Annotated in this window: 57 protein-coding genes (1 of these 57 cut by a window edge); 28 read left to right on the top strand and 29 right to left on the bottom strand. The window is 66.3% G+C overall.

Annotated features, from left to right (window positions below; genetic code table 11):
* The 4 genes from ASF32_RS25175 to upp form a co-directional block, all read right to left on the bottom strand.
* Positions 1–1,194 carry the 5' portion of a calcium-binding protein gene (locus ASF32_RS25175; RefSeq protein WP_056424853.1) on the bottom strand. It extends 306 nt beyond the left edge of the window, so 1,194 of the gene's 1,500 nt are visible here — the first part of the coding sequence; the start codon lies at positions 1,192–1,194; its stop codon lies beyond the left edge, outside the window.
* Between the two features lie 220 nt (positions 1,195–1,414).
* Positions 1,415–1,717 (bottom strand): hypothetical protein, encoded by a 303-nt coding sequence (locus tag ASF32_RS05950; RefSeq protein ID WP_056424851.1) that lies wholly within the window; start codon positions 1,715–1,717, stop codon positions 1,415–1,417.
* Between the two features lie 169 nt (positions 1,718–1,886).
* Positions 1,887–2,903 carry an NAD(P)H-quinone oxidoreductase gene (locus ASF32_RS05945; RefSeq protein WP_056424848.1) on the bottom strand — a complete coding sequence of 339 codons (1,017 nt, stop codon included), beginning with the start codon at positions 2,901–2,903 and terminating at the stop codon, positions 1,887–1,889.
* A gap of 85 nt (positions 2,904–2,988) precedes the next feature.
* Positions 2,989–3,651 (bottom strand): uracil phosphoribosyltransferase, encoded by a 663-nt coding sequence (gene upp, locus ASF32_RS05940; RefSeq protein ID WP_056424845.1) that lies wholly within the window; start codon positions 3,649–3,651, stop codon positions 2,989–2,991.
* A gap of 215 nt (positions 3,652–3,866) precedes the next feature.
* On the opposite strand from upp, the gene ASF32_RS05935 reads away from it, so the two are divergent.
* Entirely contained in the window at positions 3,867–4,133 is a 267-nt protein-coding gene (locus ASF32_RS05935) for a hypothetical protein (RefSeq protein ID WP_056424843.1), read from the top strand.
* Positions 4,134–4,209: 76 nt separating this feature from the next.
* Here the strand turns inward: ASF32_RS05935 and ASF32_RS05930 are convergent, their stop codons facing one another.
* Positions 4,210–4,665, bottom strand: a complete 456-nt coding sequence (locus ASF32_RS05930; RefSeq protein WP_056424840.1) for a DUF2852 domain-containing protein — start codon at positions 4,663–4,665, stop codon at positions 4,210–4,212.
* Positions 4,666–4,748: 83 nt separating this feature from the next.
* Positions 4,749–5,393, bottom strand: coding sequence for a TetR/AcrR family transcriptional regulator (locus ASF32_RS05925; protein WP_056424838.1), 645 nt, complete (start codon positions 5,391–5,393; stop codon positions 4,749–4,751).
* A 194-nt stretch (positions 5,394–5,587) separates the two neighbouring features.
* Between ASF32_RS05925 and zigA the strand changes: the two genes are divergently transcribed.
* Both zigA and ASF32_RS05915 read left to right on the top strand, forming a co-directional pair.
* Positions 5,588–6,808, top strand: coding sequence for a zinc metallochaperone GTPase ZigA (gene zigA, locus ASF32_RS05920; protein WP_056424835.1), 1,221 nt, complete (start codon positions 5,588–5,590; stop codon positions 6,806–6,808).
* Positions 6,808–7,137, top strand: coding sequence for a hypothetical protein (locus ASF32_RS05915; RefSeq protein ID WP_056424832.1), 330 nt, complete (start codon positions 6,808–6,810; stop codon positions 7,135–7,137). Before zigA ends, ASF32_RS05915 begins: the two co-directional genes overlap by 1 nt.
* On the opposite strand, the gene ASF32_RS05910 is transcribed toward ASF32_RS05915, so the two are convergent.
* The 3 genes from ASF32_RS05910 to ASF32_RS05900 all read right to left on the bottom strand — a co-directional run bounded on the left by ASF32_RS05910 (position 7,127) and on the right by ASF32_RS05900 (position 9,208).
* Positions 7,127–7,318 (bottom strand): DUF1192 domain-containing protein, encoded by a 192-nt coding sequence (locus tag ASF32_RS05910; RefSeq protein ID WP_056424829.1) that lies wholly within the window; start codon positions 7,316–7,318, stop codon positions 7,127–7,129. The genes ASF32_RS05915 and ASF32_RS05910 overlap by 11 nt on opposite strands.
* Before the next feature lie 29 nt (positions 7,319–7,347).
* Positions 7,348–8,262 (bottom strand): alpha/beta hydrolase, encoded by a 915-nt coding sequence (locus ASF32_RS05905; RefSeq protein WP_056424826.1) that lies wholly within the window; start codon positions 8,260–8,262, stop codon positions 7,348–7,350.
* Between the two features lie 82 nt (positions 8,263–8,344).
* The gene (locus tag ASF32_RS05900; protein WP_056424996.1) at positions 8,345–9,208 is read right to left on the bottom strand and encodes a lytic transglycosylase domain-containing protein; all 864 of its coding nucleotides are present in this window, start codon (positions 9,206–9,208) and stop codon (positions 8,345–8,347) included.
* Positions 9,209–9,339: 131 nt separating this feature from the next.
* Here ASF32_RS05900 and ASF32_RS05895 point away from each other — a divergent pair, with 131 nt between their 5' ends.
* Both ASF32_RS05895 and ASF32_RS05890 read left to right on the top strand, forming a co-directional pair.
* Complete coding sequence (locus ASF32_RS05895; protein WP_056424823.1) at positions 9,340–10,968, top strand: ABC transporter ATP-binding protein; 1,629 nt, start codon at positions 9,340–9,342, stop codon at positions 10,966–10,968.
* 14 nt (positions 10,969–10,982) lie between these two features.
* Positions 10,983–12,203 carry a phosphopentomutase gene (locus ASF32_RS05890; RefSeq protein WP_056424819.1) on the top strand — a complete coding sequence of 407 codons (1,221 nt, stop codon included), beginning with the start codon at positions 10,983–10,985 and terminating at the stop codon, positions 12,201–12,203.
* A gap of 33 nt (positions 12,204–12,236) precedes the next feature.
* On the opposite strand, the gene ASF32_RS05885 is transcribed toward ASF32_RS05890, so the two are convergent.
* The 7 genes from ASF32_RS05885 to ASF32_RS05855 form a co-directional block, all read right to left on the bottom strand.
* Positions 12,237–12,662: an acyl-CoA thioesterase gene (locus ASF32_RS05885; protein ID WP_056424816.1), complete on the bottom strand. Its 426-nt coding sequence runs from the start codon at positions 12,660–12,662 to the stop codon at positions 12,237–12,239.
* 131 nt (positions 12,663–12,793) lie between these two features.
* Positions 12,794–13,315 carry a hypothetical protein gene (locus ASF32_RS05880; RefSeq protein WP_056424813.1) on the bottom strand — a complete coding sequence of 174 codons (522 nt, stop codon included), beginning with the start codon at positions 13,313–13,315 and terminating at the stop codon, positions 12,794–12,796.
* Positions 13,316–13,524: 209 nt separating this feature from the next.
* Positions 13,525–15,258, bottom strand: a complete 1,734-nt coding sequence (locus ASF32_RS05875) for a PQQ-binding-like beta-propeller repeat protein (RefSeq protein ID WP_244478246.1) — start codon at positions 15,256–15,258, stop codon at positions 13,525–13,527.
* 77 nt (positions 15,259–15,335) lie between these two features.
* The gene (locus tag ASF32_RS05870; protein WP_056424806.1) at positions 15,336–15,896 is read right to left on the bottom strand and encodes an ankyrin repeat domain-containing protein; all 561 of its coding nucleotides are present in this window, start codon (positions 15,894–15,896) and stop codon (positions 15,336–15,338) included.
* Between the two features lie 29 nt (positions 15,897–15,925).
* Positions 15,926–16,984, bottom strand: coding sequence for an SDR family oxidoreductase (locus tag ASF32_RS05865; RefSeq protein WP_156467709.1), 1,059 nt, complete (start codon positions 16,982–16,984; stop codon positions 15,926–15,928).
* Between the two features lie 128 nt (positions 16,985–17,112).
* Positions 17,113–17,943, bottom strand: coding sequence for a transglutaminase family protein (locus ASF32_RS05860; protein WP_056424993.1), 831 nt, complete (start codon positions 17,941–17,943; stop codon positions 17,113–17,115).
* A gap of 212 nt (positions 17,944–18,155) precedes the next feature.
* Positions 18,156–18,656: a VOC family protein gene (locus ASF32_RS05855; protein WP_056424800.1), complete on the bottom strand. Its 501-nt coding sequence runs from the start codon at positions 18,654–18,656 to the stop codon at positions 18,156–18,158.
* A gap of 77 nt (positions 18,657–18,733) precedes the next feature.
* Between ASF32_RS05855 and uvrB the strand changes: the two genes are divergently transcribed.
* From uvrB to ASF32_RS05840, 3 genes are all read left to right on the top strand, one after another.
* The gene (gene uvrB, locus ASF32_RS05850) at positions 18,734–21,421 is read left to right on the top strand and encodes an excinuclease ABC subunit UvrB (protein WP_056424798.1); all 2,688 of its coding nucleotides are present in this window, start codon (positions 18,734–18,736) and stop codon (positions 21,419–21,421) included.
* Positions 21,422–21,527: 106 nt separating this feature from the next.
* Positions 21,528–21,827, top strand: coding sequence for a hypothetical protein (locus ASF32_RS05845; protein ID WP_056424796.1), 300 nt, complete (start codon positions 21,528–21,530; stop codon positions 21,825–21,827).
* Positions 21,828–21,865: 38 nt separating this feature from the next.
* On the top strand, positions 21,866–22,615 hold the full coding sequence (locus tag ASF32_RS05840) for a YidB family protein (protein ID WP_056424793.1): 750 nt from the start codon (positions 21,866–21,868) through the stop codon (positions 22,613–22,615).
* A gap of 7 nt (positions 22,616–22,622) precedes the next feature.
* Here ASF32_RS05840 and mutM read toward each other — a convergent pair whose 3' ends face one another.
* Positions 22,623–23,543, bottom strand: coding sequence for a bifunctional DNA-formamidopyrimidine glycosylase/DNA-(apurinic or apyrimidinic site) lyase (gene mutM / locus ASF32_RS05835; RefSeq protein WP_056424791.1), 921 nt, complete (start codon positions 23,541–23,543; stop codon positions 22,623–22,625).
* Positions 23,544–23,687: 144 nt separating this feature from the next.
* On the opposite strand from mutM, the gene ubiE reads away from it, so the two are divergent.
* From ubiE to ASF32_RS05810, 4 genes are all read left to right on the top strand, one after another.
* Positions 23,688–24,461, top strand: a complete 774-nt coding sequence (gene ubiE, locus ASF32_RS05830; RefSeq protein ID WP_056258230.1) for a bifunctional demethylmenaquinone methyltransferase/2-methoxy-6-polyprenyl-1,4-benzoquinol methylase UbiE — start codon at positions 23,688–23,690, stop codon at positions 24,459–24,461.
* A 211-nt stretch (positions 24,462–24,672) separates the two neighbouring features.
* Positions 24,673–26,229, top strand: a complete 1,557-nt coding sequence (gene ubiB, locus ASF32_RS05820) for a 2-polyprenylphenol 6-hydroxylase (RefSeq protein ID WP_056424785.1) — start codon at positions 24,673–24,675, stop codon at positions 26,227–26,229.
* A gap of 100 nt (positions 26,230–26,329) precedes the next feature.
* Positions 26,330–27,601, top strand: a complete 1,272-nt coding sequence (locus ASF32_RS05815) for a phosphopantothenoylcysteine decarboxylase (protein ID WP_056424781.1) — start codon at positions 26,330–26,332, stop codon at positions 27,599–27,601.
* Between the two features lie 245 nt (positions 27,602–27,846).
* Complete coding sequence (locus ASF32_RS05810; protein ID WP_056258007.1) at positions 27,847–28,056, top strand: hypothetical protein; 210 nt, start codon at positions 27,847–27,849, stop codon at positions 28,054–28,056.
* A gap of 22 nt (positions 28,057–28,078) precedes the next feature.
* On the opposite strand, the gene ASF32_RS05805 is transcribed toward ASF32_RS05810, so the two are convergent.
* Complete coding sequence (locus tag ASF32_RS05805) at positions 28,079–28,486, bottom strand: VOC family protein (RefSeq protein ID WP_056424778.1); 408 nt, start codon at positions 28,484–28,486, stop codon at positions 28,079–28,081.
* A gap of 53 nt (positions 28,487–28,539) precedes the next feature.
* Positions 28,540–29,172, bottom strand: a complete 633-nt coding sequence (locus ASF32_RS05800; RefSeq protein ID WP_056424775.1) for a glutathione S-transferase family protein — start codon at positions 29,170–29,172, stop codon at positions 28,540–28,542.
* Between the two features lie 459 nt (positions 29,173–29,631).
* On the opposite strand from ASF32_RS05800, the gene rpsT reads away from it, so the two are divergent.
* The 4 genes from rpsT (at position 29,632) to recF (ending at position 34,588) form a co-directional block, all read left to right on the top strand.
* Complete coding sequence (gene rpsT, locus ASF32_RS05795; RefSeq protein ID WP_018042629.1) at positions 29,632–29,898, top strand: 30S ribosomal protein S20; 267 nt, start codon at positions 29,632–29,634, stop codon at positions 29,896–29,898.
* A gap of 565 nt (positions 29,899–30,463) precedes the next feature.
* On the top strand, positions 30,464–31,975 hold the full coding sequence (dnaA, locus tag ASF32_RS05790; protein ID WP_056424989.1) for a chromosomal replication initiator protein DnaA: 1,512 nt from the start codon (positions 30,464–30,466) through the stop codon (positions 31,973–31,975).
* A gap of 286 nt (positions 31,976–32,261) precedes the next feature.
* Positions 32,262–33,383, top strand: coding sequence for a DNA polymerase III subunit beta (dnaN, locus tag ASF32_RS05780; protein WP_056424765.1), 1,122 nt, complete (start codon positions 32,262–32,264; stop codon positions 33,381–33,383).
* A gap of 41 nt (positions 33,384–33,424) precedes the next feature.
* A complete protein-coding gene (recF, locus tag ASF32_RS05775; RefSeq protein ID WP_056424987.1) occupies positions 33,425–34,588 on the top strand; it encodes a DNA replication/repair protein RecF in 1,164 nt (387 codons plus the stop codon).
* Between the two features lies 1 nt (position 34,589).
* Here recF and ASF32_RS05770 read toward each other — a convergent pair whose 3' ends face one another.
* Both ASF32_RS05770 and ASF32_RS25880 read right to left on the bottom strand, forming a co-directional pair.
* Positions 34,590–35,216: a disulfide bond formation protein B gene (locus tag ASF32_RS05770; RefSeq protein WP_056424762.1), complete on the bottom strand. Its 627-nt coding sequence runs from the start codon at positions 35,214–35,216 to the stop codon at positions 34,590–34,592.
* Positions 35,217–35,226: 10 nt separating this feature from the next.
* Positions 35,227–35,382 carry a DUF5993 family protein gene (locus ASF32_RS25880; protein WP_018042624.1) on the bottom strand — a complete coding sequence of 52 codons (156 nt, stop codon included), beginning with the start codon at positions 35,380–35,382 and terminating at the stop codon, positions 35,227–35,229.
* A gap of 117 nt (positions 35,383–35,499) precedes the next feature.
* Here ASF32_RS25880 and ASF32_RS05765 point away from each other — a divergent pair, with 117 nt between their 5' ends.
* The 8 genes from ASF32_RS05765 (at position 35,500) to ASF32_RS05730 (ending at position 43,937) form a co-directional block, all read left to right on the top strand.
* Entirely contained in the window at positions 35,500–36,138 is a 639-nt protein-coding gene (locus ASF32_RS05765) for a LysE family translocator (protein WP_244478240.1), read from the top strand.
* Positions 36,139–36,309: 171 nt separating this feature from the next.
* Positions 36,310–38,151, top strand: a complete 1,842-nt coding sequence (gene recQ / locus ASF32_RS05760) for a DNA helicase RecQ (RefSeq protein ID WP_056424759.1) — start codon at positions 36,310–36,312, stop codon at positions 38,149–38,151.
* A 267-nt stretch (positions 38,152–38,418) separates the two neighbouring features.
* Positions 38,419–39,564 (top strand): hypothetical protein, encoded by a 1,146-nt coding sequence (locus tag ASF32_RS05755; RefSeq protein ID WP_056424981.1) that lies wholly within the window; start codon positions 38,419–38,421, stop codon positions 39,562–39,564.
* Positions 39,565–39,721: 157 nt separating this feature from the next.
* The gene (gene purL, locus ASF32_RS05750; RefSeq protein ID WP_056424757.1) at positions 39,722–41,941 is read left to right on the top strand and encodes a phosphoribosylformylglycinamidine synthase subunit PurL; all 2,220 of its coding nucleotides are present in this window, start codon (positions 39,722–39,724) and stop codon (positions 41,939–41,941) included.
* A 26-nt stretch (positions 41,942–41,967) separates the two neighbouring features.
* The gene (locus ASF32_RS05745; protein WP_018042619.1) at positions 41,968–42,204 is read left to right on the top strand and encodes a BolA family transcriptional regulator; all 237 of its coding nucleotides are present in this window, start codon (positions 41,968–41,970) and stop codon (positions 42,202–42,204) included.
* Positions 42,205–42,226: 22 nt separating this feature from the next.
* A complete protein-coding gene (locus tag ASF32_RS05740) occupies positions 42,227–42,733 on the top strand; it encodes a DUF29 domain-containing protein (protein WP_056424755.1) in 507 nt (168 codons plus the stop codon).
* Positions 42,734–42,760: 27 nt separating this feature from the next.
* Positions 42,761–43,102 carry a Grx4 family monothiol glutaredoxin gene (gene grxD / locus ASF32_RS05735; protein WP_056424753.1) on the top strand — a complete coding sequence of 114 codons (342 nt, stop codon included), beginning with the start codon at positions 42,761–42,763 and terminating at the stop codon, positions 43,100–43,102.
* 619 nt (positions 43,103–43,721) lie between these two features.
* Positions 43,722–43,937 (top strand): hypothetical protein, encoded by a 216-nt coding sequence (locus ASF32_RS05730; RefSeq protein WP_056424751.1) that lies wholly within the window; start codon positions 43,722–43,724, stop codon positions 43,935–43,937.
* 30 nt (positions 43,938–43,967) lie between these two features.
* On the opposite strand, the gene ASF32_RS05725 is transcribed toward ASF32_RS05730, so the two are convergent.
* The gene (locus ASF32_RS05725; protein ID WP_056424749.1) at positions 43,968–44,792 is read right to left on the bottom strand and encodes a hypothetical protein; all 825 of its coding nucleotides are present in this window, start codon (positions 44,790–44,792) and stop codon (positions 43,968–43,970) included.
* A 151-nt stretch (positions 44,793–44,943) separates the two neighbouring features.
* Here ASF32_RS05725 and ASF32_RS05720 point away from each other — a divergent pair, with 151 nt between their 5' ends.
* On the top strand, positions 44,944–45,273 hold the full coding sequence (locus tag ASF32_RS05720; RefSeq protein WP_056424746.1) for a porin: 330 nt from the start codon (positions 44,944–44,946) through the stop codon (positions 45,271–45,273).
* A 4-nt stretch (positions 45,274–45,277) separates the two neighbouring features.
* On the opposite strand, the gene ASF32_RS05715 is transcribed toward ASF32_RS05720, so the two are convergent.
* From ASF32_RS05715 to ASF32_RS05705, 3 genes are read right to left on the bottom strand one after another with little or no spacing between them, the layout of a single operon-like run.
* Positions 45,278–45,766, bottom strand: coding sequence for a hypothetical protein (locus tag ASF32_RS05715; RefSeq protein WP_056424743.1), 489 nt, complete (start codon positions 45,764–45,766; stop codon positions 45,278–45,280).
* Entirely contained in the window at positions 45,750–46,178 is a 429-nt protein-coding gene (locus ASF32_RS05710; protein WP_056424740.1) for a rod-binding protein, read from the bottom strand. The genes ASF32_RS05715 and ASF32_RS05710 overlap by 17 nt, the downstream gene beginning before the upstream one ends.
* A gap of 40 nt (positions 46,179–46,218) precedes the next feature.
* On the bottom strand, positions 46,219–47,280 hold the full coding sequence (locus ASF32_RS05705; RefSeq protein ID WP_244478245.1) for a flagellar basal body P-ring protein FlgI: 1,062 nt from the start codon (positions 47,278–47,280) through the stop codon (positions 46,219–46,221).
* A 360-nt stretch (positions 47,281–47,640) separates the two neighbouring features.
* Between ASF32_RS05705 and ASF32_RS05700 the strand changes: the two genes are divergently transcribed.
* Positions 47,641–48,072 carry a flagellar assembly protein FliX gene (locus ASF32_RS05700; RefSeq protein ID WP_056424733.1) on the top strand — a complete coding sequence of 144 codons (432 nt, stop codon included), beginning with the start codon at positions 47,641–47,643 and terminating at the stop codon, positions 48,070–48,072.
* A gap of 33 nt (positions 48,073–48,105) precedes the next feature.
* Here ASF32_RS05700 and ASF32_RS05695 read toward each other — a convergent pair whose 3' ends face one another.
* Entirely contained in the window at positions 48,106–51,114 is a 3,009-nt protein-coding gene (locus ASF32_RS05695; protein ID WP_056424979.1) for a PAS domain-containing protein, read from the bottom strand.
* A 479-nt stretch (positions 51,115–51,593) separates the two neighbouring features.
* On the opposite strand from ASF32_RS05695, the gene dksA reads away from it, so the two are divergent.
* Together dksA and ASF32_RS25875 are read left to right on the top strand one after the other, a co-directional pair.
* The gene (dksA, locus tag ASF32_RS05690; RefSeq protein ID WP_056424729.1) at positions 51,594–52,013 is read left to right on the top strand and encodes an RNA polymerase-binding protein DksA; all 420 of its coding nucleotides are present in this window, start codon (positions 51,594–51,596) and stop codon (positions 52,011–52,013) included.
* Between the two features lie 203 nt (positions 52,014–52,216).
* Positions 52,217–52,393: a hypothetical protein gene (locus ASF32_RS25875; protein ID WP_200919058.1), complete on the top strand. Its 177-nt coding sequence runs from the start codon at positions 52,217–52,219 to the stop codon at positions 52,391–52,393.
* Positions 52,394–52,408: 15 nt separating this feature from the next.
* On the opposite strand, the gene flgH is transcribed toward ASF32_RS25875, so the two are convergent.
* The 3 genes from flgH to flgG form a co-directional block, all read right to left on the bottom strand.
* The gene (flgH, locus tag ASF32_RS05685; RefSeq protein WP_056424727.1) at positions 52,409–53,176 is read right to left on the bottom strand and encodes a flagellar basal body L-ring protein FlgH; all 768 of its coding nucleotides are present in this window, start codon (positions 53,174–53,176) and stop codon (positions 52,409–52,411) included.
* Between the two features lie 37 nt (positions 53,177–53,213).
* The gene (gene flgA / locus ASF32_RS05680; RefSeq protein WP_056424722.1) at positions 53,214–54,263 is read right to left on the bottom strand and encodes a flagellar basal body P-ring formation chaperone FlgA; all 1,050 of its coding nucleotides are present in this window, start codon (positions 54,261–54,263) and stop codon (positions 53,214–53,216) included.
* A gap of 75 nt (positions 54,264–54,338) precedes the next feature.
* Complete coding sequence (gene flgG / locus ASF32_RS05675; RefSeq protein WP_056424719.1) at positions 54,339–55,130, bottom strand: flagellar basal-body rod protein FlgG; 792 nt, start codon at positions 55,128–55,130, stop codon at positions 54,339–54,341.
* Between the last annotated feature and the right edge of the window lie 10 nt (positions 55,131–55,140).

Here is a 55,140-nt window from a genome sequence, read left to right as displayed (position 1 = left end):
CATGACGTTGGCAGCGCCGTTGCCCCAGAGGAAGTTGTCGAGGGTGTTACCACTCACGTTGATCGCGTTGGCCCCCTGAAGAACCACGTCCTCCACATGCGTACCGGAGATCGCGAAGGAGACGCTCGTTAGGAGACGGTCATGTCCCTCGCGTCCGGCCTCGACGACGCGGTCGCCCCTGTTGTCGGCCGTGAAAATGTCGTCCCCGGCACCTCCCACCATCAGATCGGCCCCCTGCCCGCCGTCGATGGAATCGTTGCCCCGGCCTGACTTGATCGTGTCGTTTCCTGCCATCCCGAAGATGGTGTCGCTCCAGATCGTACCGTGGAGGGTCTCGGACGCGACGCCGCCGTTGATCATGTTGAGGCCGTCATCGGTCAGCCGATAGATGGTGACCGCCTCCGGGTTGGCGTCCGACTGATATTCGGTCCAGTGTGCCGCGATCTTGTCCAGGCCGTTATCGACCACCTCCATCGTTCCGGTCTGGTTGTGACTGGAAACCACCGTGAAGCTGTGGGGACCACCGTTCTGCCAATGCAGCCGCACCACGTCGCCCGGCTGAAGCTCGGATTGCCAATCGGTGTCCTCGGCGGTTCCGCGATGGGCGATGCGCCAATATCCCCCTTCGACGTTCTGCGAGGGCAGGCCGTAGGAATGGTTCGGCAGCGGGGCGCCGGCGGAGGCCGCGATGGTGTCGGCGATAAAGTAGCAATCGTTGCCGTTGGGAACATCGTGCTCGGCGACCGCCAAGGCGCGTGCGGCGGCGACGATGTCGGAGGGGTTCACGATGCCATCGTGCGCGTCCTGGCCCTTCAATTCCCCGGGGACGGTCTGAAGACGAAGATTCTGGTACTGGCCGGCGCCGGTCTTCACCGCGATCTCGACATTCGCGAAGATGAGGTTGCCGGCCTTCAGCGAATAATCGTCGAGCTGGGTCTGATTGAAGATCGTGTAGGTCTTGTCGTCTTCGAGGGTCTTGCCGTTGCGCAGCACAGTCGTCGCCGATGGTATGTCGGGGTTCCAGTAGCTGAACGGCGTATAGCCTGGCGTGGTCGCGTAGGAAATCTGCAGCTTCGTGAATTCGGCCACAGCTTCCTTGCCGTAAGCCTGTTCGAGCAATGCTCGCAGGCCGATCGTGGCTCCAGGATCGCCGAAGAAAGGAACAGGCAGGCTTGCTGGTGTGTAGGTAATCATCGGCAGTTCTCGAACGCATCGAAAAGACGCCGAGAACTCTGCGGATGAAGTCCTAACAGAGACTGACTATAAGTAGCGAGAATGATCGAGCTCAAACAATTTCCACAGCGTGGATTGTCGGCTTCGATTCTTTTACCGTACAAAAAAGGCCACGGTATTGCGTCCGGGACGTACCCCTTGGCGTTACCGTGGCACGGCTTACCCCGAGCTTAGGATATGCTTATTTCTGGCCGCCATTGGCCGAAGGTTGGGCCGGCGCCGGGTAGGCTGGGTTGCCAGCGGGAACGTTGCCGGTATTCGCCGACGAGGTTCCGTTTCCGGACCCGTTCACGGAGCCGGTGACCTGACCACGGGAGGCGTCCTGGCTCTGCGAGGCGTAGTCTTTCGGAGAGTTCGCACCCTGCCAGGTCATCAGACCGGTGATGGCGATGGCGAGGAGGACGAGGCTGCCGATCAGGACGTAGAGGACCGGCTTGCCCTTCTTGCCCTGACGCGCGTCCTGGCCGTCGAGTCGTTCTGCCATGGGATACCTTTCGAAGCTCGGCCGGGGACGGCCGTCATGGTCAACCTGAGACGTGGATGTCCCATTTGGTGGATTGAACGCGACGGCCGAGCTCCCTGTTCCGAGTCGATTGGCCCTGGTCGCGGCATATGACGCAAAAGCCGCAGCTACATCCAGGTTAACCCCTGCGTCACCGCCCGGTCGTCAGCATGATCTTGCCGAGATGCGCGCTGGATTCCATGAGCGCATGGGCCTCGGACGCCTTTTCCAAGGGGAAGGTGGCATGGATGATCGGCTTCATCCGGCCATCGGCGAGGAGGGGCCAGATGTCCCGGCGCAGGCCCTCGGCGATGGCCGCCTTCTCCGCTTTGGGACGCGCCCGCAGGGTCGCACCGGTGAAGGTGAGCCGCTTCATCATGATCGGCGTCATGCTGAAGCTCTCGACCTTGTAGCCCTGCATGAAGGCGATCTGCACGAGACGTCCCTCGATCGCCAGGGAGGCGAGGTTGCGGGCGAGGTAAGGTGCGCCCACCATGTCGAGGATGACGTCGACGCCCTTGCCCTCGGTGAGGCGCTTGATCTCCTCGGCGAAATCCGCCTCCCGGTAATTGATCGCCTCGTCGGCGCCGAGTTCCTTGCAGAAGGCGCATTTCTCGGCGGATCCGGCGGTCGCGAAGACACGCGCGCCGTGGAGCTTCGCCATCTGGATCGCCGTGGAGCCGATGCCGCTCGATCCGCCATGGACGAGGAAGCTCTCACCCGGCTTCAGCCGCCCGCGCTCGATGACGTTGCTGTAGACGGTGAAATAGGTCTCCGGCAGTCCGGCTGCCTCGATCAGCGAGAGCGGCGCCGGGCGCGGCAGGCATTGTCCGGTCTCGGCCACGGCGAATTCGGCGTAACCGCCGCTGATGGTGAGGGCGCAGACCTCGTCGCCGATGGCGAAACCCTCCGCCCCCTCGCCGAGGGCCGCGATCCGGCCGGCGACTTCGAGGCCCGGGATTTCGGTGGCGCCCTTCGGCGGCGGATACTTGCCTTCGCGCTGCTGGATGTCGGGCCGGTTCACGCCGGCCGACACGACCTCGATGAGCACCTGGCCGGGACCGGGCTGGGGCAGCGGCACCGTCTCGAGCGTCAGGACATCCGGCCCACCTGCTCCCGCGAACCGGATTTGGCGCATGGTCTCGGGCAGGTCTGGGCTTGACGTCATTGCATCACATCTCCGGTTGGCGTGACCCGTCATGTGCGGCCGGAGGGCGGGTTGGCAAGGGCGCAGTTGTTAAGCGCGGAATGTCTCAGCGGGTGCCGTACATCCGGTCGCCGGCATCGCCGAGGCCTGGCACGATATAGCCGTGGTCGTTGAGGTGGCTGTCGATGGAGGCCGTCCAGACCGGCACGTCGGGATGCGTCGCCTGGAGCTTGGCGACGCCTTCCGGCGCGGCGAGGAGGCAGACGAAGCGCAGGTCGCGAGCGCCGCGCTGCTTCAAGAGGTCGATGGCCGCGATGGCCGAATTGGCCGTGGCGAGCATCGGGTCGAGGACGAGGACGGTGCGGTCGGCGAGGTCGGACGGCGCCTTGAAGTAATATTCCACCGCCTCCAGCGTCTCCGGGTCGCGATAAAGCCCGACATGGGCGACGCGCGCGGAGGGCACGAGCGACAGCATGCCGTCGAGGAAGCCGACCCCCGCGCGCAGGATGGGGGCGAGAACCAGCTTCTTTCCGGCGATCTGCGGTGCCTCCATCGCCTGGATCGGCGTTTCGATCGTCACCCGCTCCAGGGGAAGGTCGCGGGTGACCTCATAGGCGAGGAGCATCCCGATCTCGTTGAGGATCTGGCGAAAGCCTTTGGTCGAGCGCTCCTTCTGTCGGAGCAGGGTCAGTTTGTGCTGGACCAGGGGATGGTCGACCACCGTGACCGTCGCGCGGGTCTCCGCGCCGGGACCGTCCGTATTCGCCATCGCCTTCACTCCCCCGAGAACCGGCCCACCGCACCACGGACGGCACCGGACCGACCCCACGCTCTTTTGAACTCCCGCCCTTATGGCCCCCCGGGGCATGAAAATCCGATAAAGAAGCGCGGCCATGACGCGGTGAGGGGCGCGTCCCGGTCGTCGGAGCGATGCAAACAGGGTGGTCCGGGTCGTCGATGAAACTTATCCGAAACAGTACGCCCATGAGCAAGTCCGCCCGTAACGACAGGGTCCGCTATCGCGCCACGTTCCTCAATACGCTCGGGGCGTCTCTGGTGATGGTCGGCTTCTTCCTGCCGGGGATGCGGCTCTACGAAGGGTTTGACCACCGCCTGTCCCGCTCCGAGGCGTGGAGCGTCTCGCTACGGTTCTTCCAGACCGAGCCGGGTGCGGTGAGCGTGACGGCGCTGATCCTCGGCTTCTGCCTGCACTTCATCGCCCTGCATCACCTGAAAAAACTGCAGGATTGATCTCGCCGCCGAACAAACGAAAAAGGACTCCCGGCATCGCTGCCGGAAGCCCTCTTTGCCCCGAATGGGGGATCGGTCAGACGCTCTGCGTCGGGCCGCTATTGTTGCGCTTGGCCATGAAGGCGTCGAACTGCTCGCGGTCCTTGGCGCGCTTCAGTTCTTCCACGAACTCGGCGAAGGCGCGGCTCTCCTCCTGCAGCGCCTTGCGCTGGGCATTGAGCCGGTCGAGTTCGGCGCGGCGGTAATCGTCGAAGGCAAGGTTGCCGGTGCCGCGCAGGTCTGCGGCCTCGAACGCCTGGGCGAAGCGCGATTTGCGCATGCCCGCCTGCCAATCGGATCCACGGCCGATCATGCCGCGCAGTTCGGACAATGCCGGGTAACCCGCCACCTTCCAGGCGATGTAGGCCGCCGCCAATGGCCACCAGTAGAAGAACGCGACGACGACGGCGCCGATCTCGAAAGAGCGGCGGGGAAACGGACCGCTGCGGCAGGCTTTGCCGGTGGCCCAGGGAGAGGTCGAGGAAAAGCTCACGGCTCACAGCTCCGATGTTAATGTGAACCACATTTACTTGCGAATGCGACGTGGCGGTTTCAAGGGTCGTTTTCAGGAGAGTGTCAGGCCGAGGGTCGGGGGCGTCCCGCACCATGGACGAGGGCCAGCACGCCGGCGCGTAGCAGCTCGTATTTGTCTGGCATTCCGGGCCCTTTCGGCAGATGTCCGGAAGCCGAGAGCGTGGCGAGCCCGTGCGAGAGGGCCCAGACTTCCAGGGCGACGAAACGAGGCTCGACTCCGCCGAATCCATCCGGAAACGTCGATTTCAGCGCTTCGAGCAGAAGGTCGAAGGGGCTGGGCCTCGGCGGGACGTCGGAGGCTGCAGAATCCGCTGCCATCGGTGCGCCACGCGTCTCGAAGATCGCGGCATAATAGCCGGGCTCTTCCTCGGCGAAGGCGAGATAGGCCTCCCCCATTCGGGTGAAGCGCTCGAGAGGTGTTCCGCGTGAGGTGAGGGAGCGTGCCAGACGCTCGGCGAGGTCGGTGAAGCCACGGCCGGCCACCTCCTCCAGCAGAGCTTCGCGACCCCGGAAATGACGATAGAGCGCGGCCGGGGTCACTCCGACGAGGCGTGCCGCATCGACCAGGGTGAAACCGCCCACGCCGCGTTCGGCGATGAACCGGCGCGCCGCTTCGATCAGCGCCTCTTTGAGGTTGCCGTGATGGTAGCTGCGCCGGTCTCCCGGTCCTTCTCGCCAGGGTCGCACTGGATTCCATCCTCGGGCGATCGCCGGCCAGCGGCTGCACCTTTGCCGCGACTCTGCCGGGATGGCCCTCCCCTAACACGCGGAGCGCGCTTTTCGACCCTCCTCTGTCTACCCGTGGACAGAGATTTTCAAACGGGATTGACAGGGACGATCCCACGAATTGTAATAGTATTACATTACATAGTGGATTTCCGATGAGCCAGCGCGATCACCGTCTCCCCGTCACCGTCCTTTCCGGCTTCCTCGGTGCCGGCAAGACCACGCTGTTGAACCACATTCTCAACAACCGCGAGGGACGACGCGTCGCCGTGATCGTCAACGACATGAGTGAGGTGAACATCGACGCCGCCCTGATCCGTGAGGGCAGCGCCAACCTCTCTCGCACCGACGAACGCCTGGTGGAGATGACCAATGGCTGCATCTGCTGCACGCTGCGGGACGACCTTCTGGCCGAAGTCCGGACGCTCGCGGAGGAAGGGCGGTTCGATTACCTCCTGATCGAAGGCACCGGCATCGCCGAGCCGCTGCCGGTGGCGAGCACCTTCTCCTTCCGCGACGAAGACGGGGCTGCGCTGAGCGACGTCGCCCGCCTCGACACCATGGTCACCGTGGTCGACGCGGTGAGTCTCCTGCGCGATTACGGTTCGACGGCGTTCCTGCGCGACCGGGGCGAGAGTGCGGGCGAGGAGGATGCCCGGACCCTTGTCGACCTTCTCGTGGAGCAGATCGAGTTCGCCGATGTAGTCGTCCTTAACAAGGCCGGTGATGTCGGGGCGGATCAGCTCGCTCTGGTCCGCTCGGTGATACGCGGGCTCAATGCCGATGCCCGCATCGTCGAGGCCTCCTATGGCCGCGTCCCCCTCGATCGGGTTCTGGATACCGGCCTGTTCAGCGAGGAGAGGGCGCAGGAACACCCGCTCTGGTTCAAGGAGCTCTACGGCGCCGCCGATCACGTGCCCGAAACCGAGGAATACGGGATCGGCTCCTTCGTCTACCGGGCTCGCCGTCCCTTCGCGCCCGAGGCGTTCGATGCCTTCACCAAGGTGACATGGCCAGGCCTCATCCGCGCGAAGGGGCATTTCTGGCTGGCGACGCGCCCGGACTGGGTCGGTGAATTCTCCCTCGCCGGTGCCATCGCCCGGGTTTCGCCGATGGGGGCGTGGTGGGCCTGCGTACCGAAGGCCCGCTGGCCGGAGGATGCGGAGTGGCGCAGTCATCTGTCCCGGAACTGGAGCGAGCCCTGGGGCGACCGCCGCCAGGAACTCGTCTTCATCGGGACGGGTCTCGACCAGGAAGCGATCACCGCCGCACTCGACGCCTGTCTGGTCGGTTCCGAGGAGGTGACGCGGTTCGATCCGGCGCCGTACCGCGCCCTGCCCGATCCGTTTCCCGCCTGGCAGCGTGCCGCCGCCTGATGGCGTTCTTTTCCCTCAAGGATGCCCGCGCCCGCTCGGCCGCACGGTCGGCCGATGCAGCGAGGCTCAAGGGCGCGCTTCGCCTGGGTCTCGGGCTCGGCGAGGATGACGTCCTCGCCGTCAACGAAATCGCCTGTGGCGAGCCCGGCTGCGCCGATCGCGAGACCATCGTCCTGGTGATGCGGGTCGGCGAGCCGACGCGGGCGCTGAAGATCGCGCGTGGACTGGAGGCGGTCGTGGCCGACGACATCGCCCGGCTGGGCGAGGAAGAGGATGCCATGAGGCGGGAGGGCGCGGCCCCGCCCGGAGATTCCGCGCCTACAGTTTGAAGATCGATGATGCCCGGTCCAGCGCGGACTTCTTGCCGGTTCGGGCCGATTCCAGGCGCTCGATCTCGGCGCGCAGCAGGGCGATCCGCTCGGCGATCTCGTCGAGGGAGAGGGTGTCGAGGCTCTCGCCGACCGTATGGGAGACCGTGCGCTTCGGCCGGTCCGTGTCGTCGTCGCGCATGGCTTGTCCCCCTGTCTTCCGGCGCTCGCCTAACGGTCCCACCGCGAGACCGAGCGAACGTGCTGTTGAGTGCCGGCATATTGCTTGAGGAATGTCGTCATTTCCGACAGTTCCGGCGCTTTCGAGCGGAAGGTGACCGAGAGGGCCAGAAGCGTGTCGGCATGGTCGAGGCCGGGATAGATCCGCTCCTGAACCGGCACCCGCACCGCGCGCAGTCGCGCCGCGAGGCTCTGGGTATTCTGCGGACGGACGATGGTGTCGTTGCCGCCCGTGGCCAGGAATGCGGGCGGTGAATGAGGGCTGGCGAAGGTGATCGGCTGCGTCGCCGCTGGGTCGGGGGCCTGTCCGAACACGTCCCTTGAGGTGTCCTGGTCGAAAGGATGGAAGTCATAGGGGCCGGACAGACCGGCCACGGCCCGGATCACCTTCGGGTCGACGCCCGCCTTGCGCAGGTAGCGCGGATCGAGCCCGAGCATCAGGGCATTGTAGGCCCCGGCCGAATGGCCCGCGAGAACGATGCGGCGCGGGTCGCCGCCATATTCTGCGATGTTGTCGCGAACCCAGGCGATGGCGGCGGCGCCGTCATCGAGGAAGTCGGGGAACCGAACTTCCGGATAGACCCGGTAATCGGGGATGACGGTGACGAAACCCTGGGCCGCCAGGGCCTGACCGACGAATTCGTAATCGTCCTTCGCGCCCGATTTCCACGAGCCGCCATAGAAGAAGACCAGCACCGTCGCATCCGCCGCGCCGCCGACGGGCGTGAAGACATCGAGGCGCTGCCGCGGATGGGTGCCGAAGGCGGCGCTCTTCTGGGCGAGCCGGCCGCCCTGGTCGCGCGGACCAATGGCATCGAAGAGGGCGAGGGGCGAACAAGCCGTGACCCCGAAGGCGGCCAGAGCGAGGCAGGCGAGAGTGGCGAAAGCGGCGAAGGCGCGGGTCATGCATCTCTCAAACGGGGAAACGAAGACCCGAATGACACGTGCCGCACGGCGGATTCATGACCGGAAAAAGGGTTTTTTGGATTCAGGTGCGCAGCACGATGCAGGCGCCCCCGACCTTCCGGATGCGGCCGCACAGGATATCGCCCGCCGCCCGGCTCTCGGCCGGGATGCGGATCCGGTAGAAGGCGCGCGTGCCGCGACTGCGCAGGCGCGTCCCGATGATCATCGGCCGCACCTCGCCGATCACCCCGGCATAGAGCTTCCGGGTGCGGGAGAAGCTCTGGAGGGCGAGGGATTTCGAGAAATTCCCGGCGAGCTGAATGCCCCACGGGGCGGCCGGCCCCTCGTTGCCGCCGAGGGCGAAGCGATCGCCGCGCGAGGGAATCCGCAACGCGGCGGTGACCTGCAGGCAGGTCTTCGGCGCTTCCGCCGTCGATGCTTCCTTCTTGGGGGCATCAGACTCTCCCTCGGCTCCGTTGACGGCCGCGCCTCCGCGCCAATCCTCCGCCGGCGCCCCGGTGATCGCCATCACGTAGGCGCGTGTCTCGGCGGGCAGGCCGCCCGTTCCGGCGAGCCAGCCCGAGACCCGGCCCGCGCCGCCATTATAGGCCGCAGCCGCGAGGCCGAGATTGCCGAACTGGCGATTGAGGTCGGCGAGGAGATGGGCGGCGTGGGGGATCGCCTGCTCCGGGTCGAACGGGTCGGTCAGCCCGCGCTCGCGTGCCGTTCCCGGCATGAACTGCGCGACGCCCTGCGCACCGACCGGGCTCACGGCCGTGACGCGAAAACTGCTTTCCCGCCAGATCAGCCGCGTCAGGAACGGCACGGGCAGGCCTCGCACCCTGGCCGAATCCTCGATCAGGCGGCAGAGCGCCTGCTCCACGGTTTCCGTCGCCACCTCGGCCGAGGCCGGCGCGGCGGCGAGGAGACAACAGGCGAGGATCAGGCTGCGGAGGGATGTCACGGGGCGTTTGTAATGCGGTCTGGCGCCGGATCAATTGCCGTTCGCCGATCTCATCGCGCCGCGCTATAAGAACCTCGGCTTCCCCAATCCGCGGACCCGGTGCCCTTCCCTCGATGACTGACACGCTGCTCGACGTCCAAGACCTGTCGGTCGCCTTCCGCTCGCGTGAGCGTGAGACGCTGGCAGTGGATCGCGTGAGCTTCACGATCCACAGGGGCGAGACGGTTGCCCTGGTGGGCGAGTCCGGGTCGGGCAAGTCGGTGACGGCCCTGTCGATCCTGCGCCTCCTCGATGGGAGCGCCGTCCATCCCGGCGGTCGCATCCTGTTCAAGGGACGGGACATTCTGGCCTTGCCGGAGCCGGAACTGCGTAAGATCCGTGGTGCCGACATCACCATGGTGTTCCAGGAGCCGATGACCTCGCTCAATCCTCTGCACACGATCCAGCGGCAGATCGGCGAGGTTCTGGAGATCCATCGCGGCCTGTCCGGCCGCAAGGCCCGCGCCCGCATCCTCGAATTGCTCGAACTCGTCGGCGTCCGCGATGCCGAGCGGCGCATGGGCGCCTATCCGCACGAATTGTCCGGCGGCCAGCGCCAGCGCGTCATGATCGCCATGGCGCTCGCCTGCGAGCCGGACCTTCTGGTGGCGGACGAGCCGACCACCGCCCTCGACGTCACCGTCCAGGCGCAGATCCTCACGCTCCTGGCCGACCTGCAGAAGCGCCTCGGCATGTCGATGCTGTTCATCACCCACGATCTCGGCATCGTGCAGCGCATCGCCTCGCGGGTCTGCGTGATGCTCGCCGGCCGCATCGTCGAAGCGGGGCCGGTGGACGAGATCTTCGCCAGGCCCAAACACGAATATACCCAGCGCCTGCTCGCCTCCGAGCCGAAGGGGCGCGCCAACCCGGTGGCGGACGACGCTCCGCGCCTGTTGGAAGCCGGCCCGCTCAAGGTGTGGTTCCCGGTCCGCGAGGGGCTTCTCCGGCGCACGACCTTCCACGTGAAGGCAGTGGATGGCGTGTCCCTCGCCGTCCGCGAGGGGGAGACGATCGGGATCGTCGGGGAATCCGGATCGGGCAAGACCACTCTGGGGCTCGCCCTGCTGCGCCTCACCGGCAGCGAGGGCCCTATCGTCTTCCTCGGCCAGTCCATTGCCGGGCTCGGCCCCGGACCGATGCGACCGTTCCGGCGCGACATGCAGGTAGTCTTCCAGGACCCTTACGGCTCGCTCTCGCCGCGCATGACGGTGGCCGACATCGTCGCCGAGGGCCTCGTCGTGCAGGGGGCGGTGAAGTCGCGCATCGAGCGGCGCGCCGTGGTCGCCAAGGCACTGACCGATGTCGGTCTCGATCCGGCGACGATGGATCGCTACCCGCACGAATTTTCCGGCGGCCAGCGCCAGCGCATCGCCATCGCCCGCGCCATGGTGCTGAAACCGCGCTTCGTCGTCCTCGACGAACCGACCTCGGCCCTCGATCGGTCGGTTCAGGCTCAGATCGTCACCCTGCTCCGCGACCTGCAGAAGGAGCGCAAGCTCGCCTACCTCTTCATCAGCCATGATCTCAAGGTCGTTCGCGCGCTGGCGAACTACGTGCTGGTGATGCAGAACGGCAAGGTCGTGGAGGAAGGCCCGGCGGAGGCCATCTTCGCCCGGCCGCAGACCGAGTACACGAAGGCCCTGTTCGCTGCCGCCTTCGATCTCAACAGCGCCACCACCGAAGACGTGGTCCCGGCCTGAACACGACGAGACCCATGGCGCGCGTCTTTCTCATCGTCCTCGATTCGGTCGGCATCGGCGGAGGGCCGGACGCTGCCCGCTACGGCGACGAGGGCTCGGACACGCTCGGCCATATCGCGGAATCCTGCGCCGCCGGGGCGGGCGATCGCGCGGGCCTTCGAGCCGGCCCCCTCGCTCTGCCGAACCTGACGCGTCTCGGCCTCGGTCTCACCGCCGAGGGGGCGAGCGGCCGCATCCCGCCCGGGCTCGAGCCATCCGGTCCGGTCGATGGGGCCTACGGCCATGCCATCGAGACCGCGCCCGGCAAGGACACACCCTCCGGCCATTGGGAGATCGCGGGCGCCCCCGTCACCGAGGATTGGGGCTACTTTCCCGACAGGGTGCCGGCCTTCCCCACTGCCCTCATCCAAATGCTGATCGAACGGGGCGAACTCCCCGGTATCCTCGGTGATTGCCACGCCGCCGGTATCCCGATCGTCGAGCGTCTCGGGGCAGAGCACGTCCGGACGGGCAAGCCGATCTGCTACACCTCGGCCGACAGCGTCTTCCAGATCGCCGCTCACGAGGAGACGTTCGGGCTGGACCGGCTCTACGAGCTCTGTCGGATCGCCCGCGAGATCTGCGACCCCTACCGGATCGGCCGGGTCATCGCCCGCCCCTTCCTCGGCTCGGAGGAAACTGGTTTCCGGCGTACCCCGAACCGCAAGGATTTCGCCACGCAGCCGCCGGGCGAAACCCTCCTCGACCGCCTGAGCGAGCGGGGACGCCCTGTGGTCAGCGTCGGCAAGATCGGCGACATCTTCGCCCACCGCGCCACGGGCCGCGAGATCAAGGCCGCCGGCAACGTTGCCTGCCTCGATGCGGCGCTGGCCGCGTTCCGCACCCTCCCCGAGGGCGGGCTGGTCTTCCTGAACCTGGTCGATTTCGACACGGAACACGGCCACCGCCGCGATGTGCCCGGCTACGCCGCCGAGCTGGAGCGCTTCGATGCGCGCGTGCCCGAGATCCATGCGGTGCTCGAGGCGGGTGATGTCTGCATCGTCACCGCCGACCACGGCAACGACGCGACATGGTCGGGGACGGAGCATACCCGCGAGCAGGTGCCGGTCCTGGCCTTCGGTCCCGGTCTCGGCGCCCGGTCACTCGGGCGAAGGGAGACCTTCGCGGATATCGGCGCCTCCATCGCCCGACATCTCGACGTCGGCGAATTGGGACGCGGCACGTCGTGGTGGTGAGGCGGTCCCGCCCGAACCGGGTGGGATCGAAACTCAGACCTCCCAGGTCTCTTCGACCTCGGGCGAGATCGGCCTCGGGCGGCGGTCGCTGCCGATGGCGACGAAGGTGAACAGGCCTTCCGTCACCTTCATCGTGTTCTCGCTCTCGCGTTCGCGGCGCCAGACCTCGACCTGGATGCGGAGCGAGGTGCGGCCGACCTTCACGATCCAGGCATAGATGCTGACCTCGTCGCCGACGATGACCGGGCGATGGAAGGTCATGGCATCCACGGATATCGTGGCGCAGCGGCCCCGCGCCCGGCGAGCGGCGACGTTACCCGCTGCCAGATCCATCTGTCCCATCAGCCATCCGCCGAAAATATCCCCGGCCGGATTGGTGTCCGCAGGCATCGCGATCGTGCGCACCACGGGGGAGCCGCGGTCGGTGGGCTGTCGTGGCTCGGAAACATCGGTCGACATGGGGTGGTGCGGTCTCTTGTGATCTCGGCTCTGCCAATGCAAGCGGCGCGCCGCCTGTGTCGTCCTGTCACATCCGGCCGGGCGCGAACAGGTGACCCGCTTGAAGGGTAACGGCGGTCGTCACGCCTTCCTCACAGTCCGGACCGTCCCGTTCCTCGCGGCGGCGAAGGCGGGCGCCTGCGCAGCATCACCGCCCCGCCCGCCAGCAGCGCGATGCAGAGCAGGGCGTAGGGCAGGCCCAACAGCAGTAGGAAGAACCCGGCACTCGCCTCGCCACCACTGGCACCACCGGAATCCCGGTCGAGAAGCCAGCCCAGGACGCCCGTGACCGCCAGGAGGACGATGCCGTTCAGGAGGATGGCGCCCCCGACGGCGAGGCAGCCCCAGCCTATGCGTCGACGCTCATCGCCCACGCGGGCAAGGAGAAGCGTCACGGCGATCACCACGCTGGCCTGAAGACCGATGGCGAGGAAGGGCAGCATGTCTACCGCCGGTCCCGGCCAGGTTATGGCGGCATCCCGCATGCCCGGGTTGGGCCGGACCATCATGCCGATGAGGGCCGTGAGGGCGGGAAAGATCACCCCGCCGATCGCCCAGCCCACGAACAGGCCGAAGACGCTACTGATGGCCCATCGCCGGGTGTTCGGGTTCATGCCGTCCCTTCCTGCCGCTGGGCAAACACGATTGGCCCCGCTATCGACGACAGCACGCTAATGGCACGCCGTCTACGCGATGATAGCGATCCTCGACCCCCTATCACGACGGTCAAGGGGGGGGGGGGGGGAGCATGTCCGGCAAGGAGTCGATGACGGAGGCGCTCCTCGGCCCGTCGAGGCGGATATGCGAAGTGACGAGATAACCGTCAGTCCGGCAGGGCGAACACGACGAGCGCGTCGCCGGTGCCGAAACCCGAGCCCTTGGTGAACGAGGCTCCGCCGGCCGCCACGGCCACGTATTGCCGGCCGTCCAGCGAATAAGTGATCGGCGGCCCGCCGATCCCGGCACCGCATTGGAAACGCCACAGCACCGTGCCGGTCGCCGCGTCATGGGCGTCGAGATGACCGTCTTCCTCGCCGGAGAAGACCAGACCGCCGGCGGTGGCGAGCGTGCCGCCCGAAAGGCGGCTTCCCGCCTTCACCGACCATTTGATCGCGCCGCCCTTGGCGAGGTCGACAGCCGTGAGCGTGCTGAAGGAAGGCTCTCCCTTCGCCTCGCTCGTTTCGGTGAAACGGATCTGCGGCCTGCCGGCGGCGGCGGGGACAGTCCTCACCGTGTAGGTGGTCGCGCCGTGACGGACCTGGGCATAGGCCATGCTGGTCGTCGGATCGAAGGCGACCGGATGCCAGGAGATCGCCCCGAGGGGACCGGGGCTGACGACGGTTCCGGTCTCGGTGGGCGGTGCGTAGAGGTTCTTCTGCGTGGTCAGCGGCGCGGACTTGCCGAGGAGCGTGCCGGTCGCCCGGTCGTGGACGTAGAGCCAGCCGGTCTTGCTCGCTTCGGCGACCGCCTTCACCGGACCTTGCGGCGTCGCGTAATCGAGCAGGAAGGGCGGGCTCGCGACGTCGTAGCCCCATTCGTCATGGGGGACCTGCTGGTAATACCAGCGCAGCTTTCCGGTCTTCACGTCCAGAGCGACGAGGCTCATCGTGTAGAGGTTGTCGCCCGGCCGCGAGAGGCCGAAATTCTGCGGCGCGGGGTTGCCGGTGCCGACATAGATCAGGCCGAGATCGGCATCGTAGGCCGGGGTCATCCAGAGCGAGCCGCCGCCGACCTTCCAGGCCTCCCTGTGCCGGGGCGCGGCCGCCTTCTCGGCGGCAATGTCGCGATTGAGCGGCACCCCATCGGCGGTCTTCTCGACGAAGCCGCCTTCCCAACCGTCCTCCTTGGTGACGTACCAGCGCCAGCGCTCCTCGCCGGTGGCCGCATCGTAGGCCGCGAGCCAGCCGCGTCGTCCGTAGCCGCCCTCGATCCCGACCACAGCGCCGCCGTCGAGCCCGCCTTTCTCGTCCTCCACGTGGAGGCCGTAGCCGGCCCCGGCCACGCCGACGATGACGAGCCCGTCGGCCACGAGAGGCGGCATCTTGAAACCGAGCCGGCTCGAACCCTGGATCGCGCCCGCGCCGAGCGTTCCGGCGAGATCGGACGCGGTCTCCGACTCGCCCTCCTCAGGGCGGACGGCCTCGTGGTCCCACAGGATCTTGCCGGTCTTGGCGTCGAGGGCGATGACCCGCCCGTCCATGGTCGCCTCGAAGACCTTGCCGCCCGAGACCGCGACGCCGCGATTCGAGGGCGGCCCGAAGATCTTCTCCGTCCGAGCCTTGTGGGTGTAGGTCCAGATCACCCGCCCGGTCTTCGCCTCCAGGGCCGCCACGTGGTTCTGCGTGGTGGAGACGTACATCACCCCGTCCACCACCACCGGCTCGGCCTGGAAGTAGCCTGTGATCCCGGTCTGGAAGATCCAGGCCGGGCGCAGCTTGGCGACGTTGCCCCGGTCTATGGCCGTGAGCGGCGAGAAATGCCGGTTGGTATGGTCGCGGCCGAACATCGGCCATTCCTCGGCACGCGCTCCCGAGGAGATTGTCAGGGCGCCCACCATCAGCGGAAAGACGGAGCGGCGGACCATCGCCAATGATTTGATCATCCCGTCACGCCCCATCCATCGATCGGTTGGCTTCAGTCGACGCTCAGTCGGGCGAGCCGAATGGCTGCCTCGAGCTGGAACGGCGTGTCGGCGGCGTTCATGGAACGGGCGAGATCCGCGGCACTCTGCCCGTTGCCGTCGCGCCTGGCCGGGTCGGCACCCCGCGCCAGCAGGAGTTCCACCATCTCGGTGCGGTTGAACATCGCCGCCGTCATCAGCGCGGTGCGCGTGCCGGTTCCGGTGCCGTCGATCATCGCGCCCTTCTCCAGCAGTAGCTCCACGATGGCCATGTCGCCCTTGAAGGCGGCGCCGGCGAGCGGCGTCTGCCCCCGGTCGTTGGAGAGCTCGGGGTCGCCGCCGTTCTCGAGGATGAGGCGCGTGGTCTCGACCTGCCCATTATAGGCGGCCAGCATCAGCAGGCTGTCGCCCTTGTCATTGAGGAGGTTCGCCGGAAGTCCCTGAGCGAATAGCTCTTCGAGCTCGTCCACATGCCCTGCCCGCGCATATTGGAAGACCCGGCCCGCGAAGGCCAGGGTCTCCGAGTCGAGTTCGGGAAGCGCAGGGTTGGGCGAAGCCGGCGTTTCGGATTGCATCGTCACTTTCTGTCTCAGTGAATGCTGTGTCAGGGAATGACTTTTTCGGTCCGCAACCGGCCGAACAGGTCGAGGAAACTGTCGTCGCTGGGCTGATAATCGAGGAAGCCGAGCCGGCGGCTGCGCGCCATGTCGGTGACCACCTCGATCGGTCGGCCGAGATCCGCATCGGTGTGCCATGCGGAGGCGAGACGGTCGAGATCGGACTCGACCAACCCGTGGCGCTCAGCCAGATCCCTCCAGACCGGCCCGTCCTTGGCCATCTGCTCTTCGAGGGGTGTCGCCGCACCCGGATAGGGCGCCGGCTCCAGGCCGAACCATTCCGCGATGCGGCCCCACATCCACGACCAGCGGAAGACGTCGCCGTTGACCACGTTGAACGCGGTGTTCGCCGCGGCGGGATCGGTAGAGGCCCAGGCGAGATGACGGGCCAGCAGCCGCGCGTCGGTGACGTCGGTCAGGCCGTTCCATTGCTGCGGTGAGCCCGGGAACAGGAACGGGCGTCCGGTCTCTCGACAGAGGGAGGCGTAGACGGCCAGCGTCACGCCCATGTTCATGGCGTTGCCGAGGGCATAGCCGACGATGGTGTGCGGACGGTGCACGCTCCAGCCAAAACCCTGGCGCTTGGCGGCAGCGAAGACCTCATCCTCCTGTACGTAGTAGAAATTCTCCACCGGCAGGCGGTCCTGATCCTCGCGGAACGGCGTCTGCGGCAGCGTGCCCTTCCCGTAAGCTTCGAAGGGCCCGAGATAGTGCTTGAGGCCGGTCACCAGGGCCACGTGGCGCAACGGAGCCGCTTGCAGGGCGTCGAGGAGGTTGCGCACCATGGCGCCATTGACGCGGCAATTCTCGGCCTCGGTCGCCTGCCGCATCCATGTGGTGATGAAGACATGCGTCGGTGCGAGGTCGGACAAGGCCGCTTGCAGGGAGGCGGGATCCGTCAGGTCCGCCGTCACCGGGGTCACGCCCTCGATATCTACGGGCCGGCGCGCCAGACCCAGGACGTTCCAGCCCTCGGCGACGAGGTGACGGGCGAGGTTGTTGCCGACGATGCCGCTCGCACCGGCGATGAGCGCCGTACCCTTGATCCTGTCCGACATGCTGTCTCCAATAGAGATGCATTCCTCCTCGGACCATCCGATAGAGGGACCGGCCGAGGAGGGAATGTGTCTATCGGAACGCGGGAGGTCGGATGTCGATCCGGCGTGGATCCGCTTCAGGCGATGGGGGTCAATTCGCCGGTCTCGCTGATCTCGTCGGTATGCACGTCGAAGCTCGCGAGCAGGGCCGTGCTGAAGCTCGTGGAGATCGCCACGTCGGTGGCGTCGCGGCCTCGCGCGATGAGGATGCGGCCGATGCGGCGCTTGTTGTTGCGGGCGTCGAAGGTGAACCAGCGCCCATCGAGATAGACTTCGAGCCAGGCCGAGAAGTCGCCCGGCGGCACCACGGGCACGCCGATATCGCCGAGATAGCCGGTGCAGTAGCGGGCCGGGATGTTCATGCATCGGCAGAAGGCGACGGCGAGATGCGTGAAATCGCGGCAGACGCCGATCTTCTGGGTGTAGGCTTCGAAAGCCGTGCGGGTGGCGTCGGCCTGCTGGTAATCGAACTTGATGTGCCGGTGCACGAAATCGTGGATCGCCTGGACCCGTGCCCAACCCTCGGGTGTGGTGCCGAAGAGACCCCAGGCGATGTTCGAGAGCTTGTCGGTCTCACAATAGCGGCTGCCGAGCAGGAACGGCATGACGTCGTCCGGAAGATCCTGCACCGGATGCTGTTTCGCCTCGGGCACGAGTTCGTCCAACTCGCCGGAATCCTCGATCGTGAAATCGGCCGACACCGTGATCCGGCCACCGGGGGCGAGGATGCGGGTGCAGACGTTGCCGAACGGATCGAGGTAGCTGTGAGCCTCCACCGGCGGCTCGATCGTCATCGTTTCCGGTGTCAGCAGATCACCCGCCCTGGACGGGTGGACGTTGAGCATCAGGGTGATCGGCGTCGGGCCGAACGTGTCGTAGCCGATCGTGTAGCCGGTCCGGATTTTCATGGGGTCGCTCGCATCGGGCAAAGGGGGGCGCGGCTCGTCTCCACCCGCCGCCGCCCTGCGCCCGAGACCGTGGGCCTCGAGCGAGCGGGTGGCGTCGAGGCGGCGACGATCTGGTGCCGCCATGCCCGCCTCGGCCGCCCCCGTTCGAGAGCGGCATCGTCTCGTCACTGGTTAGCACACGGAAAGGTTGCCACCTAACGTTTTGGTGCTCCTCAGGTTTCATCCAGGGCGGCCCGGAGATCGGCGAGGTCGAGGCGGCGGGTGAACATGGTGAGGCCGCCCTCGGCATCGCGCGGCCATTCCGCTTCCGGCCTGTCCCTGTAGAGTTCGACCCCGTTCATGTCCGGGTCGCGCAGGTACAGTGCCTCGCTCACACCGTGGTCGCTGGCCCCGTCGAGGGCGATGCCGGCCGCGTCGAGACGCTGCAGGGCATCGGCGAGGGAGGCGCGGGTCGGATAGAGGATTGCGAGGTGGAACAGGCCGGTCGTACCGGGCGGCGGCGGGCTGCCGCCTTCGCTCTCCCAGGTGTTGAGCCCGATATGGTGGTGGTAATCCCCCGCCGCGATGAAGGCGGCCTGGGTGCCGTAGCGAGCCTTGAGGGAGAATCCGAGCACGCCGCAATAGAAGGCAAGAGCCCGGTCGAGATCGGCGACCTTGAGATGGACATGGCCGATCCGCGCCTGCGGATGGATCGGGTTCGACGTCGTCGTCATGATGGGTCTCGCTCCTGATTGGCGCGAAGCGATGGGCCGCCCTTTCCCCTTTCGTTCCGCGGGGCCATATTCCACCCATGCCTCCTGCGAACAAACCCCGCGTCTCCTCGGCGAAGGCTTCGAAGCCCGAGCTGAAACCGCTCGACGAGCACCTGGCGGCCCTGCTGAGCCCGGCGCTCAACCGTAACCGGCTGCCCGCGGTCGAGAATCCTGCGCCGCCGGCTCCGCCGAAGAAGCCCGGCAGGCCCAAGAAAGCCGCATCGCCCCCCGGCGGTTTCGGTGAAGCGCCGCAGGCCGGGTTCACCCTCGGCGATGCGGCCGAGGTCGACCCACGCCTCGCCCAGGCGCTGGGAATCACGCCGCCGGAAGACGGCCCGGCACCCGAGGCGCTGGCGAACGAGGATGAGGGGTCGCTGGCCACCGACGGCGTATCTGCCACGGTGGACGCGCTGTCGCGCCTCCTCACCGAGGGCAACCCGCTGTTCCGGGACGGCAAGACCTGGGCGCCGCATCGCCCGGAGCGGCCAAAGAAATCCGAAGGCGGCCTCGCCTTCACGTTGAAATCCGAGTTCGAGCCGGCGGGCGACCAGCCGCGCGCCATCGCCGAACTGGTGGAGGGGGTGAACAAGAACGAGCGCGATCAGGTGCTGCTCGGCGTCACCGGCTCCGGCAAGACCTTCACCATGGCCAAGATCATCGAGGCGACGCAGCGCCCCGCCCTGATCCTGGCGCCGAACAAGACCCTGGCGGCGCAGCTCTACGGCGAGTTCAAGAGCTTCTTCCCCGACAACGCGGTGGAGTATTTCGTCTCCTACTACGATTACTACCAGCCCGAGGCCTACGTGCCGCGCTCCGACACGTTCATCGAGAAGGAATCCTCGATCAACGAGCAGATCGACCGGATGCGCCACTCGGCCACCCGCGCTCTGCTCGAGCGCGACGACGTCATCATCGTCGCCTCGGTCTCGTGCATCTACGGTATCGGCTCGGTGGAGACCTACACCGCCATGTCGTTCACGGTGTCGCTGAACGAGCGGATCGAGCAGCGCCAACTGGTCGCCGACCTCGTGGCGCTCCAATACAAGCGCATCCAGTCCGACTTCGCCCGCGGCACCTTCCGGGTGCGCGGCGACGTGATCGAACTCTGGCCTGCCCACTTGGAGGATCGCGGCTGGCGCATTGGCCTGTTCGGCGACGAAATCGAGTCGATCACCGAATTCGATCCGCTCACCGGCAAGAAAATCAATGACCTCAAATTCGTGAAGGTCTACGCCAACTCGCACTACGTCACGCCGCGTCCGACCCTCCAGCAGGCGATCAAGGGCATCAAGACCGAGCTGAAGCTTCGGGTGGACGAGCTGACCAAGATGGGCCGGCTCATCGAGGCGCAGCGGATCGAGCAGCGCTGCACCTTCGACATCGAGATGATCGAGGCGACGGGCGCCTGCAACGGTATCGAGAACTATTCGCGCTACCTCACCGGCCGCAAGCCCGGCGAGCCGCCGCCGACGCTGTTCGAATACCTGCCCGACAATGCCATCGTCTTCACCGACGAGAGCCACGTCACGGTTCCGCAGATCGGCGGCATGTACAAGGGCGACTTTCGCCGCAAGGCGACGCTGGCCGAATACGGTTTCCGCCTGCCCTCCTGCCTCGACAACCGCCCGCTCCGTTTCGAGGAATGGGACGCCATGCGACCGCAATCGGTCCACGTCTCGGCGACCCCGGCGAAATGGGAGATGGAGCAGACTGGCGGCGTCTTCGCCGAGCAGGTCATCCGCCCCACCGGCCTCGTCGATCCGGTGATCGAGATCCGCCCTGCCCGCTCTCAGGTGGACGATCTGTTGGGCGAAGTGCGCGAGGTCGCACAGGCAGGCTACCGCACGCTGGTGACGACGCTGACCAAGCGCATGGCCGAGGACCTGACCGAGTATTTGCACGAGAACAGCGTCCGCGTGCGCTACATGCACTCGGATATCGACACGCTGGAACGGATCGAGATCATCCGCGACCTGCGGCTCGGCGCCTTCGACGTGCTCATCGGCATCAACCTGCTGCGCGAGGGCCTCGACATCCCGGAATGCGCCCTCGTGGCGATCCTCGACGCCGACAAGGAAGGCTTCCTGCGTTCCGAGACCTCGCTGATCCAGACCATCGGCCGCGCCGCCCGCAATGCCGACGCCCGTTGCATTCTCTACGCGGACAACATCACCGGCTCGATGGAACGGGCCATGGCGGAGACCGAGCGCCGCCGCCAGAAGCAGCTCGCCTATAACGAGGAACACGGCATCACGCCGCAGAGCGTGAAGCGCGGAATCTCCGACATTCTCAGCAGCGTGTTCGAGGGCGACCACGTCCAGGTCGATACGGGTCTGGCCAAGAACGCGGCCACGATCGGCCACAACTTCAAGGCCGTCATGGCCGATCTCGAGAAGCGCATGCGCACGGCCGCCGCCGATCTCGATTTCGAGGAAGCGGCGCGCCTGCGCGACGAGCTGAAGCGCCTCCAGGCGACGGAGCTCCTGCTTTCCGACGACCCTATGGCGCGCCAGGGTGACGTGGAGCGCGATGCCGGAAAGTACGGCGCGAAGCGGAGTCGTATCTCGAAGCCGAGCCTCGACAGTATGGGCCCGGGCACCGACCGCGAATTACCCGTGGGAGGCGAAGCGCCCCTCTGGGCCGAGCGCCCGAAGGCGCGCTCGACCCAGGGGCTCGGCGGCCAGAAGCCGAAATACAAGGGCGGCGGCGGGCGCAAGCGCGACTGAAACCCGCACCGGCGTCGGAACCCCCGGCCTAGGCTCGGGCTTGGAGAAGCATGTGACGGCGCCCGAACCCGGGCGCCCCCGTGCCTCGAACCGACGGAGCAATCCCATGCGCAAGGAACCTCTCATCCGGGCGAGCCTGCTCCTCGCTGCCGGCATCTTCCTGGTGCAGACCGCGCCTGCCCAGGCAATCTCCGATCGCCGCGACCAACCGACGGCCGCCGACGTGCCGTCGGAAACCCGATCCGGCGAGACATCCGGTTCGAAGCCCATCGGCGACGTGAAGCCGCCGAGCGCCATCCGCCCCACGACGGCTGTGACCGAGGATGACGGCAAGTCGTCTCGGACCAACCCGCTCGATCATCTGCCCGCGCGCGACCGCGCCGGGACCGGCGGACGCCGGGAATAGAATTCGCCGTCAAGGCTCGCTGCTCAGGAGGAACGACCATGGGATTACTCGATCAGGTCATCGGCGGTGTGCTCGGCAACGTCCTCGGCGGTGGCCGGGGCAGCGATCACCAGCAAGGCGGCGGTTCCGGTGGCGGAGCGCTCGGAGGCTCCCTGTCACCCATCGTGCAGGCTTTGCTGATGCTGCTCCTGCAGAAGGGCGGCGGCGGGTTGAGCGACATCCTCGGCGGCGGTCGGGGAGGCCAGCCGGAAATGGAGCAGGGCCGGCGCGGGCCGCCCGAGCCCTATGACGACGGTGACCAGGGCGGCTTCAACCAGGACCCGTACAATGAAGGCCGAGACCGTGGCGGCTATGGCGGCGGATCACGCGGATCGTCGCCGGAAGGCGATTTCAGCGACCTGTCGGGGATGCTCGACGGACCCGGCGGCGGTCAGGGCTACCAGGGCTCTCGCGATCAGGGCCATTCCTCCGGCGCGGGGCCTTACAGCCGCCTCGACCAGGAGCAGGGCGACGATCTCGGTGGGTTCGACGGGTTGATCGACCGGCTCCAGCGCGGCGGTCTCGGCGACGCCATCGGTTCCTGGATCGGGCATGGACAGAACCAGCCCGTCGAGCCGAACCGGCTCGCGGACGCCCTCGGTTCGGACACGGTGAACACGCTGCAGAGTCGCACCGGCCTCTCCCGTGACGATCTGCTGTCACAGCTGGCCCAGGCGCTACCGGGCGTCATCGACGGACTGACCCCGCAAGGACGGAAGCCGGATCTCGAGGAGCGTCGCGGCTGGTAATACCGAGTCAGGCCCGGCGAACAGCAGGTTTGCTGGGCTTCGCAGGCTGGCAGGTCGCACAATAGAACGTCGAGCGTCCCGATTGCACGATCCGCGCTATGGTGCCGCCGCAGCCTTTCGCCGTGCAGGGCTCGCCGGTACGGTCGTAGACCCGAAACGCATGCTGGAACGAGCCCGACCCGCCATCGGTATGGGCGTAGTCTCGCAGGGTGGACCCGCCGGCGGCGACGGCCTCGGTGAGCACTTCGCGGATCATCCGTGCGAGCAACCGCGCTTTCGTCGTCGGCCGCCCATCGTCTTTCGCCAGGATTCCCGCTGGCAATTCGGGATGCAGCCCGGCGCGGTGAAGCGCTTCGCAGACATAGATGTTGCCGAGGCCGGCAATCAGCCGCTGATCGAGGAGAGCGGCCTTCAGCGGCGTGATCTTGTTGCGGAAGAGGAGCGCCAGGCTCTCCGGGCTCATGGCCTCGCTCAACGGTTCGATCCCCATCGCGGCGAAATGCTTGCAGCCGGCGAGGTCCAGGGTCGGCACGAGGTCCATGAAGCCGAAACGGCGCGCGTCGTTGTAGGTGACGGTGGCGCCGTTCGACATCGCCATCACCACATGGTCGTGCTTGGCGTTGCCGAGCGCTCCTTCGAGATAGAAATCTCCGGGCGAGACGTTACGACCATCCGGCAAGGCCACGTCGAAGCGCCCGCTCATGCCGAGATGCAGGATCAGCGTCTCTCCCGTGTCGAGACCGGCGGTGAGGTATTTCGCCCGTCGCGCCAGATCGGTCACCGTGGCGCCTTCGAGCCGCTGGGCGAAGCGCTCGGGGAAGGGAAACCGCAGGTTCGGCCGGCGCAGGGTCACGCGGGAGAATCGTGCACCCACCATGGCGGGGGAAAGCCCGCGACGGACGGTTTCGACTTCGGGCAGTTCTGGCATGGAGGGGGCGAGGCTCTGGATCGGGGGACGGCGCCGACACGGCGAGGGCCGGCATCCGCCACCGATCGTCATGCACCTGTCTAACCCGGCACATGGCGATCCTTGCCGGCTTTCGCTATGACGCTCGCGCAAGAGGATGGTGACATGAGTTCGGCCGAGCGTTCGAAGGACGAGACCAGCACGCATTTCGGGTTCGAGCAGGTTGCGCTCGACGAGAAGCAGGGGCGTGTCGACGACGTGTTCCGCTCCGTGGCGAAACGCTACGACCTGATGAACGACCTGATGTCGGGTGGGCTCCACCGCGCCTGGAAGTCGCATCTCATCTCGATGCTGCGGCCACCACGCAACCGGCCTTTCCACCATCTCGATGTGGCCGGCGGCACCGCCGACATCGCTTTCCGCTGCCTGGAGGCGGGGGGCCCCGAGACCCATGTCACGGTGCTCGACATCAACGAATCGATGCTGCGGGTCGGCGCCGAGCGGGCCGGCCACCGCTATGACGGGCGGATCGATTTCGTCACCGCGAATGCCGAGTCGCTTCCCCTGCCGAACGAGGCGTTCGACGCCTACACCATCGCGTTCGGCATTCGGAACGTGCCCCGGATCGACCTTGCCCTGGCCGAGGCGCGCCGCGTCCTGAAGCCCGGCGGGCGCTTCTTGTGCCTCGAATTCTCCAAGGTAGACCTGCCGGTCCTCGACCGCATCTACGACGCCTATTCGTTCCACGTAATTCCTCGCTTGGGCGCCAGCGTGGCCGGCGACGCGGATTCCTACCGGTATCTCGTGGAATCCATCCGCAAATTCCCGACCCCTGGTCGATTTGCCGGCATGATCGAGGAAGCCGGGTTCAAGCACGTCACCCACCGGCCCCTGTCCGGCGGGATCGTGGCGATCCATTCCGGCTGGAAGATCTCGTGAAACCAGAACGGATCGATCTGCCCGATCTGGTCCTACACAGCTCCCTCATCCTGAGGTGCCGCGATAGCGGCCTCGAAGGAGGCCTCCAGATCGCAGGGCGGCCTCTGGAAACCTCCTTCGAGGCCGCCGCCGAGCGTCGGCTCCTCAGGATGAGGTTCAGTGGTGGGCCGAGTGCTGGTCCTGCCGTGATCACGCACGTCGAAAGCATCCCATGCTAGGCGCCATCGTCTATCTCATCCGTGGTGCCGGGGTCGGCTTTGTGCTGGCGCGCGAAGGCGGGCTGTCGTTCATCGACCCCACTGAGCTGCCGCCGCATCTTCGCCTCGCCCTGAAGCTCGGGCGGATGCTGGAACGGCCGGGCCTCGGTGCAGGGGCGGGTCCGTTGCAGCGCGCTCTGACACGGCTCGGCCCCTCCTACGTCAAGTTCGGCCAGTTCCTGGCGACGCGGCCCGACATCGTCGGCATGAATGCAGCCCTCGATCTCGAGAAGCTGCAGGACCGGGTTCCGCCTTTCCCACAGGAACAGGCGATCCGCGTGGTCGAGGCCGCCTTCGGCAAGCCGGTCCGCGAACTGTTCCTGTCCTTCAGCGAGCCCGTGGCCGCCGCGTCCATCGCCCAGGTCCACAAGGCCCATATCCTCGACGCGAACGGCGTCGAGCGGGTGCTGGCTGTGAAGATCATGCGGCCGGGCGTGCGGGAGCGGTTCCAGCGCGATCTTCAGGTGATGCGGTTCATGGCCCGCGTGGTCCATGCCCTGTCGCCGAAGGCCGAGCGCCTGCGCCCGCGCGACGTGGTCGAGATCCTGGCCCGCTCGGTAATGATGGAGATGGATTTTCGGCTCGAAGCCGCGGCCATGTCCGAGCTGGCGCAGAACACCAAGGACGATGCCGATTTCCGCGTGCCGAAGCCCGAATGGGAGCTGACCGCGCGGGACGTGCTGTCGAGCGAGTGGATCGAGGGCATCCGGCTCAATGATCGCGCCGCCATCGTCGCCGCCGGCCACGACCCCAAGGCCCTCGGCCTCGCGGTCATCCAGTCCTTTCTACGGCAGGCGATTCGCGACGGCTTCTTCCACGCCGACATGCATCCCGGAAACCTGTTCGTGGATGCGAGCGGCACGCTGGTGGCGGTCGATTTCGGCATCATGGGCCGGCTCGGGATCATGGAGCGGCGCTTCCTCGCGGAGATCCTGCTCGGCTTCATCCTGCGCGACTACAAGCGCGTGGCGCAGGTGCATTTCGAGGCGGGCTACGTGCCGGCCCACCATTCGGTGGAGGATTTCGCCCAGGCCATCCGCGCCATCGGCGAGCCGATCCACCAGCGACGGGCCGACGAGATCTCGATGGCCAAGGTGCTGACCCTGCTCTTCGACATCACCGCCCTGTTCGACATGAGCACGCGCACCGAACTGGTGATGCTGCAGAAGACCATGGTGGTGGTGGAGGGCGTCGCCCGCTCCCTGGACCCGCAGCTCGACATGTGGACCGGGGCGGAGCCGGTGGTCCGCTCGTGGATCGCGCGCAATCTCGGACCTCTCGGGCGAATCGAGGGTGCGGGACGTGCGGCCCTGACCTTGTCCGACGTCGTCACCGACCTGCCCGATCTCGCCCAGCGCCTGCGCCGGATTCTCGTGCGTCTCGACGAGAGCGGAACCGGCGACCGCAAGGCGCTGGAGAGCATCGCCCGCAAGGAGCGTCGCCGGGCGCTCTGGTCCACGGCGGCGCTCTGGGCCATCGCGGTAGGCGCGCTGGTGATGGCGTTCCGGTAAGGGCCGGGTGAACGGGATGGCGCGGACACCGCTGTTCGTGGCCGCCATGCCAAATCCGTTCGCTGTGGACGATCACGAAGAGCGGGAGTAGCCCTTCATCATGACCCTCCCCCTCCAGAACCGACGCATCCTGCTCGTCATCGGCGGCGGTATCGCCGCCTACAAGTCGCTGGATCTGATCCGCCGCCTCCGCGAGCGCGGGGCGCGGGTGCGTCCGCTGCTCACGGCGGGGGCACAGGAATTCGTGACCCCCCTCGCCGCTGCCGCCCTGGCCGGAGAGCGCGCCCATACCGACCTATTCGACCGGGCGGAGGAGGCCGATATCGGCCACATCAAGCTGGCACGCGATGCGGATGCCATCGTGGTGGCACCCGCCACCGCCAACCTGATGGCACGGATGGCGAGCGGAGACGCTTCGGACCTCGCCTCCACGGTTCTCCTGGCGACGACCCTCCCGATCCTGATCGCTCCGGCGATGAATGTCCGCATGTGGCAGCATCCGGCGACGCGTCGGAATCTCGCGACCCTGAAGGGCGACGGTGTCCGGGTGGTCGGACCCAATGACGGCGCCATGGCGGAAGCGGAGTTCGGTCCAGGCCGCCTCGCGGAGCCCTTGGAGATCGCGAATGCGGTCGAGGCCATGCTCGGTGAAATCTCGAAGGCATCCTCGGCGGCGACCGGGGGATTTGGATTTCTGGCCGGTCGTTCGCCGCAGAAGCCTCTCGCGGGCCGGCGCGTGCTCGTGACGTCCGGACCGACGCATGAACCGATCGACCCGGTGCGCTACCTCGCCAACCGCTCATCGGGGCGACAGGGCCATGCCATCGCCGCCGCTGCCGCAGAAGCGGGCGCGGAGGTCACGCTGATCTCCGGTCCCGTTTCCATCGCCGATCCGAAGGGCGTCACGATGGTGCGTGTGGAGACCGCGCGGGAGATGCTGGCGGCGGTAGAGGCCGCCCTCCCCGCCGACCTCGCCATCTTCGCCGCGGCGGTGGGGGATTGGCGCCCGGCGCAGGATCACGCGTCCAAGATCAAGAAGGACGGGGCGGCCGTGCCGCCCCTCTCGCTCGTCGAGAATCCGGACATTCTCGCTACCATCGCCCAGCGCAGTAAAGGACGCCCGAGGCTGGTGGTCGGCTTTGCCGCCGAAACAGATTCGGTGATCGCTCATGCCTGGGCGAAGATCGCCCGCAAGGGCTGCGATCTGCTCGTCGCCAACGATGTCTCCGCCGAGGGCGGTGTCATGGGCGGCACCGCCAACACCATCCATTTGCTCGACCGGGATGGGGGTCTGGAGACATGGCCGACCCTCGACAAGGACGAGGTCGGGCGACGACTGGTGGAGCGCTTCGCCGCGCGGCTCGCATCGTGATGCGGATCAATCCCGCGGATGCCACGTTAAGGCTTGACGAACCCTTCGCACCGCATCATGTGGGCGCAACCGCCGTTGCCCGGCATATGCTCGGCTCGGTGGATCACAGGAACTTTCGAACCCAATGCCCAGCGACAGTAGTCGATGGACCGCGCCGACTTCGGCCGACAGCGTGTTGAGCGCCTGATCGCTTGATCGGGTTCACCCGCGATCGGCCCTGACGGCCGGTCGAACGAGGTGAGCCCATGACCTTCCAGACCCTTGCTTTCCGCCGTGCCCGCTCGCGCGCCGCTTCGCCCTCCCGCGACAACAGCGTGGCGTTGATCCTTCTCGTGATGATGACCCTGGTCTTCGCACCCGTCATCGGCATGCATCTGGTGGCGGCCTTCGCCCCCTCCTCGCTTCCTTCGACGATGATGACGCGCTCGACCGGCACGGCGATACCGCCGGGCTGAGCCCGGCGGCCGGATGCACGTCTCAGGATTGCGGCGGAATGGCTGCCGGATCCATATGCATCAGCTCCCAGACGTGGCCATCCGGATCCTGGAACGAGCAGCCATACATGAAGCCGTAATCCATGTTCGGCTTCCAAGGCTTGGCCCCGGCCGCCAGCGCCTTGGCCAGGGTATCGTCGACCTCCTGACGTGATTCGCAGGAGAGACAAGTCAGCACTTCGGTGGCCTTCGATGCATCGCAGATGTCGCCGGTGATGAAGTCACGGAAGCGCGCTTCCGTCAGCAGCATCACGAAAATGCTGTCCGACACCACCATGCAGGCCGCACTCTCATCGGTGAACGCCGGATTGAACGTGAAGCCCAGGGCGTCGAAGAACGTCTTCGAGGCTTCGAGATCCTTCACCGGCAGATTGACGAAGATCATCCGCATGTCTGTGGCTCCTTCTCATGAAACCGATGTGCATGGTGGGTCGCGAACAGTGATCAGTCCGCTTCCTGCTGCTTGGCCGCGAGGGCGGATTCGTCGGCCGTGATCTTGCGGAAGGAGGGGCGATCCTTGATCCGGGCCACGTAGGCGACGATCACGGGTTCTTCCGGGACGAGTTTGAAGGCGGTCATCCAGCCGAGTGCGGCACCCCAAAGGATGTCGGCGGCGCTGAATCGCTCGCCCAGAAGATACGGTCCCTTCGACAGGCCCGCGACGATGCTGTCGAGAACCGCGTCGAAGCTGCCATAGGGCGACATCGCCATCGGGCCCGGTTCTCTTTCGAGCGCGCGGTCGATCACCGCCGGCTCGAAGCACGACCCGTAGAGGATCATCCAGCGAAGATAGGGACCGCGCAGCGGGTCCCCGACCGGCGGCGCGAGGCCTTTCTCGGCGAATTCGTCGGCGAGATAGAGATAGATCGCGGCCTGCTCGGTGATGACCGCATCCCCGTGCCGGATGGCGGGGACCTTGCCCAGGGGATTGATCGCCAGATAGGCGGGCTCGCGATGCTCCCCCGCCCTCATATTGAGGACGTGCAGGCGATAGGGCACCTCGAGCTCGTCCAGCAGGATTCGGACGCCAGACGAGCGCGTGTTGGGTGAATGATAGAGCGTGATGTCGGAGGTCATCTATTCCGTTTCGCGTGCGAATCGTGGAAGGCCACTTTCTCCGAAGCCCGGTCCCGGTCAAACGTCGTCTCATCGTCGAGCGAAAAAAGACAGTCGCCCGATGATCGTGTCGGGAACGACAGGGCTGTGTCGGGGCGCCCCGTTCAACTGTCGAGGCCGCGGATAACCTGTTCGTAGTCCGATACAATACTTGTTGTCAGCCGATTGGTTTGTTCGGTCGGCGTCATTCAGTGCGGAATGTCGATGGCCCGACCGAGGGTTCGGCAGCATCGGCGGTACGGACATTCGCGCCTGTCGCGTTGACGGAATGCCGGGGCGTGTCTATAGAGCGCGCTTCGCCGACAGGCCGCACTCACGCAGCCCGTCGGCTTCGCCATTGCCCGAACAACCTTCGCGCGTAGACCGACACACCAAGCCCGCGGGCTCGTCGGCATCGCCCTACATGAACGAGGATGCCCCATGGCCAACACCGTGTCGGCCAAGAAAATGACCCGCAAGATCGCGAAGCGGACCGCTGTGAACCGCTCGCGCCGCAGCCGTATGCGTACCTTCCTCCGCAAGGTCGAAGAGGCGATTTCCGGCGGCGACCAGTCCGTTGCGCTGACCGCCCTGCGGGCAGCCGAGCCCGAGATCATGCGGGCCGCTCAGCACGGCATCGTTCATAAGAACAACGCCTCCCGGAAGGTTTCGCGCCTCGCGGCGCGGGTCAAGGCTCTCGCAGCCTGATCCCTTCCTTCCTTGGATGACGCGAAAGAAGCCCGGCCTCAGTGCCGGGCTTCTTTCGTTTCAGGCCGTGTTTTCCCGCCTCTGTCCCAATGCATCCGCCGTGCGAACCCGCCGGATGTTTCGTCGCGGCTGACTGCCATCGCTCATCGTCCGGTGGGCTGTTGGTCGCTCCAATCCGAGTCGAATCGTTAACCCTACTTGCGAATCTGCCGTGTTGCGGAGTCTAGGGGGGCTGTGTAGATTAATGATGTCTCGCCAAAAGCGGGAAAATTCACACTTAATTCAAACCTATCCGAATCGTCCGCAAGGTTTCGGGCGGCTCAGGACTCGGTGCGGATCAGCGAGACTCTCAGGGCACCTCATACTGCTTTCCCCGCAACCCCCGTTGTTAGGAGAACCGTAGCTTATTGTTGATAGGGTCTTCTCATCGGCAAAAGCCTGCGGTGGAGGTGTTGACTCCGCCGGATCTCTATGGGTTCCGCGAATTCCTTGCGGGGCGTGAAGTCAGTCCAGTGTGCGTACGTTCCGGGCGGCGGCTTCCGCCCTCGGCGCGAGGAGAGCGATGATGCATGTCGACGGTAGCGTGGCGGGTAACGCCGAGACCGGCATGAGTGGCGCAGGGGGATCGGACACGGTTGCTGCCTGGGCGCGCGTGAAGCGGCGCCTGCGGGCGGAACTGGGCGAAGACGTCTTTGCCAGCTGGTTCGCGCGTCTCGAATTGGTGGAGGTGGTCTCCGGGACCGCCCGCCTCAGCGTGCCGACCCGGTTCCTCAAGAGCTGGATCGAATCCCATTATCTCGACCGTGTCCTGGCCACGTTCCGCAGCGAGGTAGAGACCGTCTCGCTCATCGAGGTGGGCGTGCGCGGTGCCGGTGCTCCCCCACGCGTCGTTTCGGGTGCGGTCAAGTCCTCGGCTCCCGCGAGTCCCCTCGCCCGTCTCCAGGCCGCCAGCAGCGCGCAGCCCTCATCCGGCGAGATGAGCTTCCCGGCCGAGGCGGAATCCTCCTCTCAGGCGCGCGGCGAAGCCTCCGGCGACCTCAACGGCGCGCCCCTCGACAATCGCCTCACCTTCGCGAGCTTCGTCGTCGGGCGATCCAATGCACTGGCACACGCCGCAGCCGAGCGCGTGGCCCGTCATGACGGCCAGGGTGCCCTCTACAATCCGCTCTATTTCCATGCCGGCGTCGGCCTGGGTAAGACCCACCTTCTCCACGGCATCGGCCACGCCGCGCGCGAATCCGGCCGCCGGGTGATCTACCTCACCGCCGACCGCTTCATGTACGGCTTCGTCAACGCGCTGAAGACCCAAAGTGCGCTCGCCTTCAAGGAGAAGCTGCGCGCCATCGATCTCCTCATCCTCGATGACGTCCAGTTCATTCAGGGCAAGTCGATCCAGGCTGAATTCGGGCACACGATCAACTCGCTCATCGATGCGGGCCGTCAGGTCGTCGTGGCCTCGGATCGTCCGCCCACCGAGCTCGAAGCCCTGGAAGAGCGGGTGCGGTCGCGCCTGGCCGGCGGCCTCGTGGTCGAGATCGGCACGCTGGACGAGCAGCTGCGCATGTCGATCCTGTCCGCACGGCTGGCCGCTGTGCGGGTGGCGCATCCGAATTTCGAGGTGTCGCCCACCGTCGCCACCTATGTCGCCCGTGCGATCACCGCCAATGGCCGCGATCTCGAAGGCGCCGTGAACCGGCTTCTCGCCCATGCCACGCTCACCGGCACCGCCGTGACCATGGAGACGGCGGAGACGGCGATCCGGGACCTCGTGAAGAACCGCGAGCCGAAGCGCATCAAGATCGAGGACATTCAGAAACTGGTCGCCTCGCGCTACAACGTCTCGCGTTCGGACATCCTGTCGGAGCGGCGGACCGCCGCCGTGGTCAAGCCGCGCCAGATCGCGATGTACCTCTCCAAGGTGCTGACCCTGCGGTCGCTGCCCGAGATCGGCCGCCGCTTTGGAGGGCGCGACCACACCACCGTGCTCCACGCGGTCCGCAAGATCGATAAGCTGATCGGCGAGGACAATGTGCTGAACGACGAGGTCGAGCTCCTCAAGCGGATGCTGCAGGACTGAAAGCCTGGACGAGGCGAAGCCGCATGAGCAGCTTCGCCTCGAGCTCGAGCGAAAGCTCCGGTTCGCGGTCACCGGCATTGCCGACCGAGGGCGTCGAAGAAAGCCGGGGCAAGCGCTCGGAGCGGTTGCCCTGGAGGACGTCTCTTCCGCATTGCCCTGGATAGAGCGTTTCGCGCTCTTGCGTTCGGACAGGGCCTTCGCCAAGTTCACCGGCCAAGCCGCCGGCTCCATCCGTCATCGTTTTCGGGGTCGGCGACGTTTTTCCGACTGACCACGAGTTGTTGCGATGAAAGTCACTGTCGAGCGCGCGGCCCTCCTTCGATCGCTCGGCCACGTGCATCGTGTGGTTGAGCGGCGCAATACGATTCCGATCCTCTCCAATGTGCTCCTGCGCAGCGGAACCGACGGATTGGAGTTGAAGGCGACCGATCTCGACATCGAGGTGACGGAATCCGTGCCGGCCGACATCGTCGATCCGGGCGCCACCACGGTGCCCGCCCATGTGATCTACGACATCGTACGCAAGCTCCCCGACGGGGCGCAGGTCTCGCTGGAGACCAGCGGCGAGACCGGGCAGATGACGATCCGCTCCGGCCGCTCGCGCTTCTCCCTCGGTGCCCTGCCCGAGGGCGACTTCCCCGATCTCGCCGCCGGCGAACTCGGCACCAGCTTCGCCATCGGCGCGAGCGACCTCAAGCGTCTCATCGAGAAGACCCAGTTCGCCATCTCCACGGAAGAGACGCGGTACTACCTCAACGGGATCTACCTCCACACGATCGATGTCGACGGCGCCCTCAAGATGCGTGCGGTCGCCACCGACGGCCATCGCCTCGCCCGCGTCGAGATCGACGCCCCCGAGGGCAGCCGTGGCATGCCGGGCATCATCGTGCCGCGTAAGGCCGTGGCGGAGATTCAGAAGCTGGTGGAGGATGGCGGCGAGACCGTCGAGATCGACCTGTCGCCGGCCAAGATCCGCTTCCGCTTCGCCAGCGGCGTGACGCTGATCTCCAAGCTCATCGACGGCACCTTCCCCGACTACCAGCGGGTGATCCCGTCGGGGAACGACAAGTTTCTCACGGTGCAGCGCGACGAGTTCGCCCGTGCGGTCGACCGTGTCTCGACGATCTCGTCCGAGCGCGGCCGCGCGGTGAAGCTCGCCGTGCAGGAGGGCCGCCTCGCCCTCTCCGTCAACAACCCGGATTCCGGCAGTGCCACGGAAGAGCTCGACGTCGATTACGAGGCCTCCGCCCTCGATATCGGCTTCAACGCTCGCTACCTTCTCGACATCACGAGCCAGCTCGAGGGCGACACGGCTCTGTTCAAGCTCGCCGATCCCGGCTCGCCGACCCTGATCCAGGACCGCGAGGGCGCCTCGGCGCTGTATGTGCTGATGCCGATGCGGGTGTGATCGAGGTCGTTTCGCCGATTACCCCAGAAAGTTCGGGCATCGTGGATCCATCCACCGACGAACCGTCCGTCGTCGGTCTGCGCCTCACCCGTGTCATCTGCCGCGACTTCCGCAACCATGCCGATCTCGACCTCGCCGTCGGGAGCCGCTTCGTCGCGCTCGTCGGAGAGAACGGGGCGGGGAAGACCAACCTCCTCGAATCGATTTCGCTCTTCTCCCCCGGCCGTGGCCTGCGGCGCGCGGACCTATCAAGCATGGCGCGCAATGCCGGCTCCGGCGGGTTCGCGGTCTCCCTCGCGCTCAAACAGGGCGAGGAGGAACATCGCATCGGCACGGGCTTCGAGCCCGCCGTGGGCGACGGCCGGGCCACGCGTCTGTGCCGGATCGACGGCGAGACGGTAGGTTCCCCCGTTGCCTTCTCCGAGTTCTTGAGGGTGGTCTGGCTGACGCCGGATCTCGACGGGTTGTTTCGCGGCCCCGCCGGCGACCGCCGCCGCTTCCTCGACCGTCTGGTCCTTGCCGTCGACGCGACGCACGGCGCCAGGGTGAACGCGCTGGAGCGGGCACTTCGATCACGCAACCGCCTGCTCGAAGAACGGCCCAGCGACGGGCAATGGCTCGATGCGGTCGAGCGCGAAGTCGCCGAACTCGGCGTCGCTGTGGCGTTGGCGCGGCGCGAGACCGCCGAGCGGCTGGATCGTCTCATCGCCGAGACCCGCGACGACGCGCAGCCCTTTCCATGGGCGGGGCTGAGGCTGGAAGGCGACCTAGACGATCTCGTGGCCGTCTGGCCGGCCCTGGAGGCGGAGGACCGGTTCCGCGCCGCCCTGCGCCAGGGCCGCCACCGCGACCGTGCCGCCGGGCGCACCCTGGTCGGCCCGCAGGCTACCGACCTCGTTGTCCGCCACGGACCGAAGGACGTGGCCGCCGCGACCGCTTCGACAGGTGAGCAGAAGGCGCTGCTCATCGGCCTCGTCCTGGCCCATGCGCGCCTGGTTCAGGCCATGTGCGGCATCGCCCCCGTCATCCTGCTCGACGAGGTCGCGGCGCATCTCGATCCGCGGCGGCGGGCGGGCCTGTTCGATGCCTTGGCCGCCCTGCAGGGGCAGGTCTGGATGACCGGCGCCGATCCGGCGCTGTTTGCCGAGCTGGACGGCCGGGCCGACATGGTTTCGGTGTCCGACGGGCGTATCGTGCCCGCCTGAATCACCGCGCGATCAGCCGCTCGAACATCTCGTAATTTACCGGATTGTCGGGACACAGGCCGAATCCGCATTCTGCGAAGGTCGAGCCGGCATTGGCCAGCGCCACGACGAGGAACAGCAGGACCACGGAAAGACCGAGCGCCCCGGCCCGGGTGCCGGGGAGAACCGTCGGCGCCGTTCCGGTGGGCTGCCCGAGGACCGAGACCGTCTCCGAGCGCGACACGGCGGCCTCAGGAGTGAACTGCCGATCCCACAGGCACAGGATCGCGACGGCCACGATGATGCCGGTGAAGGCGATGAGCGCCCAAACATAGAAATGGAAGCCGAACAGATCCGAGCCATAGGTCCCGGTTCCGGGGATGATGTGCAAAGCCGTCTGACGGGCGGAGACCGCGCCTCCCACCACGGCGCTCAGGATGACGATGGCATAATGTGACGGTCTCGGCCGGTCGCAGATATTGAGGACGAGCCCCAGGCCGACTGCCGTGAAAGCGGCGCGCTGGAGCACGCAGAGCGGGCACGGCAATTCTCCGAGGACGATCTGAAACCAGAACGCCACGAGCAGGATGAGGCTGCAGCCGAGGAGTCCCGCTGCGTTCAGCGCGCGGGCGAGGGACGATGCGGACATTCCGGGGCCTTCAGAAGACGAGCGGCAGGGCGTCGGTGGCGTGCTCGCGGAACAATGCCAGCAGCACGCCCAGGGACAGGCCCCAGAGCAGCAAGGCCAGGCCGCGTCTCCCGGCGATCGCCGCCCCCGTGGCGCCAGCGAAACCGAGGAAGGGAAGGACCATCATGGGATAAACTCGCCGGTCTTTCATCGGCCCGCGATGACGACCCGCTGACCCTTGCCCAATCTGAGCAGACATCTCCTTTCGGGTGACTTAAGATGTGAAGTCTTGGTATGCCCTGTATTGCAACTGTCGACCGGAGCAGGCGTCATTCACATCGCGCATCTTGTCGTCTTTGCCGCCATCTATGCCGCCGCCGTAGCCTCCCCCGGCCCCGGCATCGCAGCCCTGGTGGCGCGTGTCCTGGCCGAGGGCACCCGCGGCATCGGTGCCTTCGTCGCGGGCTTCATTGTCGGCGACCTGATATGGTTCGCGGTAGCGGCCGGTGGATTCGCCCTGGTGGCGCAGACCTTCGCGCCGCTCCTCGTCGCCCTGAAATATGCCGGCGCGGTCTATCTCGCTGTCCTGGCCTTCAAAGCCTGGACATCCCGGGTCGGCGTGATCGACGCGGAGCCTCTTCGTGACGAGGGAGCCTTGCGTCTGTTCGCGGGCGGCCTCGCCATCACCCTGGGCAACCCGAAGGTGATCCTGTTCTTCCTGGCCCTGCTGCCGACGGTGGTCGATCTCGACCGGATCGATGCTCTGGGGCTGGTGGAACTTGGCGCCACCATCGTTCTCGTCCTCGGCATCGTCCTCTCCGGTTACGTCCTGGCGGCCGAACGAGCCCGGCGCGTGATGACCTCCGCCAGGGCGCGGCGACTGCTCAACCGTGGAGCCGGAACGCTCATGGCCGGTGCCGCCGTGGCGATCGCATCCCGCTGACACGTTCGCGATCGAGGCGAGGCGGCGATCCCGACGATTGACCTTGGAGCCCGAGGCCGTCAAAGCCACCATCCTGGCAAATGACGGCCGCGACGGCGGCATTGCCGTGCCGAGGATGGCCGGCGCGACGTCCGCCTGCCGCCCTTCCCTGACCGCGATGACGGGCCCTGCATGACCGACCGCCTCGACGAAGCTCGACGCGCCCTCAAGAAGACCTTCGGCTACGACGATTTCCGGCCCGGACAGGACGAGGTGATCGGTGCCGTCCTCGATGGGACAGACGTGTTCGCGGTGATGCCGACGGGCTCGGGCAAGTCGATGACCTATCAGCTGCCGGCCCTGGTCGAATCCTCACTCACGGTGGTCGTGTCGCCGCTGATCGCCCTGATGCACGATCAGGTCCAGCAGATGATCGGTTTCGGCGTCGAAGCAGCGACCCTGAACTCATCGGTGGCGGAGGCGACGTCGCGGGAGACCTGGCGCAAGATCCGCAGCGGCGATCTGCGGCTCCTCTTCGTCTCGCCTGAGCGGCTGATGATGGAAGGGCTGATGGATGCCCTGCGCGGGGCCGGCGTGCGGCGGCTGGCCGTGGACGAGGCTCATTGCGTCTCGCAATGGGGGCATGATTTCCGCCCGGAATACCGCGATCTCTCCAAGGCGCGTGAGGCGTTGGGGAATGTCCAGACCGTGGCGCTCACCGCCACCGCCGACAAGGCGACGCGGGCCGACATCACCGAGCGGCTGTTTCCGGCCGGCCGCGACCTGAAGGCCTTCGTGCATTCCTTCGACCGGCCGAACATCCGGCTGACCTTCACGCCGAAGGACAACCCGACCCGCCAGATCGAGCGCTTCCTGCGCCACCGCCGCTCCGAGAGCGGGATCATTTACTGCTCGTCGAGGAAGCGCACGGAGCAGCTCGCGGAGGTGCTCGCCAAGGATGGGTTCAACGCCCTCCCCTACCATGCCGGCCTCGACCAGGGCACGCGCATGAAGAACCAGGACACGTTCCTGCAGGAGGATGGGGTGGTGATGACCGCCACCGTCGCCTTCGGCATGGGCATCAACAAGCCGGACGTCCGCTTCGTCTGCCACGCCGACATGCCCTCCAATGTCGAGGGCTACTATCAGGAGATCGGCCGCGCCGGTCGCGATGGCCTGCCCGCCGATACGCTCACGATCTACGGCCTCGACGACATGTCCCTGCGCCGACGGCAGATCGACGAGAAGGACGTGCCGGACGAGCGCCGCCGGGTCGAGCGGCGCAAGCTGGAGGCAATGATCGCGCTTTGCGAGGGTGCGACCTGCCGGCGGCAATCGCTGCTCGGCTATTTCGGCGAGGCGAGCGAGCCCTGCGGGCGTTGCGACCTCTGCCGCAGCGGCATCTCGCTCATCGACGCCACCGTGCCGGCGCAGAAGCTGCTCTCGGCCATCGTCCGTACGGGGCAGCGTTTCGGCGCCGCCTATGTCTGCGACGTCGTCCACGGCAAGGAGACCGACACGATCAGGCGCAACGGCCATACGGCGCTGAAGACCTTCGGCGTCGGTGCCGACAAGCCGCTCCCGGCATGGCGGGCAATGCTGCGCCAGCTCTTTGCAGCCGGGGCCGTGGCGGAGAACGATGACGGGTTCGGCGGGCTCTCCCTGACCGAGAAGGGCGAAGCCATCCTGTTCGGCCGCGAAGCGATCCAGATGCGGCCGGACCCGGAGCCGAAGGTGGCCGAGCCGCGTGACCGGAAGCGCAGCGGCGCGGCGCGCGAGGATGCGACCCTCGATCTCGATCCGGCGACGGAAGCTTTGTTCCAGCATCTCAGAGGCCTGCGTGCCACCATCGCCCGCGGCGAAGGCATCGCCGCCTTCATGGTCTTTCCCGACCGCACGCTGATCGAGATGGCCAAGGCCAAGCCCGTCGACCTCTACGCCTTGCGGACGGTGCACGGAGTCGGTGAGCGCAAGCGCGACGCCTATGGCGACCGCTTCGTCACCGCCATCGCGGAATACCTTGCGCACGGCTAGCGCTGGGCCCGAGCATGTTGGGCCGGGACAAAGCTCCAGCCCCTTGTTGTGCCGCGCTCTTTTCCGCCGAACTGGCATCCACGTCGGCGGAGAGCGCTCTCGACCGACACAGCCTGATGCGGTTTCGCACTCGTATCGTGCCGGCCAGTTCGTGTAGGCAGCGGATTCGGCGCCCCACTCGCGCCTGTCTTCCACACAGTCACGGATACCAGCCCCATCGCCTCCGAACCGCCGGCCCCCGACACCTTGCCTCGCCAGGTCTTCTACATGCCGGGTTTCGACCCGCGTGAACCCGAGACCTATTGGGGCCTCTTCCGGCGGGAGAGCCGGCTGACCGCCGTCCGGCGCGGCATGACCATCACCGTAAGCGATCCGGAACGGTCCACCGACGGATTGCGCCTCGACTGGCGGGTGGAGGCGGATGGCGCGCCGACGCGCTACACCCTGCTGCGCTGGGACGACATCGTCCGCGCCCGGTTCCCACGTTCGACCCTGCGCCGGCTCGTCGAGGTGCCCGCACTCTGGTGGCGGCTCTTACGGGACGGCTACCCGAAGCGCTTCCGTCGCGAGGCGAAGCGCTTCGCCCGCGTGATCATCGGCGTCCACGCGATCTACGCCGCCCTGGTGGTTCTCTCCCTCGTCCTCGCGGCTCTGCCGGCCTGTCTCGGACCGGAGCAATGGCGACCCTGGAGCCTCGCGGCGATCCCCATTCTCGCCTACGGGATTCATCTCGGCCTGATGGCGGTGACACGGGGCAAGCCGTTCTACGTCGCCCACCTGGTGGACGATACCGCCTTCACCTACGACCATGCCAGCGGCGCCGAGACCCGGATGCGCGCGCGCCTCGACGCCTTCGCGACCGAGATCCAGGCCGCCGAAGGCCATGCCTCCGAGATCGTCGTCATCGGACATTCCTCGTCGAGCTTTCTCGGCATCGAGGCCCTCGACCGGATCCTCACCCGCGATCCGGATTTCGGCTTGCGCGGCACGCCCGTCTCCTTCGTCAGCATCGGCAGCGTGATCCCCTGGATCACCCTCGATGCGCCGGCCAAAGAGATGCGCGCAGCGCTCTCCCGGGTGGCGGCGGCACCGGCGATTCGCTGGATCGACGTGCGCGCGAAATGGGACTGGCTCTCGGTCCACGATCGCGACGTACTCACTGCCTCCGGTGTCCCGTCGCTTGCCGGGCACCAGCCGGTGGAGATCCATGTCCGCATTACCGATCTGATCGAGCGCAAGATCATCGCCCGGCGCAAGTGGAACCTGTTCCGCATGCATTTCCAGCTTCTGATGTCGAGCCTGAACCCGGAGGCGTTCGATTACGTCGCCTTCGTCGCCGGGCCGGAGCCTATCCACAGCATCATCGACCGCTGTCGCGGAGCGGGTGTCCTGCCCCCGTCCAAAGCGGCCTGACGGCGCTTTTCCACGAGAGCGCATGGCCGGACGCCGCGATGACGTGTTGCCAGCACGGGCGCTTACACTCTAGAGCCGACCCAACTAGGTTCACCTCGCGCGACTTCCGTCCATGGGAGGCCGCCCGAGTGGAGCCTGAGCGGTCGAGAGGGCTCGCATGTTCCGCAACGATGTTCCGATCACCCCTGAACTGGTGCGCCAGCATGGCCTGACGCCGGACGAGTACGAGCGTTTTCGTGCCCTCATCGACCGCGACCCGACGCTGACCGAACTCGGCATCGTCTCGGCCATGTGGAACGAGCACTGCTCCTACAAGTCCTCCCGCAAGCATCTGCGCGGGCTGCCTACCTCGGCGCCGTGGGTGATTCAGGGGCCGGGCGAGAATGCGGGTATCATCGATATCGGGGACGGTCTGGCCTGCGTCTTCAAGATGGAAAGCCACAACCACCCGAGCTTCATCGAGCCCTACCAAGGCGCGGCGACCGGGGTCGGCGGCATTCTGCGTGATGTGTTCACCATGGGCGCCCGGCCCATCGCGGCGCTGAACGCGCTCCGCTTCGGCTCGCCGGACCATCCCCGCACACGCCACCTCGTCTCCGGCGTGGTGGCGGGCATCGGCGGCTACGGCAATTCCTTCGGCGTTCCCACCGTGGGCGGCGCCGTCGGCTTCCACCCGCGCTACGACGGCAACATCCTCGTCAATGCCATGGCGGTGGGCCTCGCCCGCACCGATGCGATCTTCTACGCGGCGGCCACGGGCGTCGGGAATCCGATCGTCTATCTCGGCTCGAAGACCGGCCGCGACGGCATCCACGGCGCCAGCATGGCCTCGGCCGAATTCGACGACGCCTCTGAATCGAAGCGGCCCACGGTGCAGGTCGGTGACCCCTTCGCTGAGAAGCTGCTGCTCGAAGCCTGCCTCGAACTGATGGCGACGGGGGCCGTCATCGCGATCCAGGACATGGGTGCGGCCGGCCTCACCTGCTCGGCCGTCGAGATGGGCGCCAAGGGCGATCTCGGCGTGGAACTCCACATCGAGAAGGTGCCGGCCCGCGAAGAGAATATGAGCGCCTACGAGATGATGCTCTCGGAGAGCCAGGAGCGCATGCTCATGGTGCTCAAGCCCGGTATGGAAGCGGAAGCCGAGGCCATTTTCGTGAAATGGGGCCTCGATTTCGCGATCATCGGGCACACCACCGATACGCTGCGCTTCGTGGTGAAGCATGACGGCGTGACCATGGCCGACCTGCCGATCAAGGAACTCGGTGACGAAGCCCCGCTCTACGACCGGCCGCATATCGCCAATACGCACCAGCCGGTCATCGCCGCTGCCGACGTGCCCGCGCCGATCGGCAATGCCGAGGCCCTGAAGAAGCTGGTCGGCTCCCCCGACCTGTCGTCGAAGCGCTGGGTCTATGAGCAATACGACCACTTCATCGGTGGCAACACCGTGCAGAAGCCCGGAGGCGACGCCGCCATCGTTCGCGTCGAGGACGGCCCCAAGGGACTCGCCCTGACCGCCGACGTCACGCCGCGCTATTGCGAGGCCGATCCGGTCCAGGGCGGTCGGCAGGCCGTGGCGGAAGCCTGGCGCAACATCACGGCGGTGGGCGCCAAGCCTCTCGCCATCACCGACAACCTGAATTTCGGCAACCCGGAGAAGCCGGAAGTGATGGGTCAGCTGGTCGGCTGCCTCAAGGGCATCGGCGAGGCCTGCCTCGCCCTCGACTTCCCCGTCGTCTCCGGCAACGTCTCGCTCTACAACGAGACCAACGGCGTCGGCATCCTGCCGACCCCGACGATCGGCGGCGTTGGCCTCCTCGACGACGTGACGAAGCATGCCACCCTCTCGCTGAAGCGCGACGGCGACATGCTGGTCCTGGTCGGCGCGACGGAGGGCTGGCTCGGCCAGTCGGTCTATCTCTCGGTAGTCTCCGGCCGCGAAGACGGTGCGCCGCCGCCGGTCGACCTCGCGGTCGAGCGACGCAACGGTGATTTCGTCCGCAGCCTCATCGTCTCCGGGCTCGTCGACACGGTGCACGACCTGTCAGATGGCGGCCTTGCCGTGGCCTTGGCCGAGATGGCCATCGCCGGTGGCATCGGCGCGACGCTGCCGGAAGCGCCGGCGGGTCTACCTGCGCATGCCTATCTCTTCGGAGAAGACCAGGCCCGCTATCTCCTCAGCGTGGATCCCGAAAACGTGCCGGACCTTCTCTACAGCGCGAACGCGCAAGGCATCCCGGCCGCTGTCATCGGCCTCACCGGGGGGCAGGATTTGACCTTGCCCGCGGGCGAAACCATATCCGTTTCGGATCTGCGCGAGGCGCATGAAGGCTGGCTGCCGACCTACATGGCGACCCGGCCTGCCGCGGTCTGAACGTCACTCGAAAGGGATTAAGTCCGATGCCGATGGATGCGCGCGATATCGAGGCCATGATCCGCGAGGCGCTGCCCGACGCCACGATCGAGATCAAGGACCTTGCCGGCGACGGCGACCACTACGCCGCGACGGTCATCTCCTCGGCCTTCAAGGGCAAGACTCGCGTGGCGCAGCACCAGCTCGTCTACGGGGCGCTCCAGGGGCGGATGGGGGGCGTGCTCCACGCCCTTGCGCTCACGACGGGCGTCCCGCAGGATTAAGGGCGATCAACGAGGCGTCCCCATGGACCAGCCGAGCCTTAACGACGACGGTGCCGTGGCCTGGGCGATGGAACAGGCTGTAGCTCTGCGCGCGCTTGGACAGCGCCCGGAATTATCGAATGTTCTCGATTGGCATAATGTAGTCGAGGAGATCGAGAGCGTCGGGCGATCCGAGATCGATCGTATCGAGAGCGCGCTTTCCCAGGTGCTCATTCACGTTTTGAAGCACGTCTCTGCGCCTACGGCTCAATCGACCCGGTCATGGCGCAAGGAGGTCATCGTTTGGCATGCGTCGGCCGCGCGCAATTACAGGCCCTCGATGCGTCAGCGGATCGACTGGCAACGCTTGTGGAGCATATCGGTAAAGCTCGCCGACGCGTCGCTCAACGTGTTTGGAGAATCCCTGCCCGGCGGCCTCCCGGACATCATGCCTTTCACGCCCGAGGAACTCACCTCGCTCGACTTCGATATGGACCGCGGTCTCGAGCGTCTTGCAGCCGTATTGAAACCGGCGCCCGACCATCACTAGATCAGGCCAGTAACAAGGAACATCGCAATGACCGACGCCAACACCGCCATCAAGACCGAAATCGATTCCCAGGACGTGGTCGTGTTCATGAAGGGCACGCCGCAATTTCCCATGTGCGGCTTCTCCGGCCAGGTCGTGCAGATCCTCAATTACCTGGAAGTGCCGTTCAAGGGCGTGAACGTCCTCGACGACATGGCGATCCGCGACGGCATCAAGGCGTTCTCGAACTGGCCGACCATTCCGCAGATCTACGTGAAGGGCGAGTTCGTCGGCGGATGCGATATCACCCGTGAGATGTTCCAGTCCGGCGAATTGCAGCAGTTCCTGACGGAAAAGGGCATCCCGGTGAAGGCGACCGCAGTCGCCTGACACCAGCGAAGTCCGAATGGAGACGTCGATCAAGGGCGCGAAAGCGCCCTTTTTCGTGTCGAATACCTAGAGGAGGCGACGTCCCGATCTCGACAGGGCGACCTTTCCCAGGATCGTCGCCGTGATCCCCAACGAGCTGCCGAGTCTGCTCGAACCATTGCGGTGACTATGCCGGATGCTTGAATTCGACGTCCGAATATAGGTGTGCTCAGCGTCGATTCTATTTTATTCGACGTCTTATCAAGTCACGGGCATGTCTAGGATGCTGGGACCTGCGGGTCCTGCCGCAATTAGCAAAATGATTCTTGTCTTTGCTTGAAGGTTTTGGTCGGAGGACGGTTCCGTGTTCACGGCCAGGGGGCAGTCTGCATTGGAGACTTGCCAAAGAAGCGATGGGTTTACTCGGATAAGATTTTCGAACGGCGAAAACCCTGGGCCGGTGCAATTAGAGCTTTGATCCGGTGCGCTTTCGCACTGCGAAAACTTCGTGGCAGTGCAAAAGCAAATTAAGCGTAAATAATCAGGGTGATCGGGAACTTGTTGCCGCAATCCCCATTATTCGCTTATACGAGCCCAACGACCCCTGCGAATCCGCACGGCTCAAGGTCCGGTGACCGCAATGCCAGTGTTCGAAGACAAGAATCTCGACGCCGATCTCGAAGGCCAAGCCCTTCTCGCGGCAATCCTGTTTCCGACCCTGGAAAGCCAGGACCGTGCTTTGACGCATGGTCGAACCCGCATCACGCGCGCCAGCGCGATGGTCCATCCCATGACCATTGAGCCGCGCTTTCCGCATTCCCTGCGTGATCCGGAAATCGAGGTTCAGGTTTCCTGAAGTCGCACCTTCGCGCTCATTTCGTTCCCATCACCACGTCTGGTTCGTGATTAGACCTTGCTTCGTCACGACGGTCCAGCCACGACCGCGCCGTTCCACCGCATCTACCTTGCCGATACCGGGGATCGTATCGCCCGGACCGACTTCCACCAAACGATGGCGGCGGTCTTCGATGACGGCAATCCCGTTATAGACCTCCCGCACGGCCCAGGTTTCGATCACGGCCGGGGCGGCGACCTTCGGTTTATCCGGGATCGAGCCGGTTTCAGTCGGCTCAGCCTGATGAGGTTTTGCGGCTTGCGGCGCCACCACCGGTGCGGCCGGAGCCGGTGCCACGGCACGCTTTTCGATCTGAGCCGTTAGGGCCGCGATCTTCGCCGTCTGGTCGCGCTCGGTCTGGTCCTGGCGATCGGCGAGGCTCGTGATTTTTGTCACGATGGCCTGTTCCGATTTTCCGATCCGGTCGTTGAGCGTCGCGGAGCGATTCTTCGCTTCGCTGCGAACCGATTCGGTCGCATCCTGCACCTGAGCGAGGACCTTGCCGAGTTTCTCGATGTCGGTCTGCAGACGACCGAGATCCGCGTGGCGGGCATCGAGACGGGATTGGATCTGCGTCAGGGATTCCGAGGAAAGGTTACCGTTCGGGGAGGCAAGGCTCATCGCGCCCGCACCCATGGCGAGGCCTAGAACGAGAGCCGCCGCGGCGACACCGGCGAGAAGCGGATCGATGGCCGGCAGGCGCTTGCGTGCCTCCGGTACCGGCGCCGGCCTCGTCTTGGCGCCGCTCACGGCCTGTTTCAACAGCGCTTCCGGCGACCGATCGGACGCCGCCGCCCCGATGACCTTATCCGCCATGACCCGTGCTTCCCGTTTGACTGCGTCAGGAATCATTAAGGACGTTTGTTTACCGAAAGGTTACCGTCTCGCAGTGGCGAGGTGGCATCGACCCATCGTTAAAGCTGAGCTATCCAGCATGATCGCTTGGGAATGGCGGCGAGGGAGAGGCATGGCGAGGACGATCGGGACCTATGGCCTGTTCTTCGGTATGGTCCTGGCGTCGGCCGCGCCCGCTCTCGCGCTCGAGCCACTCCGCCCCGAGTCGCAGCAGGCGGCGAAACCCTGCCCCCGCCACGGCTCCGGCTTCATTCGTATTCCCGGCTCGGACACGTGCATTCGCATCGGTGGTCGGGCGACGACGGGCCTCGCTCTCCGCTCTCGCGAAGACGGTCCCGACTCGCGGCCGATCACCGGCGGCCGACTGGCCGTCGATACGCGCGTGGACACGGATTACGGTCCGGTCCGCACCTATGTGAGGATCGACGCGGGCGGGCGTTGAGCCGTCAGAGGCTGCGGGACAGAACCAGCGGCTGGCTCCGCGCAGCCGCGCCCCTGCCGTAGGGCGAAGGCGGCTGCGAGGGACGGCCGTAGACGGTCGCCGTCCTCGACCGGCTCATATCCTCGGCCAGGGACTTGACCAGGCTTTCCGACACCGTGCGCGCCGTCGCCAGGACGATCTGGCTGGTCTCGACCACCTGAGCGAAGCGCTGGTGCGCGGATTTAAGTCCCTCGATCGAGTCCGGGGCAAAGCGCGCCAGCGCGATGGCATTGGCCTTCGCGACTTCGAGGCCCTGCATATAGGACGCACCGAGAGCGGTCTTCCGCTCCGTGTCCGACAGCCCCTGGCGCAGCCGACCGGCCCTTACGTGGCTACCCTCTTCGACGAGGATGGCCTCCAGCGACTGCATCGTCTCCATGATATGGGCGATCAGCGCATCGGCGCCGACCTTGTCGACGATCCGTAGCGTTCTGGTCTCAGATCCGGGGTGCATTGCCGGCCTCCTGCATCTTGATCATCTCACGGTAAACCTGATCGGCAATGCCGATTCCGCCGCTCTTCACCATTTGGCCCGCATATTCTTTGGTCAGCATCGAGCGGTAGACCGCTCCGCCGGTGCCGTTATCGCCTAGCGGACCGTCGGTTCCCTCCGAGGTGGTGAGGCGCTCCAGGGTCTGTTCCAGGAACATCGTCTCGAACTCGTTGGACGCTTTCCGGGCCTTGACCTCCGCTGGGGTTTTGGCGGCCGTCGCCGACAGTCTGGCAGTCGCTGACGTCGATGCGGATTTGGCGCTTTCCTTGGCCGCGTCTTCCTTCAGGCCGTTGCCGACGGTCTTGGCGATGTCGCCGATGAGCGCGCGGCCGACGCCAATGGCGGCCTTGGTGGCGAGGGGGGCGAACAGCATGGTCAGCGCCTCTTGGGTGGGAGGAACGAAAGGGGTTGCATCACATCACCTCGATATCGGCCTGGAGGGCGCCGGCGGCCTTGATGGCCTGGAGGATCGAGATCAGGTCGCGGGGGCCGACCCCCAGCGCGTTGAGGCCATCCACCAGCTCGCGCAGGGTGACGCCTTCCTTGACCATGGCGAGCTTGTTGCCGTCGCCGGTATCGACCTTGACCCCCGTGCGGGGCACGACGGTGGTGGTGCCGTTCGAGAGGGGGGCGGGCTGGCTCACCTGCGGCTGCTCGGTGATGGTGACGGTGAGGTTGCCCTGCGCGATGGCGACGGTGGAGACGCGCACGTCGCGGCCCATCACGATGATGCCCGAGCGCTCGTCGACGACGACGCGCGCCGTCTGGTCGGGCTCGATCTTCAGCTGCTCGATCTCGGTGACGAGGCGGATCATGTTGCCGTTGTATTTGGCGGGAATCTGCAGGGTCACGGTGGCCGGATCGGTGGGCTCGGCGGTGTCGGCGCCCATGAAGTCGTTGATCGCGGCCGCGATCCGCTTCGAGGTGGTGAAGTCGGGGTTGCGCAGGGACAGGCGCAGGGAGCGCATGTCGTTCATCTTGAACGCCGTCTCGCGCTCGATCATCGCCCCGTTGGGGACGCGCCCATTGGTGGGAACGCCGCGGGTGATCTTCGCGGCATCGCCTTCGGCCGAGAAGCCCGCAATGGCCACCGATCCCTGCGCCAGCGCATAGACCTCGCCATCGGCACCGAGCAGGGGCGTGACCAGAAGCGTGCCGCCTTGGAGCGACTTGGCGTCGCCCAGCGACGACACCGTGATGTCGATGCGGTTTCCCTGCGTGGCGAAGGGCGGCAGGCTCGCCGTGACCATCACGGCCGCGAGGTTCTGGGTGCGCATGGTGGCGCCCCGCGTATTCACGCCGAGGCGTTCCAGCATCGCCTGAAGCGATTGCCGGGTGAACGGGATGTTGTTGAGCGTGTCGCCGGTACCGTTGAGACCGACGACAATCCCATAGCCGACCAGCTGGTTCTGTCGGACTCCCTCGATGCTCGCGAGATCCTTCACGCGTGACAGGGCGGAAGCCTGCCCGTTCATGGCGAAGACCAGCGTCAGCAGCGCGGCTGCGCAGGCAAGGAGAGCGGAACGTTTGGGCCGGGCGATCGCGAGTGGCATGAGTCGCTTTGCTGGTCGACGGAGCATGTCGGTCAAGTCGGACATACCGGTGGGTCTGCCAGGACCGTGCCAATCGATATTGTCGGATAAGCTATTGGTAATAAATGGTTTTGTTAATTATCTCCGGTGATGCCAAGGCATGGAAGGGGCGGCCTTCCCTGCCGACCCGGCATGTTCTGCCGGCTTGTTTACCGATGATTAACCATCGAGGGCGGAATCTGCTGGGCGGAACGATCGTCGTGCCGATGCGCGAAACGACGCCCTGATTTTCGGAGACGGCCCATGCGCGTCGATAACCGCCTCGTCTCGCAGACTTCGGCCGCTGCCTCGCCGACCGTTCGCAAGGCGGATGCGTCGCCGTCCTTCATGCTGGGCCATGATGCCGCCGCCACTTCCACCGCCGCCTCCACCGCATCGACCACGTCTCTGGCGGGGCTCGACGCGATCCTGACCCTTCAGGGCCAGGACGAGCAGCCCGGCGAGCGTCGCCGTCGTTTCGCCAGGCGCGGCCACGACCTTCTGGACGGTCTCGACCGGCTCAAGGCGTCGCTGGTGATGGGGCGGGTGTCGACACGTGAACTTCAGTCCATCGCGAGCCGTCTCTCGGAACGTGCGGGAACGAGCGGTGATCCGCGCCTGGATGGGCTCATCGCCGATATCGAGCTGCGTGCGGCGGTGGAACTCGCCAAACTGCAATCGGCGCAGGACAGCTGAGGGGCTACGAGCGCTCGACGACGCGCCCTCCGATCAGCTTTCCATCATCTCGCGAATACGCCCAGCCAGGATCTCCACGGGGAACGGCTTGGTGATCATCTGCATGCCCGGATCGAGCTGGCCGTTGCCGAAGATGGCGTTCTCGGCATACCCCGTGATGAACAGCACCTTGAGGCCGGGCCGGGTTTCACGCGCCTGATCGGCGAGTTGGCGACCGTTGAGGCCGGGCAGGCCGACATCGGTCACGAGCAGGTCGACGCGCTCCTGGGTCGTGAGAATCTTGAGGCCGGACAAACCGTCGGCGGCGGAGATCGCACGGTAGCCGAGGTCTTCCAGCACATCGACGATGAGGTCCCGGACCACAGTCTCGTCTTCGACGACGAGAACCGTTTCCCCGGCGCCGAGGCGAGCAAGTTCCGCGACGGCGCCGACCGCGTCCACCTCCACGACCGCTTCGATGGAGCGGGGCAGGTAGAGCTTCACCGCCGTGCCGCTCCCCACTTGGGAATCGATCTTGGCATGCCCGTCGGATTGTCGGGCGAAGCCGTAGATCATCGACAGGCCGAGGCCGGTCCCCTGCCCCAGGGGCTTCGTCGTGAAGAACGGGTCAAAAGCACGGGCGATGACATCGGCCGGCATGCCGGTGCCGGTATCCGACACGACGATGCAGACATATGGGCCCGGCTCCATCCCCGGATGCAGGCGGGCATAGGCTCGGTCGAGTTCGGTGTTGCTGGTCTCGATGCGGAGCCGGCCGCCATCCGGCATCGCATCGCGGGCGTTAATCGCCAGATTGAGGATGGCGTTCTCGAGCTGGTGCGGATCGCACAAGGTCGGCCAGAGCCCCTTCCCCATGGCGATGTCGAGAGCGATCGTCTCGCCCATCGTCCGGCGCAGGAGATCTTCGAGCGACGCGATGAGCGCGTTGGCATCCACCAGTTTCGGGTCGAGCGGCTGGCGCCTTGCGAAGGCGAGAAGCCTGTGGGTCAGCGCGGCTGCCCGGTTGGCCGAGGACATCGCCGCCTTGGCGTAGCGCTCGATATTCTCCATCCGCCCCTGCGACAGGCGGGTCTGCATCAGGTCGAGGGAGCCGACGATCCCGGTCAGGAGGTTGTTGAAATCGTGGGCGATGCCCCCGGTGAGCTGGCCCACGGCCTCCATCTTCTGGGCTTGGCGCAGGGCATCCTCGGCGAGTTCCAGGGCGGCGGCCTGTTCGCGCTCCGCCGTGGTGTTGCGCCCGCTGGCATAGATCCGCCCGTCCTCGAACGCGCCCGTCCAGGCGAACCAGCGATAGCTGCCGTCGGCATGGCGCAGGCGGAGGTCGAAAGGAGCGGTGAGTGGTTCGGTGACGATGGCCGAGAAGGTCGAGCAGACGGCGTCGCGGTCTTCGGGATGGGCGAGTTCCGCGAAGGACCGTCCGGTAAGGGCGTCGGAAGTCCAGCCGAGAAGCGTCGTCCACGCCGTGTTTACCGCCGCGATCCGGCTGTCGGCTTCGGTGACCATCAACAGGTCCTGTGACAGGCGCCAAGCCCGGTCGCGCTCCTCGGTCCGCTCCTGCACCTCCTTCGTGCGGGCCTGGACCTGCTGTTCCAGCGTCTCGTTGAGGCGTCTGAGGGCATCCTCGGCCTGGGCCCGGTCGGTGACGTCGTGACCCTCGGCGAAGATGCCGCTGACCGTTCCGTCGGCTTCCGTGATCGGCTGGTAGACCAAGTTGACGACGCGCTGTTCTAGGCCGCCCTCCCGTCCGAACTGAACCGTCACGGTCATGTTACGCCCGATGAAGGGCCTGCCCGTCGCATAGACCTCGTCGAGGAGCTCGAAGAAGCCCTGGCCCTCGACCTCGGGCAATGCCTCACGGACGGCGATCCCGATGATGTCGCGATGGCCGATGAGCTGAAGATAGGCCTCGTTCGTATACTCGAAAACGTGCGTCGGGCCGCTCAGGACGCACATGAAGCCGGGCGCGTCCTTGAACAGAGACCGCATGCGGTCGCGCTCGGCCGTCCGCTGCCGCACCTCGGAAAGAAGGGCGTCGTTGGCCTGCCTCAGGGCTTCGGCCGCCTCCTGCCGCATGCGGACGGCTTCGGCCAGGACGGCGTTGCGCCGCCGCTCGGCCTCGTAGGCGGAAACGCTGGCGAGGCTCGACGAGATCTGGCCGGCGAGAAGCTTGAGGAAGCTGAGATAATCCGCGTCGAACGGCCGGTGCGGATTGAGGCCGACCGTGACGATGCCCAACGGTGCGCTTCCACCCTGTCCGACGAGGGGCAGCGTCACTGCCCTCGCCGGCGGCCTCGACCAATCGCCCGTGGGCCAGTTCTGCGCCTGATCGAGATCGATGATCCTCTCGCCTTGGGTGCCGCCGAACCATTCGGCGAGGGGGCCCGCAGGATCGATCACACCCGGTAATGCGGGATGGTCCCGGGATATTCCGGTGGTGGAGGCGAGATGGGCGAGGTTGCTCCCCTCGAAGAGATGGATGGCGCTGAAGGGGAGATCGCGGCGCGCCTCGCCTAAACTGGCCTCGACCGCACTGAGAACGTCGGGGCGGGATTCCGCACGCGCGAGGCTCTCTCCCAGAAGGCGCAGAATACCGAGCCGGCGCTCGCTGATGACCCGGTCGGTCTCTTCGCTGACCGCGCAGAACAGGCCGCCCACCGATCCGTCATCGTCGATGACGGGGCTGTAGGAGAAGGTGTGATAGGTCTCCTCGGGATAGCCGTTGCGCTCCAGAAGAAGCAGCAACCCACGGTCCCAGGTCGCTTCGCCGTGATCGTAGACGCTGCGGATCCGTGCCTCGATGTCGTCCCAGATCTCGGCCCAGAGGATCCGGGTGGGTTTGGCCAGGGAATCCGGGTGCTTGAGGCCGAGGGTCGGGCGGTAGGCATCGTTGTAGAAGAAGGCGATGTCCGGCCCCCAGCCGAGCCACATCTCGAATCTCGAGGTCAGCAGGATCCGCAAGGCGACCTTCAGCGCCTCCGGCCAGCCTTCCGGCGAGCCGAGAGGAGTCTGTGACCAGTCCTTGGCCCGCATCAGGGCCGCCATCTCGCTGCCGCCTACGAAGATCTCCGAATGTTCTTTGATCGGCTTCGGCAAAGATCGGCTTTCCGGCACTCTCAGGGCCTCGGTTGCACGCGTAAGGCGAGATCGAGCCGTCGGTCACCGGACCAGCGCGAACGAGACAGGTATAGGTCACGACGGCCCAGCCGCATACCGGCCGTACCGCTCCGGCGACAGCCATTCGCGCAACCTGTCCGACTGCGTACGGTCTCGATTGCCACCGCTATGGGCTAATCTGACGCGCCGTCACCCGACCCCGATAATCCTCGGCGACCGGGTGGAACCGCCACCGACGGCCCCCCGCCGGCAGGATGCACCCGTTGCGTGTTTGTCGCATGGTATACGCATCATGAAATCAGATGAGGTTCGGGACGTCGGGTGCGTTGTAGTGTGGGGCGCCCTCAAGTATAGGCACGCGAAACATCGCCGCGTACCGGCTGTGACGGACTTGCGAAGGGGCGAGGATGGCGACAGTCAAGATCGAAGACGGATATGTTCCGTCTGAGAACGAGCCGTTCATGAACGATCGGCAGCGTGAGTATTTCCGCCGCAAGCTGGTGGGTTGGAAGGCCGATATCCTGCGCGAGGCGCAGGATACACTCGTCGCACTTCAGACCGAGAACGAGAACCATCCCGATCTCGCCGATCGCGCGTCGTCCGAAACCGATAGGGCCATCGAGTTGCGGGCGCGGGATCGGCAGCGCAAGCTCACCGGCAAGATCGACGCGGCGCTCGCCCGTCTCGAGGACGGAAGCTACGGATTTTGCGAGGAAACCGGTGAGCCGATCTCGTTGAAGCGGCTCGATGCCCGGCCCATCGCCACCCTGTCCCTGGAAGCGCAGGAGCGCCACGAGCGGCGCGAGCGCGTCTATCGGGACGAGTAGCACCAACCTCACGTCATCAACCGGCTCTATCGGGGATGGCATCGGTGATCAAGCATTGCGCACACCGGAGCCCGAGCTTTCGATCCGATGGTCGGGGCCCGATATCCGGCGTAAGCTTGGCAGGGCATTGATTTTCTGCGCCGGAACCTTCGCGCTCATCTCGTAATTACTGATACGACTTCGCGTCGATCAAGGATCCCGAAATGGACAATGAAGTTCTGATCCTGGTGCTTGCGCTCGCCACCTTCGCTCTCGTGATCGGGGTGGCGATGTGGCAGCGCCGCCGTGTCGCCGCGCTCAAGAAAGATCCCGAACGCTCCGCCTTCGTGGACAATCACGGCACCGCGCCGCGCCCGAACCGGCCCGGCACCGACCATTGACCGGCCTCTTTCGGCTTAGAACGGAAGCAGGATGTCGACGAGCTGCTGGCCGTAACGGGGCTGCTGCACATCGGTGATCTGACCGCGACCGCCATAGGCGATGCGGGCCTGGGCGATCTTCGAGGAATCGATCGTATTGTCGGATTCGATGTCCTCCGGCCGGACCACGCCGGCGACGATGAGTTCGCGCACCTCGAAATTGATGCGGATTTCCTGCTTGCCCTCCACGACGAGGTTGCCGTTGGGCAGGACTTGGTTGACGATCGCCGCGATGTTGGTCGTCACCGTCTCGTTGCGCTGGACCGACCCCGAACCATCGCTCGATGAGGTCGATGTCCCGGCGATCAGCTTGTCCGGGCTGATCCCGGCCGCGGCGACGGCGGCGCTGCTCTCCAGGCCGAAAGCGTTGGGAAGGCCCATTCCTTCCGCATTGGAGCGGGAGCGCTTCGTCTCGTTGTTCAGGTTGGCGCGGTCGGTGACGTTCACCTTGATCGTCACGAGATCGCCGATCCGGGCGGCGCGCTGATCCTTGAAGAAGGCGCGCGATCCTGTCCGCCACAGGGAGTTCGGTGCGTAGGAGACCGGCTGGACGTCCGGCATCGGCAGGCGCACCGGGCGGTAGCCCGGCTGCGAAGTCGGGTCCTCGATGGCCGAGAGCGTAGGCGTGGCGCCGACCTGCGACAGCCGATCGACCGTATTGCAAGCGCCAAGGGCCGACGAGACCAGCACGGCAGCGGCAAGCGAAAGCGGCTTGAAGGTGAGGCGGGTGGTGCGGTTGGTCATGGGAGCCAGCTTTTTTCCTAGAGGCGATCGGATGGGATCAGCGGGCGGCGTCGAACGCCGCGCTGGCCTGGCGGCCGAGGCTGGCGGGCGAGCTGACCGAGACGCGGCCTGGGCCGATCACGGTGGCGGCGAGGGATTTCTTGGAGACGGGATTGGTGACGGTGATCGCGGCACCGAGGCGGCCGTTCTCGTTGGCCTGGCCGCGCAGGGAGAGGTTGAGGCCGGGGGCATCGAACACGATGGTCACGGCTTCGCCACGCTGGACCATATCCGCCGGTGCGACGTCGCCGGATCGGAGAATGGAGCCGGCACTCAGGCTGCGCTGTGCGACCTGGCCGATGGAGACGACCGACCCGGCCTGGGCGTCGGGGGGCGTCGCCTCCCGGGGGCGGCGCTCGATGGTGACATCGGTGGCGCTGACCGTGTCGCCGCGATTGAGCGTGCGAGTGAGAATCTGGACCTCGCGGATTTCCTGCACGAGTCCGGCGACGCGCAGGGATGCCTGACGCTCGCCCAGGGTGATGAGGGCAGCGACCCGCTTCAGGCGCGGATCGTAGGTGACGTCGAGGGCCGTCGCCTGTCCGTCGAGATCGAGGGGGGCGAGGAGAACGGTGTTCTCCCCATCAATGCGGATCGCGAGGTTGCGTGGATCGAGCCCGTAGGACGTCTCCAGCACGCGCTTGATCGCGGCCTCGATCTCGGTCGGGCCCACGCGCCGAGCGGCGCGCTGGACCGAGACCTGAGCCCGCCCGCCCGTCTCGATCTCGCCGAGCCCGAGGGGCGCGATCGCGTCGGCGATGCGGCGAGCCTGGATCGTACCCGACGCCCCGAGCGCCGGCGCGCGGAACAGCGCGCGCTGAGCGAGATCCGCCGGCGCACCTTCCACGAGATCACCGAGGGTCAGGATGTCGCCGCGTGCCGTGACGTCGCCGCGGAGGCGGAGCCGCTGGCCGTTGTTCTCCGCGAGAACCTGCACGGTCATGAAGCAGAGGGCCGCCAGGGCGAAGAGGGCGCGCACCACGATGCCGGGGGTGAGCGTGGCGGCGCGCCGTGACTCGGCGGCGGGGATCTGTCTCAGGGCGTACATGGCATGACGCTTTCGGAGGCGGGGTAAAATGGAAGGACGAGGCCGGGACGTCAGGGGAGTGAGGCGCCCGCACCGTCAGGCGCGGAACATCTGCGACGTTGTCGAGAGCATCTGGTCGGCCGCCGTGACGACCTTCGAGTTCATCTCGTAGGCGCGCTGCGCGGCGATCAGGGACGAGATCTCGTTGACGGCGTTCACGTTCGCCTCTTCGAGGTAGCTCTGCTGCAGGTTGCCGAAGCCCTCGGCGCCCGGCAGGCCGTTGATGGGGGGGCCGGATGCGGCGGTTTCGACGAACAGGTTGTCGCCGATGGATTCGAGACCGACCTTGTTGACGAAGCGGGAGAGCTGGAACTGGCCGAGATTCTGCGGCGCGGTCTGACCCGGCACCGTGGCCTGGATCGAACCCTGCGCGCTGATCGTCACGCTGGTCGCATTGTTGGGGACGGTGATGCCCGGATCGACGAGGTAGCCGTCGCGGGTCACCAGCTGTCCCTGTGCGGAGAGGTCGAACGAGCCGTCGCGGGTGAAGGCGATGCGGCCATCGGGCATCGTGACCCGGAACAGACCCTCGCCGCGGATGGCGACGTCGTATTCCTTCTCCGTGGATGCCAGCGGACCCTGCGACATCGTCCGGGCGGTGGAGGTCGTCTTAACGCCCGAGCCGATGGCGAGGCCGGCGGGAAGCTGGGTATTCTGGTCCGAGGTCGACGAACCGGCCCGGCGCAGGTTCTGGTAGAGCAGATCCTGGAAATGGGCGGTCTGGCGCTTGTAGCCGGTGGTCCGCAGGTTCGCGATGTTGTTCGAGATGACCTGGACGTTGAGTTCCTGGGCCGCCATGCCTGTGGCGGCAGCGTAGAGGGCGCGCATCGCCTGGGTT

Origin of the sequence: Methylobacterium sp. Leaf91 (assembly GCF_001422815.1) — a bacterium.
In the GTDB taxonomy this organism is placed as follows: domain Bacteria; phylum Pseudomonadota; class Alphaproteobacteria; order Rhizobiales; family Beijerinckiaceae; genus Methylobacterium.
The sequence above is the reverse complement of the archived record's forward strand: the minus strand, read 5'-3'. Positions and strand labels throughout refer to the sequence as shown.

Coding starts and splice junctions, on each gene's coding strand:
- ASF32_RS05950 (WP_056424851.1), bottom strand. CDS start 1,717: ATGGCAGAACGACTCGACGGCCAGGACGCGCGTCAGGGCAAGAAGGGC.
- ASF32_RS05945 (WP_056424848.1), bottom strand. CDS start 2,903: ATGACGTCAAGCCCAGACCTGCCCGAGACCATGCGCCAAATCCGGTTC.
- upp (WP_056424845.1), bottom strand. CDS start 3,651: ATGGCGAATACGGACGGTCCCGGCGCGGAGACCCGCGCGACGGTCACG.
- ASF32_RS05935 (WP_056424843.1), top strand. CDS start 3,867: ATGAGCAAGTCCGCCCGTAACGACAGGGTCCGCTATCGCGCCACGTTC.
- zigA (WP_056424835.1), top strand. CDS start 5,588: ATGAGCCAGCGCGATCACCGTCTCCCCGTCACCGTCCTTTCCGGCTTC.
- ASF32_RS05915 (WP_056424832.1), top strand. CDS start 6,808: ATGGCGTTCTTTTCCCTCAAGGATGCCCGCGCCCGCTCGGCCGCACGG.
- ASF32_RS05910 (WP_056424829.1), bottom strand. CDS start 7,318: ATGCGCGACGACGACACGGACCGGCCGAAGCGCACGGTCTCCCATACG.
- ASF32_RS05905 (WP_056424826.1), bottom strand. CDS start 8,262: ATGACCCGCGCCTTCGCCGCTTTCGCCACTCTCGCCTGCCTCGCTCTG.
- ASF32_RS05895 (WP_056424823.1), top strand. CDS start 9,340: ATGACTGACACGCTGCTCGACGTCCAAGACCTGTCGGTCGCCTTCCGC.
- ASF32_RS05890 (WP_056424819.1), top strand. CDS start 10,983: ATGGCGCGCGTCTTTCTCATCGTCCTCGATTCGGTCGGCATCGGCGGA.
- ASF32_RS05885 (WP_056424816.1), bottom strand. CDS start 12,662: ATGTCGACCGATGTTTCCGAGCCACGACAGCCCACCGACCGCGGCTCC.
- ASF32_RS05880 (WP_056424813.1), bottom strand. CDS start 13,315: ATGAACCCGAACACCCGGCGATGGGCCATCAGTAGCGTCTTCGGCCTG.
- ASF32_RS05875 (WP_244478246.1), bottom strand. CDS start 15,258: ATGGTGGGCGCCCTGACAATCTCCTCGGGAGCGCGTGCCGAGGAATGG.
- ASF32_RS05870 (WP_056424806.1), bottom strand. CDS start 15,896: ATGCAATCCGAAACGCCGGCTTCGCCCAACCCTGCGCTTCCCGAACTC.
- ASF32_RS05860 (WP_056424993.1), bottom strand. CDS start 17,943: ATGAAAATCCGGACCGGCTACACGATCGGCTACGACACGTTCGGCCCG.
- ASF32_RS05855 (WP_056424800.1), bottom strand. CDS start 18,656: ATGACGACGACGTCGAACCCGATCCATCCGCAGGCGCGGATCGGCCAT.
- uvrB (WP_056424798.1), top strand. CDS start 18,734: ATGCCTCCTGCGAACAAACCCCGCGTCTCCTCGGCGAAGGCTTCGAAG.
- ASF32_RS05845 (WP_056424796.1), top strand. CDS start 21,528: ATGCGCAAGGAACCTCTCATCCGGGCGAGCCTGCTCCTCGCTGCCGGC.
- ASF32_RS05840 (WP_056424793.1), top strand. CDS start 21,866: ATGGGATTACTCGATCAGGTCATCGGCGGTGTGCTCGGCAACGTCCTC.
- mutM (WP_056424791.1), bottom strand. CDS start 23,543: ATGCCAGAACTGCCCGAAGTCGAAACCGTCCGTCGCGGGCTTTCCCCC.
- ubiE (WP_056258230.1), top strand. CDS start 23,688: ATGAGTTCGGCCGAGCGTTCGAAGGACGAGACCAGCACGCATTTCGGG.
- ubiB (WP_056424785.1), top strand. CDS start 24,673: ATGCTAGGCGCCATCGTCTATCTCATCCGTGGTGCCGGGGTCGGCTTT.
- ASF32_RS05815 (WP_056424781.1), top strand. CDS start 26,330: ATGACCCTCCCCCTCCAGAACCGACGCATCCTGCTCGTCATCGGCGGC.
- ASF32_RS05810 (WP_056258007.1), top strand. CDS start 27,847: ATGACCTTCCAGACCCTTGCTTTCCGCCGTGCCCGCTCGCGCGCCGCT.
- ASF32_RS05805 (WP_056424778.1), bottom strand. CDS start 28,486: ATGCGGATGATCTTCGTCAATCTGCCGGTGAAGGATCTCGAAGCCTCG.
- ASF32_RS05800 (WP_056424775.1), bottom strand. CDS start 29,172: ATGACCTCCGACATCACGCTCTATCATTCACCCAACACGCGCTCGTCT.
- rpsT (WP_018042629.1), top strand. CDS start 29,632: ATGGCCAACACCGTGTCGGCCAAGAAAATGACCCGCAAGATCGCGAAG.
- dnaA (WP_056424989.1), top strand. CDS start 30,464: ATGCATGTCGACGGTAGCGTGGCGGGTAACGCCGAGACCGGCATGAGT.
- dnaN (WP_056424765.1), top strand. CDS start 32,262: ATGAAAGTCACTGTCGAGCGCGCGGCCCTCCTTCGATCGCTCGGCCAC.
- ASF32_RS05770 (WP_056424762.1), bottom strand. CDS start 35,216: ATGTCCGCATCGTCCCTCGCCCGCGCGCTGAACGCAGCGGGACTCCTC.
- ASF32_RS25880 (WP_018042624.1), bottom strand. CDS start 35,382: ATGATGGTCCTTCCCTTCCTCGGTTTCGCTGGCGCCACGGGGGCGGCG.
- recQ (WP_056424759.1), top strand. CDS start 36,310: ATGACCGACCGCCTCGACGAAGCTCGACGCGCCCTCAAGAAGACCTTC.
- ASF32_RS05755 (WP_056424981.1), top strand. CDS start 38,419: ATGCCGGGTTTCGACCCGCGTGAACCCGAGACCTATTGGGGCCTCTTC.
- purL (WP_056424757.1), top strand. CDS start 39,722: ATGTTCCGCAACGATGTTCCGATCACCCCTGAACTGGTGCGCCAGCAT.
- ASF32_RS05745 (WP_018042619.1), top strand. CDS start 41,968: ATGCCGATGGATGCGCGCGATATCGAGGCCATGATCCGCGAGGCGCTG.
- ASF32_RS05740 (WP_056424755.1), top strand. CDS start 42,227: ATGGACCAGCCGAGCCTTAACGACGACGGTGCCGTGGCCTGGGCGATG.
- grxD (WP_056424753.1), top strand. CDS start 42,761: ATGACCGACGCCAACACCGCCATCAAGACCGAAATCGATTCCCAGGAC.
- ASF32_RS05730 (WP_056424751.1), top strand. CDS start 43,722: ATGCCAGTGTTCGAAGACAAGAATCTCGACGCCGATCTCGAAGGCCAA.
- ASF32_RS05725 (WP_056424749.1), bottom strand. CDS start 44,792: ATGGCGGATAAGGTCATCGGGGCGGCGGCGTCCGATCGGTCGCCGGAA.
- ASF32_RS05720 (WP_056424746.1), top strand. CDS start 44,944: ATGGCGAGGACGATCGGGACCTATGGCCTGTTCTTCGGTATGGTCCTG.
- ASF32_RS05715 (WP_056424743.1), bottom strand. CDS start 45,766: ATGCACCCCGGATCTGAGACCAGAACGCTACGGATCGTCGACAAGGTC.
- ASF32_RS05710 (WP_056424740.1), bottom strand. CDS start 46,178: ATGCTGTTCGCCCCCCTCGCCACCAAGGCCGCCATTGGCGTCGGCCGC.
- ASF32_RS05705 (WP_244478245.1), bottom strand. CDS start 47,280: ATGAACGGGCAGGCTTCCGCCCTGTCACGCGTGAAGGATCTCGCGAGC.
- ASF32_RS05700 (WP_056424733.1), top strand. CDS start 47,641: ATGCGCGTCGATAACCGCCTCGTCTCGCAGACTTCGGCCGCTGCCTCG.
- ASF32_RS05695 (WP_056424979.1), bottom strand. CDS start 51,114: ATGGCGGCCCTGATGCGGGCCAAGGACTGGTCACAGACTCCTCTCGGC.
- dksA (WP_056424729.1), top strand. CDS start 51,594: ATGGCGACAGTCAAGATCGAAGACGGATATGTTCCGTCTGAGAACGAG.
- ASF32_RS25875 (WP_200919058.1), top strand. CDS start 52,217: ATGGACAATGAAGTTCTGATCCTGGTGCTTGCGCTCGCCACCTTCGCT.
- flgH (WP_056424727.1), bottom strand. CDS start 53,176: ATGACCAACCGCACCACCCGCCTCACCTTCAAGCCGCTTTCGCTTGCC.
- flgA (WP_056424722.1), bottom strand. CDS start 54,263: ATGTACGCCCTGAGACAGATCCCCGCCGCCGAGTCACGGCGCGCCGCC.
- flgG (WP_056424719.1), bottom strand. CDS start 55,130: ATGCGCGCCCTCTACGCTGCCGCCACAGGCATGGCGGCCCAGGAACTC.